The organism is Ferroplasma sp. Type II, from assembly GCF_000496155.1.
On record NZ_KI542686.1, the window covers coordinates 1 to 56,658 of the forward strand.

The 56,658-nt window shown below is 38.6% G+C and carries 65 protein-coding genes, 3 tRNA genes, 1 rRNA gene and 1 pseudogene (1 of these 70 only partly in view); 45 read left to right on the forward strand and 25 right to left on the reverse strand.

Going from position 1 to position 56,658, the window contains the following annotated elements; all coding sequences use genetic code 11:
* Window position 1 precedes the first annotated feature (1 nt).
* From AMDU4_RS01410 to AMDU4_RS01525, 24 genes are read left to right on the forward strand one after another with little or no spacing between them, the layout of a single operon-like run.
* Window positions 2-631, forward strand: coding sequence for a 30S ribosomal protein S3 (locus AMDU4_RS01410; protein ID WP_290703873.1), 630 nt, complete (start codon window positions 2-4; stop codon window positions 629-631).
* Window positions 615-812 (forward strand): 50S ribosomal protein L29, encoded by a 198-nt coding sequence (gene rpmC / locus AMDU4_RS01415; RefSeq protein ID WP_021786215.1) that lies wholly within the window; start codon window positions 615-617, stop codon window positions 810-812. Before AMDU4_RS01410 ends, rpmC begins: the two co-directional genes overlap by 17 nt.
* Entirely contained in the window at window positions 809-1,108 is a 300-nt protein-coding gene (gene yciH / locus AMDU4_RS01420; RefSeq protein ID WP_021786216.1) for a stress response translation initiation inhibitor YciH, read from the forward strand. The genes rpmC and yciH overlap by 4 nt, the downstream gene beginning before the upstream one ends.
* A complete protein-coding gene (locus tag AMDU4_RS01425) occupies window positions 1,105-1,404 on the forward strand; it encodes a ribonuclease P protein subunit (protein WP_021786217.1) in 300 nt (99 codons plus the stop codon). The genes yciH and AMDU4_RS01425 overlap by 4 nt, the downstream gene beginning before the upstream one ends.
* A complete protein-coding gene (locus AMDU4_RS01430; RefSeq protein WP_021786218.1) occupies window positions 1,401-1,721 on the forward strand; it encodes a 30S ribosomal protein S17 in 321 nt (106 codons plus the stop codon). Before AMDU4_RS01425 ends, AMDU4_RS01430 begins: the two co-directional genes overlap by 4 nt.
* Window positions 1,722-2,120, forward strand: a complete 399-nt coding sequence (rpl14p, locus tag AMDU4_RS01435) for a 50S ribosomal protein L14 (protein ID WP_021786219.1) — start codon at window positions 1,722-1,724, stop codon at window positions 2,118-2,120.
* Between the two features lie 12 nt (window positions 2,121-2,132).
* Window positions 2,133-2,627, forward strand: a complete 495-nt coding sequence (gene rplX / locus AMDU4_RS01440) for a 50S ribosomal protein L24 (protein ID WP_021786220.1) — start codon at window positions 2,133-2,135, stop codon at window positions 2,625-2,627.
* A complete protein-coding gene (locus AMDU4_RS01445) occupies window positions 2,617-3,333 on the forward strand; it encodes a 30S ribosomal protein S4e (protein ID WP_290703876.1) in 717 nt (238 codons plus the stop codon). Before rplX ends, AMDU4_RS01445 begins: the two co-directional genes overlap by 11 nt.
* The gene (locus AMDU4_RS01450) at window positions 3,323-3,850 is read left to right on the forward strand and encodes a 50S ribosomal protein L5 (protein WP_021786222.1); all 528 of its coding nucleotides are present in this window, start codon (window positions 3,323-3,325) and stop codon (window positions 3,848-3,850) included. Before AMDU4_RS01445 ends, AMDU4_RS01450 begins: the two co-directional genes overlap by 11 nt.
* A 5-nt stretch (window positions 3,851-3,855) precedes the next feature.
* A complete protein-coding gene (locus AMDU4_RS01455; RefSeq protein ID WP_009887178.1) occupies window positions 3,856-4,014 on the forward strand; it encodes a 30S ribosomal protein S14 in 159 nt (52 codons plus the stop codon).
* 10 nt (window positions 4,015-4,024) lie between these two features.
* Complete coding sequence (locus AMDU4_RS01460) at window positions 4,025-4,414, forward strand: 30S ribosomal protein S8 (protein WP_021786223.1); 390 nt, start codon at window positions 4,025-4,027, stop codon at window positions 4,412-4,414.
* Window positions 4,415-4,426: 12 nt separating this feature from the next.
* Window positions 4,427-4,972: a 50S ribosomal protein L6 gene (locus AMDU4_RS01465; protein WP_021786224.1), complete on the forward strand. Its 546-nt coding sequence runs from the start codon at window positions 4,427-4,429 to the stop codon at window positions 4,970-4,972.
* The gene (locus tag AMDU4_RS01470) at window positions 4,962-5,366 is read left to right on the forward strand and encodes a 50S ribosomal protein L32e (protein WP_021786225.1); all 405 of its coding nucleotides are present in this window, start codon (window positions 4,962-4,964) and stop codon (window positions 5,364-5,366) included. Before AMDU4_RS01465 ends, AMDU4_RS01470 begins: the two co-directional genes overlap by 11 nt.
* Window positions 5,363-5,839, forward strand: a complete 477-nt coding sequence (locus AMDU4_RS01475) for a 50S ribosomal protein L19e (protein ID WP_021786226.1) — start codon at window positions 5,363-5,365, stop codon at window positions 5,837-5,839. The genes AMDU4_RS01470 and AMDU4_RS01475 overlap by 4 nt, the downstream gene beginning before the upstream one ends.
* Window positions 5,817-6,290 carry a 50S ribosomal protein L18 gene (locus AMDU4_RS01480; protein WP_021786227.1) on the forward strand — a complete coding sequence of 158 codons (474 nt, stop codon included), beginning with the start codon at window positions 5,817-5,819 and terminating at the stop codon, window positions 6,288-6,290. Before AMDU4_RS01475 ends, AMDU4_RS01480 begins: the two co-directional genes overlap by 23 nt.
* 2 nt (window positions 6,291-6,292) lie before the next feature.
* Window positions 6,293-6,958: a 30S ribosomal protein S5 gene (locus tag AMDU4_RS01485; protein WP_021786228.1), complete on the forward strand. Its 666-nt coding sequence runs from the start codon at window positions 6,293-6,295 to the stop codon at window positions 6,956-6,958.
* Window positions 6,936-7,430, forward strand: a complete 495-nt coding sequence (locus tag AMDU4_RS01490; RefSeq protein ID WP_021786229.1) for a 50S ribosomal protein L30 — start codon at window positions 6,936-6,938, stop codon at window positions 7,428-7,430. Before AMDU4_RS01485 ends, AMDU4_RS01490 begins: the two co-directional genes overlap by 23 nt.
* A complete protein-coding gene (locus AMDU4_RS01495) occupies window positions 7,411-7,818 on the forward strand; it encodes an uL15m family ribosomal protein (RefSeq protein ID WP_021786230.1) in 408 nt (135 codons plus the stop codon). The genes AMDU4_RS01490 and AMDU4_RS01495 overlap by 20 nt, the downstream gene beginning before the upstream one ends.
* The gene (secY, locus tag AMDU4_RS01500) at window positions 7,811-9,571 is read left to right on the forward strand and encodes a preprotein translocase subunit SecY (protein WP_021786231.1); all 1,761 of its coding nucleotides are present in this window, start codon (window positions 7,811-7,813) and stop codon (window positions 9,569-9,571) included. Before AMDU4_RS01495 ends, secY begins: the two co-directional genes overlap by 8 nt.
* Before the next feature lie 2 nt (window positions 9,572-9,573).
* Window positions 9,574-10,116, forward strand: coding sequence for an adenylate kinase (locus AMDU4_RS01505; protein ID WP_021786232.1), 543 nt, complete (start codon window positions 9,574-9,576; stop codon window positions 10,114-10,116).
* Window position 10,117: 1 nt separating this feature from the next.
* Window positions 10,118-10,807: a DUF106 domain-containing protein gene (locus tag AMDU4_RS01510; RefSeq protein ID WP_021786233.1), complete on the forward strand. Its 690-nt coding sequence runs from the start codon at window positions 10,118-10,120 to the stop codon at window positions 10,805-10,807.
* On the forward strand, window positions 10,804-11,325 hold the full coding sequence (cmk, locus tag AMDU4_RS01515) for a (d)CMP kinase (protein WP_021786234.1): 522 nt from the start codon (window positions 10,804-10,806) through the stop codon (window positions 11,323-11,325). The genes AMDU4_RS01510 and cmk overlap by 4 nt, the downstream gene beginning before the upstream one ends.
* 48 nt (window positions 11,326-11,373) lie before the next feature.
* Entirely contained in the window at window positions 11,374-12,429 is a 1,056-nt protein-coding gene (locus tag AMDU4_RS01520) for an RNA-guided pseudouridylation complex pseudouridine synthase subunit Cbf5 (protein ID WP_021786235.1), read from the forward strand.
* Window positions 12,430-12,457: 28 nt separating this feature from the next.
* Window positions 12,458-13,030 (forward strand): Nop56p-related protein, encoded by a 573-nt coding sequence (locus AMDU4_RS01525; RefSeq protein WP_021786236.1) that lies wholly within the window; start codon window positions 12,458-12,460, stop codon window positions 13,028-13,030.
* Here AMDU4_RS01525 and purF read toward each other — a convergent pair.
* The 5 genes from purF to AMDU4_RS01550 form a co-directional block, all read right to left on the reverse strand.
* On the reverse strand, window positions 13,027-14,424 hold the full coding sequence (gene purF / locus AMDU4_RS01530; protein WP_021786237.1) for an amidophosphoribosyltransferase: 1,398 nt from the start codon (window positions 14,422-14,424) through the stop codon (window positions 13,027-13,029). The two genes, AMDU4_RS01525 and purF, sit on opposite strands and share 4 nt — an antisense overlap.
* A complete protein-coding gene (locus tag AMDU4_RS01535; protein WP_290703879.1) occupies window positions 14,372-14,536 on the reverse strand; it encodes a 50S ribosomal protein L37e in 165 nt (54 codons plus the stop codon). The genes purF and AMDU4_RS01535 overlap by 53 nt, the downstream gene beginning before the upstream one ends.
* Before the next feature lies 1 nt (window position 14,537).
* A complete protein-coding gene (locus AMDU4_RS01540; RefSeq protein ID WP_021786238.1) occupies window positions 14,538-14,792 on the reverse strand; it encodes an LSM domain-containing protein in 255 nt (84 codons plus the stop codon).
* Window positions 14,793-14,887: 95 nt separating this feature from the next.
* Complete coding sequence (locus tag AMDU4_RS01545) at window positions 14,888-15,337, reverse strand: phosphate-starvation-inducible PsiE family protein (protein ID WP_290703882.1); 450 nt, start codon at window positions 15,335-15,337, stop codon at window positions 14,888-14,890.
* Between the two features lie 35 nt (window positions 15,338-15,372).
* Complete coding sequence (locus tag AMDU4_RS01550) at window positions 15,373-16,350, reverse strand: class I SAM-dependent methyltransferase family protein (protein WP_021786240.1); 978 nt, start codon at window positions 16,348-16,350, stop codon at window positions 15,373-15,375.
* A gap of 86 nt (window positions 16,351-16,436) precedes the next feature.
* On the opposite strand from AMDU4_RS01550, the gene AMDU4_RS01555 reads away from it, so the two are divergent.
* Both AMDU4_RS01555 and AMDU4_RS01560 read left to right on the forward strand, forming a co-directional pair.
* On the forward strand, window positions 16,437-17,393 hold the full coding sequence (locus tag AMDU4_RS01555) for an alpha/beta hydrolase-fold protein (RefSeq protein WP_021786241.1): 957 nt from the start codon (window positions 16,437-16,439) through the stop codon (window positions 17,391-17,393).
* Between the two features lie 111 nt (window positions 17,394-17,504).
* The gene (locus AMDU4_RS01560; protein ID WP_290703885.1) at window positions 17,505-18,422 is read left to right on the forward strand and encodes a hypothetical protein; all 918 of its coding nucleotides are present in this window, start codon (window positions 17,505-17,507) and stop codon (window positions 18,420-18,422) included.
* Window positions 18,423-18,785: 363 nt separating this feature from the next.
* On the opposite strand, the gene AMDU4_RS01565 is transcribed toward AMDU4_RS01560, so the two are convergent.
* Window positions 18,786-19,298 (reverse strand): PadR family transcriptional regulator, encoded by a 513-nt coding sequence (locus AMDU4_RS01565; RefSeq protein WP_021786244.1) that lies wholly within the window; start codon window positions 19,296-19,298, stop codon window positions 18,786-18,788.
* A gap of 123 nt (window positions 19,299-19,421) precedes the next feature.
* Here AMDU4_RS01565 and hemL point away from each other — a divergent pair, with 123 nt between their 5' ends.
* The 3 genes from hemL to AMDU4_RS01580 are packed head-to-tail and all read left to right on the forward strand — an operon-like array spanning window position 19,422 to window position 22,223.
* Window positions 19,422-20,684, forward strand: a complete 1,263-nt coding sequence (gene hemL, locus AMDU4_RS01570; protein ID WP_021786245.1) for a glutamate-1-semialdehyde 2,1-aminomutase — start codon at window positions 19,422-19,424, stop codon at window positions 20,682-20,684.
* Window positions 20,675-21,532, forward strand: coding sequence for a hydroxymethylbilane synthase (gene hemC / locus AMDU4_RS01575; RefSeq protein ID WP_021786246.1), 858 nt, complete (start codon window positions 20,675-20,677; stop codon window positions 21,530-21,532). Before hemL ends, hemC begins: the two co-directional genes overlap by 10 nt.
* A complete protein-coding gene (locus tag AMDU4_RS01580) occupies window positions 21,519-22,223 on the forward strand; it encodes a uroporphyrinogen-III synthase (protein ID WP_021786247.1) in 705 nt (234 codons plus the stop codon). The genes hemC and AMDU4_RS01580 overlap by 14 nt, the downstream gene beginning before the upstream one ends.
* Here the strand turns inward: AMDU4_RS01580 and AMDU4_RS01585 are convergent.
* From AMDU4_RS01585 to eif1A, 4 genes are all read right to left on the reverse strand, one after another.
* Window positions 22,221-22,295: transfer RNA gene (locus AMDU4_RS01585), tRNA-Met, on the reverse strand. The genes AMDU4_RS01580 and AMDU4_RS01585 overlap by 3 nt on opposite strands.
* A 42-nt stretch (window positions 22,296-22,337) precedes the next feature.
* Window positions 22,338-22,895 carry a KH domain-containing protein gene (locus AMDU4_RS01590; RefSeq protein WP_021786248.1) on the reverse strand — a complete coding sequence of 186 codons (558 nt, stop codon included), beginning with the start codon at window positions 22,893-22,895 and terminating at the stop codon, window positions 22,338-22,340.
* Window positions 22,888-23,652 carry a serine protein kinase RIO gene (locus tag AMDU4_RS01595; RefSeq protein WP_290703888.1) on the reverse strand — a complete coding sequence of 255 codons (765 nt, stop codon included), beginning with the start codon at window positions 23,650-23,652 and terminating at the stop codon, window positions 22,888-22,890. Before AMDU4_RS01595 ends, AMDU4_RS01590 begins: the two co-directional genes overlap by 8 nt.
* Window positions 23,642-23,974, reverse strand: a complete 333-nt coding sequence (eif1A, locus tag AMDU4_RS01600) for a translation initiation factor eIF-1A (protein WP_021786250.1) — start codon at window positions 23,972-23,974, stop codon at window positions 23,642-23,644. Before eif1A ends, AMDU4_RS01595 begins: the two co-directional genes overlap by 11 nt.
* Before the next feature lie 174 nt (window positions 23,975-24,148).
* On the opposite strand from eif1A, the gene AMDU4_RS01605 reads away from it, so the two are divergent.
* A complete protein-coding gene (locus tag AMDU4_RS01605; protein WP_021786251.1) occupies window positions 24,149-25,894 on the forward strand; it encodes an APC family permease in 1,746 nt (581 codons plus the stop codon).
* 419 nt (window positions 25,895-26,313) lie between these two features.
* On the opposite strand, the gene AMDU4_RS01610 is transcribed toward AMDU4_RS01605, so the two are convergent.
* From AMDU4_RS01610 to AMDU4_RS01635, 6 genes are all read right to left on the reverse strand, one after another.
* The gene (locus AMDU4_RS01610) at window positions 26,314-26,745 is read right to left on the reverse strand and encodes a NusA-like transcription termination signal-binding factor (RefSeq protein ID WP_021786252.1); all 432 of its coding nucleotides are present in this window, start codon (window positions 26,743-26,745) and stop codon (window positions 26,314-26,316) included.
* A gap of 9 nt (window positions 26,746-26,754) precedes the next feature.
* Window positions 26,755-28,272 carry a DNA-directed RNA polymerase subunit A'' gene (rpoA2, locus tag AMDU4_RS01615; protein WP_021786253.1) on the reverse strand — a complete coding sequence of 506 codons (1,518 nt, stop codon included), beginning with the start codon at window positions 28,270-28,272 and terminating at the stop codon, window positions 26,755-26,757.
* Window positions 28,269-30,932 carry a DNA-directed RNA polymerase subunit A' gene (rpoA1, locus tag AMDU4_RS01620; RefSeq protein ID WP_021786254.1) on the reverse strand — a complete coding sequence of 888 codons (2,664 nt, stop codon included), beginning with the start codon at window positions 30,930-30,932 and terminating at the stop codon, window positions 28,269-28,271. Before rpoA1 ends, rpoA2 begins: the two co-directional genes overlap by 4 nt.
* Window positions 30,929-34,516, reverse strand: a complete 3,588-nt coding sequence (locus AMDU4_RS01625) for a DNA-directed RNA polymerase subunit B (protein ID WP_021786255.1) — start codon at window positions 34,514-34,516, stop codon at window positions 30,929-30,931. Before AMDU4_RS01625 ends, rpoA1 begins: the two co-directional genes overlap by 4 nt.
* A gap of 1 nt (window position 34,517) precedes the next feature.
* Window positions 34,518-34,778, reverse strand: a complete 261-nt coding sequence (locus tag AMDU4_RS01630; protein ID WP_021786256.1) for a DNA-directed RNA polymerase subunit H — start codon at window positions 34,776-34,778, stop codon at window positions 34,518-34,520.
* A 13-nt stretch (window positions 34,779-34,791) separates the two neighbouring features.
* Window positions 34,792-34,865 (reverse strand) — tRNA-Lys (locus AMDU4_RS01635).
* Between the two features lie 150 nt (window positions 34,866-35,015).
* Here AMDU4_RS01635 and mtnA point away from each other — a divergent pair.
* Window positions 35,016-36,032, forward strand: coding sequence for an S-methyl-5-thioribose-1-phosphate isomerase (mtnA, locus tag AMDU4_RS01640; protein ID WP_009887212.1), 1,017 nt, complete (start codon window positions 35,016-35,018; stop codon window positions 36,030-36,032).
* Here mtnA and AMDU4_RS01645 read toward each other — a convergent pair.
* Both AMDU4_RS01645 and rrf read right to left on the reverse strand, forming a co-directional pair.
* Entirely contained in the window at window positions 36,008-37,300 is a 1,293-nt protein-coding gene (locus tag AMDU4_RS01645) for a tryptophan--tRNA ligase (protein ID WP_021786257.1), read from the reverse strand. The two genes, mtnA and AMDU4_RS01645, sit on opposite strands and share 25 nt — an antisense overlap.
* A 63-nt stretch (window positions 37,301-37,363) precedes the next feature.
* A 5S ribosomal RNA gene (gene rrf, locus AMDU4_RS01650) occupies window positions 37,364-37,484 on the reverse strand.
* 122 nt (window positions 37,485-37,606) lie between these two features.
* On the opposite strand from rrf, the gene AMDU4_RS01655 reads away from it, so the two are divergent.
* Window positions 37,607-38,935: an MFS transporter gene (locus AMDU4_RS01655; RefSeq protein WP_009887214.1), complete on the forward strand. Its 1,329-nt coding sequence runs from the start codon at window positions 37,607-37,609 to the stop codon at window positions 38,933-38,935.
* Between the two features lie 29 nt (window positions 38,936-38,964).
* On the opposite strand, the gene AMDU4_RS01660 is transcribed toward AMDU4_RS01655, so the two are convergent.
* From AMDU4_RS01660 to AMDU4_RS01675, 4 genes are all read right to left on the reverse strand, one after another.
* Window positions 38,965-39,903 (reverse strand): deoxyhypusine synthase, encoded by a 939-nt coding sequence (locus AMDU4_RS01660; protein ID WP_021786258.1) that lies wholly within the window; start codon window positions 39,901-39,903, stop codon window positions 38,965-38,967.
* 131 nt (window positions 39,904-40,034) lie between these two features.
* Window positions 40,035-40,106 (reverse strand) — tRNA-His (locus tag AMDU4_RS01665).
* 42 nt (window positions 40,107-40,148) lie between these two features.
* On the reverse strand, window positions 40,149-40,763 hold the full coding sequence (locus tag AMDU4_RS01670) for an METTL5 family protein (protein ID WP_009887216.1): 615 nt from the start codon (window positions 40,761-40,763) through the stop codon (window positions 40,149-40,151).
* Window positions 40,744-41,049 (reverse strand): hypothetical protein, encoded by a 306-nt coding sequence (locus AMDU4_RS01675; RefSeq protein ID WP_009887217.1) that lies wholly within the window; start codon window positions 41,047-41,049, stop codon window positions 40,744-40,746. The genes AMDU4_RS01670 and AMDU4_RS01675 overlap by 20 nt, the downstream gene beginning before the upstream one ends.
* A 136-nt stretch (window positions 41,050-41,185) precedes the next feature.
* Here AMDU4_RS01675 and AMDU4_RS01680 point away from each other — a divergent pair, with 136 nt between their 5' ends.
* The 5 genes from AMDU4_RS01680 to AMDU4_RS01700 all read left to right on the forward strand — a co-directional run bounded on the left by AMDU4_RS01680 (window position 41,186) and on the right by AMDU4_RS01700 (window position 44,752).
* Window positions 41,186-42,079, forward strand: coding sequence for a heme o synthase (locus tag AMDU4_RS01680; RefSeq protein ID WP_009887218.1), 894 nt, complete (start codon window positions 41,186-41,188; stop codon window positions 42,077-42,079).
* 114 nt (window positions 42,080-42,193) lie between these two features.
* The gene (locus AMDU4_RS01685) at window positions 42,194-42,769 is read left to right on the forward strand and encodes an exosome complex RNA-binding protein Csl4 (RefSeq protein ID WP_009887219.1); all 576 of its coding nucleotides are present in this window, start codon (window positions 42,194-42,196) and stop codon (window positions 42,767-42,769) included.
* Window positions 42,756-42,914 (forward strand): hypothetical protein, encoded by a 159-nt coding sequence (locus AMDU4_RS01690; protein WP_009887220.1) that lies wholly within the window; start codon window positions 42,756-42,758, stop codon window positions 42,912-42,914. The genes AMDU4_RS01685 and AMDU4_RS01690 overlap by 14 nt, the downstream gene beginning before the upstream one ends.
* A gap of 9 nt (window positions 42,915-42,923) precedes the next feature.
* A complete protein-coding gene (locus AMDU4_RS01695) occupies window positions 42,924-43,139 on the forward strand; it encodes an LSM domain-containing protein (RefSeq protein ID WP_009887221.1) in 216 nt (71 codons plus the stop codon).
* A gap of 38 nt (window positions 43,140-43,177) precedes the next feature.
* Window positions 43,178-44,752 (forward strand): DUF5591 domain-containing protein, encoded by a 1,575-nt coding sequence (locus AMDU4_RS01700; protein ID WP_009887222.1) that lies wholly within the window; start codon window positions 43,178-43,180, stop codon window positions 44,750-44,752.
* Window positions 44,753-44,880: 128 nt separating this feature from the next.
* Here AMDU4_RS01700 and sat read toward each other — a convergent pair whose 3' ends face one another.
* Both sat and AMDU4_RS01710 read right to left on the reverse strand, forming a co-directional pair.
* Window positions 44,881-46,029, reverse strand: a complete 1,149-nt coding sequence (gene sat / locus AMDU4_RS01705; protein WP_009887223.1) for a sulfate adenylyltransferase — start codon at window positions 46,027-46,029, stop codon at window positions 44,881-44,883.
* Window positions 46,022-46,759, reverse strand: a complete 738-nt coding sequence (locus AMDU4_RS01710; protein WP_009887224.1) for a phosphoadenylyl-sulfate reductase — start codon at window positions 46,757-46,759, stop codon at window positions 46,022-46,024. Before AMDU4_RS01710 ends, sat begins: the two co-directional genes overlap by 8 nt.
* A gap of 113 nt (window positions 46,760-46,872) precedes the next feature.
* Between AMDU4_RS01710 and AMDU4_RS01715 the strand changes: the two genes are divergently transcribed.
* Window positions 46,873-47,862 (forward strand): phosphosulfolactate synthase, encoded by a 990-nt coding sequence (locus AMDU4_RS01715; RefSeq protein WP_290703891.1) that lies wholly within the window; start codon window positions 46,873-46,875, stop codon window positions 47,860-47,862.
* A gap of 54 nt (window positions 47,863-47,916) precedes the next feature.
* Here AMDU4_RS01715 and tnpA read toward each other — a convergent pair.
* Window positions 47,917-48,334, reverse strand: a pseudogene (tnpA, locus tag AMDU4_RS14055) (IS200/IS605 family transposase).
* A 612-nt stretch (window positions 48,335-48,946) separates the two neighbouring features.
* On the opposite strand from tnpA, the gene AMDU4_RS01720 reads away from it, so the two are divergent.
* From AMDU4_RS01720 to AMDU4_RS01750, 7 genes are all read left to right on the forward strand, one after another.
* On the forward strand, window positions 48,947-50,530 hold the full coding sequence (locus AMDU4_RS01720; protein ID WP_009887227.1) for a hypothetical protein: 1,584 nt from the start codon (window positions 48,947-48,949) through the stop codon (window positions 50,528-50,530).
* A gap of 4 nt (window positions 50,531-50,534) precedes the next feature.
* Complete coding sequence (locus AMDU4_RS01725) at window positions 50,535-51,398, forward strand: hypothetical protein (protein WP_019841613.1); 864 nt, start codon at window positions 50,535-50,537, stop codon at window positions 51,396-51,398.
* 4 nt (window positions 51,399-51,402) lie between these two features.
* Window positions 51,403-51,570, forward strand: coding sequence for a hypothetical protein (locus AMDU4_RS01730; protein ID WP_290703894.1), 168 nt, complete (start codon window positions 51,403-51,405; stop codon window positions 51,568-51,570).
* Window positions 51,571-52,471: 901 nt separating this feature from the next.
* Window positions 52,472-54,361, forward strand: a complete 1,890-nt coding sequence (iorA, locus tag AMDU4_RS01735) for an indolepyruvate ferredoxin oxidoreductase subunit alpha (protein ID WP_009887229.1) — start codon at window positions 52,472-52,474, stop codon at window positions 54,359-54,361.
* The gene (locus AMDU4_RS01740; RefSeq protein WP_021786260.1) at window positions 54,358-54,990 is read left to right on the forward strand and encodes an indolepyruvate oxidoreductase subunit beta; all 633 of its coding nucleotides are present in this window, start codon (window positions 54,358-54,360) and stop codon (window positions 54,988-54,990) included. The genes iorA and AMDU4_RS01740 overlap by 4 nt, the downstream gene beginning before the upstream one ends.
* Window positions 54,991-55,202: 212 nt before the next feature.
* A complete protein-coding gene (locus AMDU4_RS01745) occupies window positions 55,203-56,453 on the forward strand; it encodes an amidohydrolase family protein (RefSeq protein ID WP_009887231.1) in 1,251 nt (416 codons plus the stop codon).
* Window positions 56,454-56,472: 19 nt separating this feature from the next.
* Window positions 56,473-56,658 carry the start of a DUF6159 family protein gene (locus AMDU4_RS01750; RefSeq protein ID WP_021786261.1) on the forward strand. 681 nt of this gene lie beyond the right edge of the window, so the window shows 186 of its 867 coding nt (coding positions 1-186); it begins with the start codon at window positions 56,473-56,475; its stop codon lies off the right edge, out of view.

The window sequence follows — 56,658 nt, forward strand, 5'->3', positions numbered from 1 at the left end:
ACTGCTGGTTATGGAGTACCTGCAGGCAGAGAATGATAGTGCTGGATTTGGTGGAATGGAAATGAAGAGAACTCCATTTGGAACCAATATAACGCTGTTTGTCAACAGACCCGGTCTTGTTATAGGAAGGCACGGATCCAAGATAAAAGCCATGACATCGACTCTTGAGACCAAATATGGCCTGGAATCACCCCAGATAGAGGTAAAGGAAGTGGATAATCCAGATCTTAACCCTCAGGTCATTTCCAAGAAAATAGCACTGTCACTGGAAAAGGGATGGAATTATAGGAAAGCCGGAAATACTACATTGAGGAGAATAATTGACCAGCATGCAAGGGGAGTATTGATCAGAATAGGAGGAAAAATATCCGGAGAAAGGGCAAGGACCCAGAAATTTATGTTCGGGGAAATTAAATATTCTGGCGAGCCTGCAAGGGCAGGAGTCATAACTGGATATTCAGTTGCAATGCTCAAAACCGGTGCCATAGGAATATACGTAAGGCTGCTAAGGCAGGATTACCGCCTCCCTGATGAAATATCAATTAAAACGGAAGTGAAAATACCTGTCCCTGATAAAAAGCCCGCGAAAGAAGAAAGTAAAGAGGTAGAGGAAAATGGAACTAAAAGCTAAGGAATTGAGGCAGATGTCCGATGAGGAGCTAAATGAGAAACTTAAATCCTTAAAGGAATCGCTGTTAAAAGAGAGATCTGCCATAGCCATGGGTGGTGCTCCGGCAAGCCCTGGTACTATGCACTCGATAAAAAAGCAGATAGCCAGGATACTAACAATTATGGAGGAAAAAATAGAATGAAAGATAAAGATTTCACAGGAATGCCAAAAGAACTTCAACCATGGGAAGGGTTCAACCGTGACAGCGAACTTGTAAAAATCAGTGTAGATAAAAGAAGATATGGAAAATTGGTAACAGTTATAGATGGCATTGATCCCAAAACAGAAAACATAAATGAAATAGCCAAGGCACTAAAGAAGAAAGCTGCTTCAGGTGGAACAGTTAAAGATGGTAAAAGCATAGAATTGCAGGGCGATCATAGAGATGTCATGAAGAAAGAACTGGAAAGCATGGGATTCAAGGTGCAGATGGCATGAATGCAAATGAAATCTATTTAATAGAATTAATTGGTAGAAACGTAATGGTAAAAAATTCACATAACATTAAAAATATTGGTATTAAGGGCAAATTAATAGATGAGACAAGGAATATGATGGTCATAGACACCGGGGTTAAAAGATGTAGCATCCCAAAAGAGGGTACCTTATTTGGAGTAAACTTCGAAGGTATCTATTACAATATCCATGGGGATGCCATATTAACAAAGCCTGAAGATAGAACAAAGGAGAAAAGAAAAATATATAAAAAATTGAGGGGGATTGAATCGAGATGAATAACATAGGAATAGAAGTGAAACCACCTGAAAAAGAATGCAATGACATAAATTGCCCGTTTCATGGTGAACTTCCTGTTCATGGCCAGATACTTACAGGGAAGGTTGTTTCAGTCAAGATGAAACGCAGTGTTGTAATAAGGAGGGAAGCCAAGATATATATTAAAAAATATGAGAGATATATCACCAAATATACAAAATATCATGCTCACCTGCCTGACTGCATAGATGTGAAAGTTGGCGACAGTGTCAGAGCTGCTGAATGCAGAAAACTGGCAAAAACCATCGACTTTGTCGTAATTGAGAAGGTGAACTAAATGAAAGGTATTTCAGGAAACGAATCAAGGGGCTTGCCCCTGGGGGCCGTCATTCCATGCGCGGATAATACTGGAGCAAAAGTAATTAGCCTTATTGGTGTAAAAGATTTGCATACCGTAGCCAGAAGAATACCGGCCGCAGGTGTTGGCGATCTATTTATAGCCAGTGTAAGGAAGGGGACACCGGAGATGCGTGCAAAGGTCGTATATGCTGTTGTTGTCAGGCAGAGAAGGCCATACAGAAGGGCCGATGGCAATATTATAGAGTTTGAAGACAATGCTGCAGTGCTTGTGACACCTGAAGGAGAGGTAAGAGGATCTGAAATTAAGGGTCCCGTTGCCAGGGAAGCCGCAGAAAGATGGCCAAGAATTGCTGCAATAGCATCAACTATTGTGTGAGGTGATAAGATTATGTTAAATACAAAAATAAATGTGTCTCTTAATAGTGAACTGAGAAAAAAATACGGAGCACGCCGCTTTCCTGTAGTGGGAGGAGATATAGTAAAAATCGTATCAGGGTCCAGAAAAGGTGAAGGTGGAAAGGTAATAGGCGTTAGCCATAAGACCAAGAAAATATCTATAGAAGGAATTACAATCGCAAAATCCGATGGAAAACAGGTTGCGTACTATATAGACCATAGCAATCTGGTAATTACAAAACTGGACCTCTCAATAGAGGGAAGGTATAACAAAATTAAAGAAATAACGGCCAGGAAAAATCTTCCCGTACCAGAACCGGAGAAACCGGCGGAGTCGGAAGCAACACCGGTGGAAACAGAGGAGATTGGTGAGGAAGAAAACAGTGGAGAAACCATTGACCTGCCGCAGAACGAAGAAGAATCTGAGGAAGTCGATGCAGACCCTGAAGATATAAATGAAGAAGAGGATGATGATAATGAAAACTAAAATAATGATGGCTTCGAGAAAACTGAAAATTCCCAGAAAGACAAATTTCTGGTCAGTTACTCCGACTCCAGCCACACACAGAAAGCAGGACTCCATCCCTATGCTTATCTTATTGAGAGATTATCTTAAACTGGGAGATAAGGAAAGGGAAATAACCAGGATACTGAACAATAATATGGTGAAGGTGGATGGCAGGATAGTAAAGGACAGAAGATTTCCTGTAGGATTCATGGACGTATTGTCTATTGATACGCTGGAAGATGAATATATTGTTGTCTATGACAGGAAAGGAAAACTTGTTGCCCGTATAAATTCACCGGAAAACAAAGGATTTAAGCTGTTTAAGGTAGTTAAAAAGACCGTTGTGGGAACAGGCAAAATACAGCTAGGTTTTCACGATGGAAAAACTATAGTTACCGATAGAAAAGATGTAAACACGTCGGATGTACTGTTAATGAAAATACCAGATCTTGAAATAGTAAATGTCCTGAAGATAGCTGATGGGGATAAGGTATTAATTACAGGCGGATCCCATGTGGGGGAGCTGGCCACTATAAAATCTATTGAGGTAAAGAAATCTTCAGTAAATAATATGGTTCATCTGAATGAGGGCTTTTCCACAATTAAGGATTACATATTTGTTGTTGGGACACCAAAATATACCTTTAAAACTCCAGAATCAGGGGTGAGTATAAATGATGAGTAAAACCGAGAACCCCATGAGAAAAATTACTATAGACAAGGTAGTAATAAACATTGGTGTTGGGGCTGCTGGTGAAAGACTTACAAAGGCTGCTAAGGTTATAGAGCTTTTAACACACCATAAACCTGTAATAACAAGTGCCAGAAAAACTATCCGTGACTTCAATATAAGGAAAGGCCTAAACATAGGGGTAAAGGTTACGCTCAGAAAGGACGATGCGTATAAATTCCTGAAGGAAGCCTTTTACGCAAAGGATTATAAAATCCCTGTCTATTCATTCGACAAACAGGGCAATGCCTATTTCGGTATAACGGATTATACAGACTTTAAGGGAATGAAATACGATCCGGATATAGGTATATTCGGAATGGATATAGCTATAGTCCTTAAAAGAGCTGGTGGATACAGGCTACCACGCAGAAGGATTAAAAGCAAAGGAATACCTAAAAGCATAGGCATATCGAAGGAGGAAACAATTAATTTCCTTGAAGAGAATTTCAACGCTCAAATTGTGAGGTAATATCAATGCAGGTAAAATTACAACCAAAAAAGAATTTTGGCCATTCTCAGGGATGCGTCAGATGTGGAAGAAAAAGAGGTCTAGTAAGGAGATACGGTATCAGAATGTGCAGGCAATGTTTCAGGGAAACGGCTGAGAAGATCGGTTTCCGCAAGTACAGTTGAGGTGATATTGATGAAAAGTGATCCGTTAAATGATGTTATAAATACCATAAAGATGGCTTCCAGGATTGGAGAAAATGAGATAACTATAAGCCCTGCATCAAGAATCATAGGACGTGTCCTGAAAGTAATGCAGGATTACAACTACATAAAGAGCTTCGAGGTCATAGAGGAAGAAAGGGGTGGCAAGTTCAATGTTGTCCTTAGCGATACAATAAATAACTGTGGTGTAATAAAGCCGAGGCTATCTGTTACCAGGTCCAGCATGGGAAGATATGAATCAAGATACCTGCCCGCGCAGGATTTTGGCATAATAATACTCACCACTACAAAGGGTGTAATGAGCCACCTTGAGGCCAGAAAATTCGGTATAGGTGGTAAATTACTGGCCTATGTTTACTGAGAGGTGGAAAGAATGGTAAATTGGAAAGATAAAATGGAACTAAAAATACCAGAAGGGATAACCGTTGACATTAATGGCACTGTTATTAATGTGAAAGGGAAGCTTGGAGAAACTTCAAGGAACTTCAGGGATAAATACGTAAAGGTATACAAGAAGGAAGATTCTATAGTAATAGCTGTTAGCAAAGAAAATAAATTTACTAACGGAATTATTGGAACATGGTATTCTGAATTAAGCTTAGTTTTCCACGGCGTGACAAATGGGTTTAAGTATGAAATGAAAATTGACTTTACCCATTTCCCCATGAGGGTTTCAGTACGTGGAAATCAATTGTATGTTGAAAATTTCCTCGGCGGCAAAGACCCCAGAATAGCAAAGATAAAGAACTGCAAGGTTTCTGTCAAGGGTGACCGTGTTATAATAGAAGGCATTGACAAGAGAGATATGGGAGATACAGCTGCAAATATAGAACGTGCAACTTATATAAAGCACTTCGATGCCAGAGTTTTCCAGGATGGAATATACCTGTTGAAGGGGGTGAACCCAGATGAGCTATAAACCCCTGTTAACAAAGGAACAGAAAATATTATTAAAAAAGAAAAATGAAATAAACCGGAGGAGAGTAGAATTCCACAGGCAGGAGTGGTTCAGATATAAAAAATTTGATGATTCCTGGAGAAGGCCAAGAGGAAAGCATTCAAAACTGAGAACACATCTGGGCTATAGACCGCCTGTTGTCAGCCCAGGATATAGAACACCACGCGCCGTAAGGGGACTTCATCCATCAGGATTCAGGGAAGTCCTTGTACATAACGTAAAGGAATTAGCAAAAATAAACCCGGATTTTGAAGGTGCAAGAATAGCTTCAACTGTGGGGTATAGGAAGAGAATTGACATAGAAGCTGAAGCCGATAATCTTGGCATACATGTATTTAATAAGGTGGTAAAATGAAAATGTCCAGCGTTAAGGAGATATCAGCGGACGAACTTAAGGTCGGAGTATCCAGAGTCTGGATAGACACAAATAATCTGGACAAGGTTCTAGATGCAACCTCAAGAGAAGATATAAGGAAATTGATAGGCCTTAACATAATACAGAGAAGAGATAAGAAAAACCATTCAAATCAGAGATTAAAGAAGAGGATCAATCAGCTGAGCAAAGGAAGAAGAAGAGGTCCTGGTTCAGTCAGGGGAACAAAATATGCCAGATACCCGAGGAAGAGGAGATGGATAAGCACTATCAGGGCTTTGAGAGATGAACTTAAAACTCTGAAAGAAAAGGAGGCAATAGATAGAGCCACATACCGCAAATATTACAGAACCATTAAAAGCGGATCCTTCTCATCTAGAGCTCAACTGGTATCCCATCTTAAAACAGAATCATTGATAAAGGAGGATAAAAATGAAAACAACACCAGTTCTTAAACGAAGGAGTTTAGGCATAACCGATTACCAAAAAAGATACAGATTACTAAAATCTGATATAACACGTGCAGTTGTCAGGCCCACCAACAAGGGCATGGTCATTGAGTTCGTTGATTATAATCCGTCCGGTGATATTGTAAGAGTCACAGTTACAGATAAGTCTCTGCAAAAAGAATACGGGGTATATGGCAATAATATTCAGTCCATGTACCTGGCCGGATACCTTGCAGGCAAAAAGGCTTCTGAAAAGGGAATAAAATCTGCTATACTTGATACAGGAAGATATAAATTCATCCATGGGGGAAGACTGGCTGCAGCGTTAAAAGGGATAGTGGATTCAGGGATTGAAATACCTGCTGATGAGAGTGTTTTTCCTGACGAATCAAGAATAAATGGAAAACACCTTAAGCACAAGGTAGATATTTCGAAATACGTTAAAAAAGGTGAATAAATATGGATGAAGAATGGATTCCCAAAACAGAATTAGGAAGACTTGTTGCAAACAACGAGATTAACAGTATAGGGGAGGCCCTGCATACAAAACTTCCTCTGCAGGAGTACCAGATAGTTGATTATCTTATTCCTGATTTGCAGGATGAAGTAATAAACATAGAAAGAGCACAGAGAATGACCGATTCCGGAAGGAGAATGAACTATTCCATTACTGCAGTTGTGGGCAACGGAAACGGATACATAGGCATAGGCAGAGGCAAAGCTAAAGAGGCTGCGCCCGCAATAAGGAAGGCCATAAACAACGCTAAAACCAATATTATAGAAATCAAAAGAGGATGCGGTTCATGGGAATGTGGATGTGGAAGGCCACATTCTCTTCCATTTGAGATCATTGGAAAATCTGGTTCAGTTGTAGTTAAATTAAAGCCAGCGCCCCAGGGGGTTGGTCTTGCAGTCGGAGATGTCGTGAAAATCATACTTAAAATGGCTGGAATAGAAGATGCATGGGGATTTGCATCAGGTCATACAAAAACAACCGTAAATTATGCTCTGGCGACATTTGATGCACTTAAGAAAACTATTTCCATGAAGATGAACTCAAAGATCAATCTGACAACACCCATATATGTAGGAGGGATAGAACATGATAGCAATAATAAGGATTAGAGGGAGCACTGGCATAAAACCATTCGCTGAAAAAACAGCTGAATTACTGAATCTTAACAGGATAAACCATATGGTTCTTTTTCCGGAATCCGATAGCATAAACGGTATGCTGAGCAGGGTCAAAGATTATGTGACATGGGGAGAGATTGACACAGAGACCTTAGAGCTCCTACTTAAGGATAGGGTTTTATTGAAGGGGAGAAAGAAACTAACAGAGGATTACATAAAGTCATTAGGTTATTCTTCCATTAGCGAACTTGCAACGGCATTATCCGAAAATAAGATAAAAATTAAGGATTTGGAGGATGTAAAACCGGTAATAAGGCTTAACCCGCCAAAGGGTGGCTATGAGGCGATTCAAAAACCCTTCCACCAGAAGGGATCTGCAGGTTACAGGGGAAGCAAGATTAATAACCTGATAAGGCGTATGATTGTTCCGGGGGTAGATTTAAATGGTAAGGACAAAAACTAAGAAATTGAGGGGAGGCCATTATGGCAGAGGCATGAAATCCGGTAGAGGAAAAGGAAAGAGAGGAGGCAGTGGTATGGCTGGACTCGGTGGCCACAGGAAAATTTGGCTAATCCTTCACGATAAGGAACATTATGGCGTTCATGGATTTACAAGCCATTCAATGACATATGAAAACCCCATAACACTCAATCAACTTAATGACAGGTATGAGGATTTGAAGGCGAATGGATATGTTGAAAAGGGCATAATAGATTTGGAAAGTGCTGGATATACAAAATTACTGGGAAGTGGCAACTTTGAAGTTAAATGTAAAATAAAGATTCCAAAGGCTACCGAAAAAACTATTAAGAAGCTTTCCAATTATGGTATCACGATAGAAAATGACTGAGATTCAAAGAAATAAGGGAGCTGCCATTCCTGTAATATTCATATTCGCGCTTTTTATTACAGTATTTTATTACTTTTCTCACTATACTGGACTAAAATTATTCATACTGGGCCTGTTATCATCCCCGCTTTTTATTATAGCATATTTGTTATTGAGCTACAAAGGTCCGAAGAAGAGCAAGCTATACGGTTTAGAAAATTTTACGGCCAAACTTCCTGCAATTAAGAAGGCAAAGGGCCATGTCCCTTTCAAATACAAATTAATGTGGACTGCCGTGGTTGTATTGATATACTTTGCATTAACAAATATTTACATATATGGACTAAACACATCAAAGACTGTGGATGTTTTTGCCTCATTCAGGGCAATATTCGCAGGTGCATCAGGATCATTGATGGATCTTGGCATAGGCCCAATAGTTACAGCGAGTATAGTAATGCAGCTGTTTGCAGGAGCAAAAATATTCAACCTGGATTTAAGTGACTCAAGTGACAAGGCCATTTACCAGGGTTTCCAGAAACTTCTGGTCATAATAATGATATTTGTTGAGGCCATACCTCAGGCTTTCGGATTCCTTGTTCCGGATTCAACACTTGTATCAAATATAGCACATGTTGTCCCAGGATACGGAGAATTTCTGGCTCAATCAATAATTATACTGCAATTATTCTTCGGTTCATATCTCGTATTCCTCATGGATGAGGTTGTATCAAAGTATGGAATCGGTTCTGGAATTTCACTGTTCATAGCGGCAGGAGTATCGCAGCAATTATTTACAGGAACATTTAACTGGATACCAACCACGATAACATCGCCACTGTCTCTTTCAAATCCTCCTGCAGGAGCAATACCCAAAGCACTGTACCTTTTCATGAATGCACCAGGATCATACCTGACAAATGCTGGAATGGAACAGATACTGTTTGCCCAGCCAAATCCTATGATAGCTCTTATTGGAACATTGCTTATATTCTTTATAGTGGCCTATTTCCAGAGCAGTAAGATAGAGTTGCCCATAGCACATGAACGTGTGAGGGGTGCAAGAGGCAGATATCCCCTGCAGCTATTATACGCATCAAATATACCAGTTATACTGGCAACGGCACTACTTGCAAACATATCCATGTGGACTCTATTATTCTGGCATAGTCCGGTACTGAGTAAGATTCCTATACTGGGTCACAGCCATCTGCTGGGTTCATACCCCAGTGCAGCCCAGATCTCCTCTCTTGGGATATCTTCTACAACTCCCACCGGAGGTCTAGCGTTTTATCTCTATACACCCAATGGGTTATCTGACTGGCTATTCCCCATATTGCAACCATCGGTATCCCAAAGTGTGTTATTGGGCCATACATCTTTAGAGGAATTAATACATATCGTTGTATTTATGGCGTTTATTGTTGGATTCAGTATTTTGTTTGCAAAGTTCTGGATTGAGACAACAAATATGGGTGCCGATGCCGTGGCAAAGCAGATACGTTCAAGCGGCATGCAGATTCCTGGATTCAGAAGAGACCCACGTATAATGGCTAAGGTACTGAGCAAGTACATACCGGCTATAACCATTTTCAGTGGCGCCATAGTAGGAATACTTGCAGGGGGAGCAGATCTTATAGGTACGGTTGGTGATACAAGCGGAACCGGATTGTTACTTGCAGTAGGAATTGTAATCCAATTCTATGAAGCGATGGGGAGAGAGCAGCTAATGGAAATGCATCCCCTGATAAGGCAGTTCTTTAGTGGTGGATAAACATGAGAGCAGTAATTTCAGGAATACCTGGGGTAGGAAAATCTACTATACTGACTATGGTTTCAAAGAAATCCCAATATGAAATAATCAATTTTGGATCACTTATGTTCGATATGGCAAAGGAGCTTGACCTGGTTAAAACCAGAGACGATATCCGGAAGCTCGAAGTGGACACACAGAGAAATCTTCAGAAAGCGACATCGAATAAACTGGGGAAAATGGATAATATAATCATAGATACACATATGTCAATAAAGTCTCCAGCAGGTTATCTCCCCGGGCTTCCTGCATGGGTACTCACTGAACTTATGGTATCTTCCTATTTTCTCATAGAATCAACTCCCGAGGAAATAATGCGCCGTCGTGAGAATGATCCTACTCGAAGCAGGGATGAGGATACACTTAAGGACATAGATGAGCACCAGCAGGTAAACAGGTACTATGCAGTTGCCTACTCTGTATATTCCGGTGCCACAATAAAGTATATATACAATCCTGACAATCATCCAGAGATAGCAGCAGAGAATATATTAATGGGGTTATAAGATGCAGCAGACAAACAATAGACCGGCACAGAATCCACAGATGACCAAATTCATGATGATAGAGTTCATCTTCATGTTTGCAGGTCTCGGATTAATATTCATTATCAGTGATCCCAAGATCAGGAATCCACTGGGGCACTATTTAAACTATGTTTTTATGCCCCTACTGGGCTTTAATTACCAGCTTCCGATTCTCACCCTGATGTTGACCGGGATCATACTTGGCCTTATATCTTCCATACCAAGGTACTTTTTCACCGACTGGCTTAAGATGGGCAAAACACAGCTGATCAGCAAGGCATATTCAAAAGCCATGAGGGAAGCATACAGGTCTGGAGATCGGGCAAGGCAGCAGAAATTACAGAAACTTTCCATGCAGAGGCAGATGGACCAGGCAGCACTTTCAATGAACACCATGAAGCCTCTTATGGTAACCGAGATATTCTTCTTTCTAATATTCATATGGCTATATGTCTTTATGTTGACTATCCATTACCAGTATGTTTCAATGCCATGGGATTTAAATCTTAACATAGTTACTACAAAATTATATATCATGCCATTATGGATGGCTCTGTACACACTTGGCAACCTGGCTGTAGGGTATTTTGTAACCATGATTATGAAGTATGTGGACTTTACATATAAAATACGTAAATTGGATGATGATAATGCAGTGCGTTCCATATGATATTCACAATTAGTGGGGAGTCAGGATCAGGCAAAACGACTGTGGGGAATTTATTAGCCTCTAGGTTGAACTATAAATTTTTTTCCGGAGGATATTTTTTCAGACAAAAGGCAGAAGAATACAATATGGATCTTATTGAATTCAGTGCCTATGCAGAAAAACACCCGGAAATAGATAGACAGGAAGATGACATGATTGTTGATTTTATGAGAAAAAATGACAATATAGTGCTTGAATCACGATTGTCCGGCCTTATGGCATATAAAAATAACATAAATTCCATAAAAATATATCTTAATACAAGTTTAGCCACAAGAATTGACAGATTATCCAGCAGAGATAAAAATACGGAGCCAAAACAGGTTATTTCCCGGGCAAGATCTGAATTCTTGAGGTATATGATGTTCTACGGAATGGATTACAGGGTTTTTACATACTATGACTATATAATCGATACTGATTTTACCTCCCCTGAAAATATTGTTGAAAATATAATAAAGCTTTATCAAAAATTATGACATTGCAAAAACAAAGGTTAAAATCAGATTTATGATAGACCATAAACTATGTATGCTTCAAATTCAGATCAGAAGGAAATAAACGGTTTTATTGTGATAGATAAGCCGAAGGGACCAACAAGCCACCAGATAGATGCATGGGTCCGGGAAATAACAGGAGAAAAAAGGGTGGGCCATATTGGCACTTTAGATCCTAATGTTTCGGGAGTCCTGGTAATGGCCCTGGGAAAGGGAACGAAACTTATAGATATAGTACACGAAAAGCCAAAGGAATATATCTCAGTTATGCGGCTTTATTCTCCTGCAGATTCGGATACAATAATGAATGTATTTAAGGAATTCACCGGAAGGATTTATCAACTTCCACCTGTAAGGTCTGCTGTATCCAGGCAGGTAAGGGAAAGGACAATATATAAGATGGATGTCATGGAAATAAATGACAAACTGATACTCTTTAAGGTTAAGTGTGAGTCAGGTACCTATATAAGGACTCTATGCACGGACATGGGTTATGTAATCGGCACTGGTGCACAGATGGCAGATTTGAGAAGGCTTTCCACAGGAGATTTTAATGAATCACATATACACACATTGCAGGAACTGAGCGATTCCATGATTCTAAAAAAACATGGAGACACATCCAGGTTTGACAGTTTATTGATACCCATGGACTTTGTCTTCGCCAATGAACCAAAGGTTATAGTTAAAAATACCGCAATAAAAAATATAATAAATGGTTCAGATATATATCCTGCCGGGATCAAGGCTCTGGTAGGCAATATACAGAAGGGACGCCGTGTTGCCATATATACAGATAACAACGATCTACTGGCTTACGGCACAATGCTTGTTGATAAATTGAACGATCTCAAGGCAGTGGATCTTGATGGAATATTGAGTGATAAATATGGAGAAAATAACGTGGTACGGAAAAGTAATAAACAGAAAAATATACCTGTACAAAAACCTGGAAAAAAACTACATGAACATATTCGAGAGCCTGCGGGAAGGAATAATACCGGAAACGGAAAACACATGTTCAGAAAAAATCCCGGATTTAAGGGAACTCCTTCTAAAATTCGAAAAGGAAAGAATAAATTCTGAATTTTCCCATGACCAGTATATTATAAAAATGTACTCCGTTAAGAAGGAACTGGAAGAAATTATAAATCTTTATCTGGAAAAACTGGTTTCAATATACACACTCCTGGATATAAAGTACAGCAATGATCCATGCATGTATTTCTTCAAGCTCAAGAATGCGGGTTTGCATGATATTGATAATGCGGCAGCAGAAATGGGAAGCAGAATGTGTAAATTCTGGGAATATCTTAATAGCTATCTAGGGAATGAGATAGGAAAATATATGCCAAATACCGTATCATTAATAGGGAGTACTCTTGCGCTGGACTTTCTGCTTAAGGCGGGAAGCCTTGAAAACCTTGTGAAATATCCTTCCAGCACACTCCAGATACTGGGAGCAGAAAAGGCTTTTTTCAACCATATGAGAAAGGGAACGCCACCACCCAAGCATGGAATTTTATTTAACTATCCGGGGCTTTCAGCACTACCTCCAAAACAGAGGGGAAAAGTGGCGAGAACCATAGCAAATAAAATGGCAATTACACTAAAAATGGATTATTTTAATACCCGTGGGAATTTAGATGGAATGATTGCTGAAATTAAAAAGAGAATGATTGTTTAAGTATAGTTGGGTTTTGCGCCCTCTGGTATATGGTCGGGATATTTGCCTGTAAGGCATCCCAGGCATAATTCATTCATGCCAATGCTTTCCTTTAATCCCTCTATTGACACATATCCCAGGGAATCAGCGCCTATTTCTTCCCTTATTTCCTCTACTGATCTACCATTTGCAATGAAATCATCCTTTGTTTTCATGTCCACGCCAAAATAGCAAGGCGCAACTATTGGTGGAGAACCTACACGGACATGTACCTCTGTGGCTCCGTCCTTTCTCAACATTCCTATGATATACCTCATTGTATTGCCCCTTACTATACTGTCATCAACAAGTACAATCTTCTTTTCATTAATGGCAGATTTAATGGTATTTAATTTGATTTTTATGGCCTCATATCTTGATTTCTGGTCTGGAAGTATAAATGTACGGTCAGAATACCTGTTTTTAATCAATCCCTCACTGTAAAGAATTTTGGAATAAACAGAATAGCCTAGTGCCTGTGATCGCCCTGAATCTGGCACGGGAACAACCACATCTGCATTTACTGGATGTTCCATGGCAAGTTTCACTCCAATGTTATATCTCACATCAAAAACTTCTTTTTTATCAATTATGCTGTCCGGCCTGGCAAAGTACACATATTCAAACATGCAATGAGATTTTTGGTGTTCTATTGTAAAGATGCTTCTGTACCCTGTTTCTTTTATTTCTACCAGTTCTCCCGGCTTTATATCCCTAATTACCTTTCCTGACACTGTATCAATTGCCGCACTCTCTGAGGCTACTATATACCCGTCATTATTCTTTCCCATTATGAGTGGCCTGAAACCGAATGGATCCCTGAGCGCATACAGTGTATCATTTATGAGCAATGCAAGCGCATATGCACCCTTAATTTCCAGCATCGCTTTTTTTATTCCATCTCTGATTCCATATTTATTTATCTCACTTACCATCTCAGTTAGCATTACTTCAGTGTCACTGGAACTGTAAAATATATAACCTTTTTCTTTGAGCCTTTCCCTGAGATCATGGGCGTTGGTGATTTCACCGTTATGTGAAACTCCTATATATCCTATGGAAGATGATATAACAAACGGGCCAGCATTCTCAATACCCTTTGACCCTGCAGTGGAATACCTGTTATGGCCTATTCCAATTCTCCCTTCTAAAAATTCATCCCTGAATACCTCAGATACAAGCCCCATTCCCTTCTTAATATGAATTTTTCCATCGAACGTTGCTATACCTGAACTTTCCTGGCCTCTATGTTGCAGCGCCCTCAGTGAAAAAATTATGTTGGTAAATGCATTGTTGCCTATGTAACCGGCAACAGCGCACTCCTCACTTGGCTTTTGCCCAGTTGTAATGTCTAATTCTGGGTGAGGGGAATCCACAGTAAGAACACCTTTTTTCTCTCAAATTATAGCTGTTATGGCCGCATCTTCTGCATCTTATGTGAACTTTTTTATTATTTGCCTTTCCCATTGATGATGTTCCATTACTCACTTTATTCACCTCCTGACGGCGACACGAATATTATGTTATCCCCGCGCAGCAGCATCATACTGAACGTCCCTCTGCTCTCATTGTTTATTGTTTCAACAGCATTTTTTAGTACAAGATTCATGTATATATCGTAACCTTCCAGCACACCAGAATATGTCCTGTTTCCCTTGACATCAATCATGATGTTTTTCTCAAGTGAATTTTTTAATGTTTCCATGGGTTTTGGAACATAACTTGATCTATTATTATTAACCATTTATTATCACCGTTCTAATGGATGTATCATTATCCTAAATGGTGATTAGAAAATAATATAATAACTTTTATGATTTATACAGAAACAAAAAGATCTTACTGGGATTTTTTGCTTGCACCTGATAGTATCAGTAGATATCTGGAAACAGCCAGTGCAAGTATAAGTATTGAAAAACTGATAACCTCATAGGCATTAACAACATTGAAAATACGGGCAGCAAAAATGGTCAATATGATTTCCCTTGCAGTAAAAGATATGGCTGCATTTATTATATATATAATGGTATCGCCCTCTCCCTGGAAAAAATCCACTATACTTTCATAAATCTCGAATATTACCACAGCCAGAAGAGAATCCTCTACGATTACATCAATAAAAGAATAAATATATGTTTCCAGTGAAGGTGGCGAATTTACAGCCCCCAGAATGGCATAATAAATTCCTATAAACATATGTAGCATAACCGCGGCAAAGGCGGCGAGAAGCAGTATTCGGAGCAAAAGTGAGACGACGTCTATAAATCTTATATCCAGCTGTTTTGCCATTGAATCGTATAATTTCACGCCATATTAATATTTCTTTACAATATACTAATTACAGTGAAAGTTGAATTGATATGCAGATAATTGGGACCAACGGATTTAACTCTTTCACTTCTGGTGCATGTAAGGATATAACCTAATTTTCTTGCCATATCTATTATATTATATACTGCTTTATCCAGGTCCCGGGTTGTTGCAAGATAATGCATAGAAATTCTTGTTCCATTCTGGGATCTTATAAGTGAAGAAACCAGAAAGTGCAAGGAATTAAAGTTGCCCATAATTATGTAGTCAGCACTGACTGAGGGAAGTACGACTCTTGAATCGCCGGTGAATAGAGTAACGGGGGTCTGTATCCTGTTAACAATCAAATTTTTTTTAAGGTAATATATAGAATCCGGATTAATATCACACATTATCATATTCACTGGCCTGCTGTTCTTTAGAACCTGCAGTGAGAAATACCCTATGCCGCTGAACATATCAAGTACTACAAGTCCTGTAAAGTCCATGTATTTCATTTTACTCCTGGTGTTTATGTTTCCAGGAGAAAACATGACTTTTTGTAAATCCAGAATGTAAGTAATTCCAGACTCCCTTATCCTTGTCTCACAACCCTTTCCATATAATAATTTAAGAGTGGGTTTTCTTTTAACGCCCTGGATTTTTCCAGCTTCCACGTATATATTGTCTATCATCATTTCTCCTGCATATTCCCGGGCAATTTTTGTACTGATCTTATCCTTGAATATTAATGAATTTCCCAGCCTGATATATGATAAATTTCTATTTTTAATCCCCATTCTTGCAAGGTTTTTTCTGATTTTTGCAGAAGTATCCATTCTTGGCCTAAAATCATGGGTAACTGATCCGGCTACTGTCCTCACAAGAGGTATATACACATAATTTTCATCCTGTTCAATACAGTAATTCCGGTCAAGCAATCCATTCGCTCTGGTTTGTTTTATGACCGCATCAGCAGATAATTTATCAGATACGATGCAATTTTTTTCCATTGACAGTAAATTAAACCATATAATTTAATGTTTATAAACATTAACCAAATCGATTAAACATAAGTATTTTCCTGCAATAATCCACCATGTCCTTAAAGGCTGAATTGGTAGAAATTAAAAGCAAAGTTTTGAAAAATAATGCACTTGGAGATCCTGAAGAACGTAAAATACTGGTTTTCCATCCAGAGGAACTTGTACCCGGATCGCCTCTTCTGATAGAACTGGCTGGTCTGAATGGAACTCCAAAACTGAATAACAGATTCTCTCAGGTATTGAACAAACTATACAGAAAAAACCTGCTGGGAAGTTCAGTGATTATAAATCCTGATTTTTCTACAAAATTCCATGTGAATCAATACATGAATTCTCCTTCAGTGGGAAACTATGAAGATTTCATAATCAAAGAAATTATACCCTTTATCTCAGAAAAATTCAGGACTGGAAAAACCGCACTTTTCGGAAAATCATCTGGCGGATTTGGATCCTATACACTTGCAGCAAAAAATCCCGGCATCATAAGTGGTTTCGCCAACCATTTTGGCGACAGTGGATTCGAATATGTTTACATTCCCGATATGCCTGTTGCGTACAGGGAACTGCATAATATGGAAATAAAAGATTACATTAGGGAGAAATCCATGAAAGATAATCTTAATGATGCCGAAATAAAGACACTAAACATAATTGGAATGTCAGCTTTCTACTCATATAATGCTTCTATGGAATCAGGAATGGATCTGCCATTTGATAAGGATACCGGCATCTTCCGTGATGATATATGGAACAAATGGTCTATTCATGACCCGATAAACAATATAGAATCATATGCTGACAGCCTGAAAAAACTCGAGGCAATTTATCTTGATGTTGGCCTAAAAGACGAATACAACCTTTATATGGGCATGAGGGGACTGCACAGGAAAATGGAAAATTGCAACATAAATCACACATACAAGGAATTCAACGGAGGCCATTTTTATAATACACCACGTTATGAGGAATCACTTCCTTTCCTTGCAGAAAAATTGAATGAAAATAAATAATATTATTGAAAAATCCGTTTTTTGCAGATTTTAATTTTAGGGCAATTTGTTAATAAACTATTTATTACTATTAGTATCGATATATATATATATTCATACGTTTATATCATTATGAAGAGAAAGAAGGTAATAATAGGTGTGTTAATGGCAGCAATATTTGTAATGATGGCTTTTGTTCCAGTGGTTCACAGTAATTCTTCTCTGAAAAGCAATTCTGATGTTGTTCATTCTTCTCCATATATTAAAGACAATGGAAATAGATCTAGAAACATACTCAAGTTAAAGTCATATAAGATAACAAATAATGTTCCTGGTAATTATATGAAGTATAATTTAACATTTATGGCACCAAATAATATAGCAAAATCAGGTAATATAATAACTATAGAAAACAAATATGGGAAAGTTAATGTTTATTCCAATTTAAATTACGTGAATTTAAGCATAATTCTGTACACTGGTCATAATGATAAAATATCAAAGGTTAATGGAGTTACAAATGTTCCAGATGTAAACAATGGGTATGATTATTGCTCAAATGCATATTATAAATATCCTAACGGGCATACAGCCAGATTAGAGGTAACAAAGATTGAAGTAAGCAGTTTGAGTTTATATACTGTACCAGAAATAATAGCGGTCTTCGGGGAAGTTGTTGTAACAGAAAGTGGAATGTTAATCCGATCTGTTTCATCTCTTGGTGATGTGCTATCCTCACTGTTAGAAGTTTTAATTCCAACACTTGCCGCAGATTATGCATTGTTATATGCTGATGCGGAAGCACAACACGAGCCTACAATATATCTGGATTTAGGGGCTTCTTGGGGAACTAAATGGTATAATTTCTACCAAATAGGTGCCTATGGAGAAGAGGGATTATTCACCGGGCAATTCAATTCCAATAATGGTTACTATATGCCTGTATCTATTGCTGGTGGTCATTGTTACAGCCCCACTTCTGCAAAATTTTATGAAGAATATGGTTCTCATGAAAGTGTATGGAATCCCTATCAGGAACCACCATGGTGATATTACGGATGTTTTAAACTACGCATATAATTATTTTTTAGTTAATTTGCCTCTATTCTGGTTTGCAAGCATATTTGCAACCATATTTGAAATGGTTCTAATTGAGGTAAAAAAAATTGTCAAACCAATTCAATTTATATCCATATTCTTTATATTTTCCATTTTTACATATCTCTATTTTTTCCCATCTTTTCTATTCTTCATTTTTTTTGTGCCTGTAGCTATATATAATGCAGGTATACTCTATCCTATAATTAAAGCCCTCAGAAAGAAAAAAATAAAATTGAAAATATAAGTGTTGTTCTATGACTTTGCCAGCAACATTACATTTCAAATGATATTCTTGGTATTTCAATAACAAAATTATTTAAAAATTTCTAGTTGTTTATAAATGCCCTTAATCCGGTTCAGGTCATTTTCAGTTAATTTACCCGAATTGTCAAGGATATACTGTGTATAATTGTCCATTTTTTCCAGAATGGATTCTATACTGTTTTCGTTCTCCTGGTTATGATTCCAGGGGAAAATAGTTTCTTTCATTATTTCCTTTCCCTTTTCAGTTGCTTTATAGTACTTTTTATTATCCCTTTCGTTCATTTCCAGATAGCCATCTTCATACAACTTTTTCAATGCGGGGTATATAACTCCCGGTGACGGCAACCATCTACCACCTGTTCTCTGATCCACCCTGGCCATTACGTCCGCTCCTGTTACTTCCTCATCGGAGGTCATATTGAGTATCAGATACTTTAATCCGAAACCGCGCATTCCATGTCCATGCATATGTTCTCCAAATCCTCTGCCATGGCAATTATTCCCACTATCCATCCTGTTATGTCTATTTTCTCCCATTTCGTTAAACCTTTTTCCATACATATGTGTATCACCAGATATCTATTATAGATATCTAAATTAGATATCGTTTATCGATATATAAACCTATTCCTTTCCAATTTAATCCGGCATAAAAGAATAAATCCTTAAAAAGAATCTAGAATAATGAGATCAACAAAATTATTTAAAGAGGCACAGGAACTATTCCCCATGGGCGTCAATTCACCAGTTAGGTATTATTCACCAGAACCTGTTATGTTCCAGCAGGCACATGGTTCAAAGGCCATAGACGTTAATGGAAAGGAGTACATAGATTATTCTCTGGGTTTTGGCCCAATGATACTTGGGCATGCTGATCCAGTTGTTTCCAATTATATCAAATCCCAGGTGGATAAGGGCATTTTGTTCGGTTCTATAAGTGAGAACGAAATAAGGCTTGGAACAATTATCAAAAATGCTGTAGGTTCCATAGAAAAACTGAGATTCACAAATTCCGGAACTGAAGCCACAATGCATGCCATCAGGCTGGCAAGAGGTTTCACAGGGAAAAAGTATATTGTTAAAATGGAGGGCGGATACCATGGCGCACATGATTATGCACTGATAAAATCGGGCAGTGGCACAATGACATTTGGAGTTCCATCATCAGCAGGCATCCCTGATGATGTTTCAAAAACCGTACTTGTGGGGCAATACAATAATATTGAAAGCATAGAAAAAATATTTAGTGAACATGGAGACGATATTGCGGCAATTATAACCGAACCTGTACTTGGCAATATGGGTGTTATCAATCCTGAGAAGGATTTTCTTAAGTCACTCAGGGAAATAACGGAAAAATATTCATCTCTGCTCATATTTGATGAAGTGATAACTGGATTTAGATTTGGGTTTAAGGGATACCAGGATATTGTAGGCATAAAGCCGGACCTTACAACAATGGGTAAAATCATAGGAGGTGGGGCTCCTGTCGGCATGTTTGGTGGCAGGGGCGACATAATGGATCATATAGCCCCAATGGGCAATGTATACGAGGCTGGCACATTTTCTGGAAATCCTTTAACAATGGCAGCGGGAATGGCTACCATGGAGCAGTTGAAGGGAAAAGATTACTCACTGGTAGACAACTACGCAGGCAGACTGGAAAAGGAGCTGAACTCACTTATATCCGAATACCATATTGATGCAACTATAAACAGGTGCCATTCCATGTTCCAGCTATTTTTCAATATGGGAAAGGTTACAGATTATAATACAGCTATCGCCTCAGATGCAGGAAAATTCACCAAAATGTTCCATATGCTGCTTGATAAGGGTATTTTTTTCCCTCCAAGCCAGTTTGAAACTGAATTTGTGAGCTTTGCCCATTCCGAAGGGGATTTGGAAAAGACCGTGAATGCATTTTCATCGGTGTTGAAATGCCTGTAACAATTGGAACAAGAAATAGCAAACTTGCACTCATACAGGCAAACAGTGTGAAAGATGCCCTTGAATCCAGAGGTTATGAGGTTCAGATAAAAAGCTTCACTTCTTCTGGAGATTCCAACAGAAATGTCCCACTGTACAGAATGAGTTCTACAGGTGTGTTTGTGGATGAATTAAATGAAATGATACTGAAAGGTGAAATTGACCTTGCAGTCCACAGTGCAAAGGATATTCCAACACGGATCCAGGATGGGCTTGAAATAACATCAGTTATCAAACGGGATGATTACCGGGATGTGCTGATTTCAGAAACATCTCTGGAGGATATGGGAGAAGGATCGGTTATAGGCACCTCAAGCATGCGCAGGATAAGGCAGGTAAAAACGGCCAATCCAAAAATTAATGTTTCCGATATACGGGGAAATATTGATACAAGGATATCAAAATATATGGGGAAAAAATATAATGGCATAATAATTGCAATGGCTGCCTATAATAGGATGTCACTGGATACTGGCCATTTCATCCTGTCCGAGGATCAGTTTCTTCCCGCTCCAAACCAGGGAATAATTGCCATAGTTGGAAAGAAATCTTCTGAGCAGGCTTATGCCTCAAGAGAGATAAATCATAGTGAAACCTTTAGGGATATGCAAAATGAACGTTTCATTGCAGGATCACTTAATCTTGGATGTTCAATGCCCGTCGGAATCCTCTCCAGTAATGGAAAAATAAAAACAAGATTTTATTCACTGAAATCAAATACATATAAGGATATGGAATTCTTCCACGATAATATGGAGTCAGTTATTGATAAAATTAGGCAGGAGATAGGGGACTATGGATACTTCTAAATTTATTATAACTACAAGGCCAGAAATTAAGTTTAAACCGGTAGAGACAGAGTGCATAGATGTGTTGAACATACCATTGACCGAAATCCGGCTAAGCGATTTTGATAAAAAAATTGCAGATGAAATAGCCGGAGAGAGGCCTAATGTGATAGTTTTAACCAGCTCTGTTGGAGCCTCAGAATTCTTTAAACATTACTATAAGTATACAGAAAATCCATATTTCATAGCCATTGGAGAAAAAACGGCTGAGATAATAGGAAAATACACAGGCAACATTGAAGTCCCAACCAGCAAGAATTCATACGGTGTTCTAGAAATTCTGTCAGAACATAGGCATGGAAATATAGCATTGTTCAGAAGCAATGAATCAAATAATATCATCAGGGATTCCTTATCCAGAAGAGGCATAAAATACCATGAGTATTATATATACAATGTAATAAAACTTAAAAATACCGGGTTAAAAACAAACTTCCTTTCTGAAAAGTGTATTGGAATTTTTATAACATCTTCAATGGAGGCAAAGGCATTTAAGGATTATGCTGGTATTTCAAATGATAATAAAAAAATTTATTCCATAGGAAAAACAACAACAGAAACACTGGAATCTATGGGATACAGAGTATGTGCCACTGGAAAATCAGATTTTGAATCCATGATTAAATATATAGATAAAATAAATTGCCAGTAGCGGGGAATGGATTTGAACCATTGGTCTACGGGTTATGAGCCCGTCGGGATCTCCTGACTACCCTACCCCGCTATAAATATGTATTGCAAGAAGGAATATAAACTTTAACGATTTTTAGTTTCCACCAAAGCTTTCTTCCATCTTCCTGAACTTTAATTCTCCAACATTTTTTTCAAGATATGAATAGACAGTTTTATGTTTTCTCCCCTGTAAAATCATGTTTACTGCCTCCCTTGCATACTGAATAGAAATGAAATCCCCGATAATTGAAACTGTATTTCCACTTATAGAAATATATGTCCCGGTCAATTCCTCTATTATTTCCCTTGTGTGTCCTTCCTTTCCTATTAATCTCCCACGTATTTCCTTAATTCTCTTGGCGTCCTTGTTGACAAATTCCTTTATTGATATCACTATTAGCTGTACACTGTCATCAAATAGGAGCATAGCCTTTTCGGGATTAAATCCTCTTGCAATTGCCTGAACGGCATTCATAGCCATCAGAGCCTTTAAAGGATCGTTTTTCTGAAATATGGTAACCGTTGCATTTTCAGAGTCTATATCCAGTCTAACTTTCCCCTCTTCCTCTATTCTTGCCTTTACTGTTCCTTCTTTTCCTATAATTACCCCCATTCTTGCAAAGGGGATTTTGATGTTTCCTATTTCAAGCATCTATACCACCTTTAACATAATTATACAGTTCAGCAGCGTTGCACTCAATGCCCTTTTTAAGGAAAAATGTTGATATATTTTTTATATCTCTTTTCAGGAATTCTTCTGCCATGGGATGTTTTGTTGATACTGACTGTCCAACGTCTATTATGTACGGATCCTTTCTGTAGTATAATATATTGTATTCGCTGAGATCTGCATGCACTATATTGGCTCTATTGTACATAGTCCATATTGCTTTCCTTAACTTAAGATAAATCTCATTGAAGCCTGCCTGCAGGTCTTTTATCTGTGGAGCCGGACCCCTGGAAGTCCCAAGATAGGACATAAGAAGAATGTTTTTGTAGAAACCATAGGGCTTCGGGGCATGAACTCCGGAATTTCTGATACTTTCAAGATTGGTATACTCTTTCTGTGCCCATACATAAACAACATTTGACCTGTTTATCTTTTCTTTGTCAAATCTATAATCTCCCTTGATATATTCCATAGTATTGGAAAATTTTAATGTGGACATTTTATAAATTTTCAGTGCCCTGGTGCTTTTATCTCTCAATTTTACATTGAATATCAAGGATTCTTTCCCACTGGATATGGGGAAATCTATATAATCTATGTCATATTTTTTAATAACTTCATAAATTGCGTTTAATGTCCTTTTGTCAAAAACAAGGCCATAGGTTTTCCTGTCAAGATTAAGCCTGTTTGAAAATTCATCTGATTCAATCAGCTGTTTCAGTGCACTTTTATCGTTCATTGAATACATCTATGATTTCAGGCAACATTCTGTTTCTACTGAGGTATAATGCCTGTGTTCTGGTATATCTGTAAACTATGTCTCCCTTTTCATCCTGGAAATCCCATGGTTTCACTATAACAAGGTCGCCTTCCCTTATCCACATCCTCTTTTTCATTTTGCCTGGTATCCTGCAATTTCTTGTTGACCCGTCTTCACACATAACTGTAAGGCGTGATGCACCGGATAATTTTTCAACTATTCCGTATATTTCTCCCTTTCTTTTATTGGGTGTAATAACCCTCGTAATATTTTCTCCAGTATCTCCTGCTTTATGTTCCATATTTATATTACATAATCATATGCAGGGATATAAATATAATCAATTGCTAAACAAGGATAAAACAATTCCACAGGAACACAATAGCGGAAATATTTCAATAAAATTCATACTCTTCTGTATATATATCGGATATTTATTAGGAAAAATTTAAATACATCTGCTAAATATTCACATATGGCTGATTTTGAATCAACAAAAGATGTTATATCCAATAGTAAAAGCCAGGATAAGAAATTAAAGAAAGCTTTAAATACATGGGATCTTTATTTTCTTAGCCTTGGTGGTATAATCGGATCAGGATGGCTTTTTTCCGCTGCTGCTGCAGCTAGCACCACAGGGCCTGCTTCCATAATCTCATGGATTATTGGTGGAGTACTTGTATTGTTTATAGCTCTTGTGTACGCGGAATTGGGTGGAATGATACCGAGAAGCGGTGCAATTAGTAGATATGGGCATTATTCCCACGGTGGAGTAGCCGGCCTATTCTTTGGATGGACATATTTTCTGTCTGCAGTCTCAGTACCGGCAATAGAAGCTGAAGCAGTTATTACCTATGCAAGTTCATATGTTACGGGTCTTTCATACAGTGCTCCTAACCCCATTAACCCGGCGGCCACTGTTGCTGTTTTGACCGGACTTGGTATAGTTCTTGCAGGAATATTAATAGTAGCTTTCTTTGCATTAAACTATGCTGGAGTCAGAATAATGGGCAAAACCAATACAGGAATGACATGGTGGAAGCTTATAATTCCATCTTTAACAATAGTAATGCTTGCGTTTTTGGTTTTCCACAGTTCGAACTTTACATCCCCCGCATTAGGAGGATTCCTGCCTAGCCACAACTCGGCAACAATATTCGAGGCTGTATCAACAGATGGTATAGTATTCTCGTTCCTTGGATTCAGGCAGGCTCTTGATTATGGTGGTGAGGCCAAAACACCTCAAAGGTCAATACCAAGGGCAACGATTTTCTCAGTTCTGACCGGTATAGTTGTATATATTTTGCTCCAGGTAGTGTTTATTGGAGCAATAAACCCGACTAAACTGGCATCCGCAGGAGGATGGCTTGGGCTTGCATCAAGTTCCTCATCATACGCTTCTGGAGTTATCGCTGCCCCATTTGCATTCCTTGCAAAGACATCTGGAATATTCGCTTTAGTTGTACTTACCTATATATTATATGCAGATGCCTACGTATCGCCAGCCGGTACCCTTAATGTCTATGCGGGAACATCCACAAGAACACTGTTCGGGCTTGCTGAAATAGGATATTTCCCAAAAGCACTCTCCCGTGTCAGTAAAAAAACAAGGGTTCCTGTCCTACCAATCATACTATCAGTTATAATAGGTTTAATATTCCTCGCTCCGTTCCCGAGCTGGTATGCCCTGGTAGGTCTTATAACCGGGGCCACAGCATTTACCTATATTGTTGGCGGATCGGCATTGATGGTATTCAGGAAGGAAGCAGAGTCACTTAAAAGGCCGTTTAAACTTCCATTTGCAACCATACTGGCACCCATAGCCTTTATCGGTGCGACTCTTATAGTATACTGGTCCGGATGGCCTACCATACCATATCTTGCAATAGGGATATTCTTTGGTATCGTCGTCTACCTCGTAATACTGGCATCCCATAAGGTCGAGAACGTATTTACGAAGGATAATATAAAAGCCGGATGGTGGGTGCCTGCATATATACTGGTCTTGACACTGTTATCATACCTTGGCGAGGGAGATTATGGAGGAACAAACACTCTTCCATATCCCTATGATTTCGTAGTTGTAATAATAGTGGCAATAATATTCTATTTAATATCCATAAAATCCGGATACAGAACCGATGAAATAAAGGATATAATAGATTCAGGAACCCAGTATATTGAGGAAGAAGATATCGCTGCAATGGCTGGACAGAAATAAATAATTTTTTTAATTTTATCTATAATTTTATTTTCATTATGTTTAATTTTTGTAAGAACTTACGATCAAGCAGTATTCATCTCCTTTCAACAAAATCCATGTATTTTTTGGTGATATGCCATTCACCGATTTCTCCTGGAATGGAAAGTTCCATTGATAATATATAGTGGAGGATTCATAATAACCCGAAAATACCATCTTTCAATTTATTGACTCTTTATTGAAAAAGGCGCATCCGTCTGTGTTGGTGGAAACGTCCCAAGTTAGAGTTCTCTAATAAACCTAGGTTTTTAGAAATCGCCAGTGATAGTTCTGATATGGGCATAGCCATACATATTCCAGAACGGATAGTTATAATTTTCAGGTGGATATACGATATAACATAAAATTAAAATTTTAAAGAATGAAGAAAAATAAAATTATCTCTGTTTTATTATAACATTTTTTATTTTGAAATATCTGGAAATAGCATCCCTCATCAATTTTATATTTCTACTGTCTTTTCCTATGGCCTTGCCTATGTTTTCTGAGGCTATTCCCACAAATATATTCGTTATATTATCTTTCCATATAAGATTTATTTCATTCACACCATATCTATAAAAAAGGTTCCTGGTAAAGGTAAGAAGATCTGGAGAAAATTCTGCCATTACTATTCTTTTGTTTATCTTTGCCTTCAAATCGGCAATAATATTTTCATGTTTTTTGAAAATCTCTGCCAGCTTGTGTTCACCAACAACGAAGAGAACCATCTCTTCATTTTCAAGGCATTCGTAAACATTAGTTCTTGTATAGCTCTCAAATAATTTAATAAATCCTATTGTCTGGTTATCCAGTGTTATTTCATTCATGGTATCCCTTTATTTTTTATTCCCCTTATAGACAAGGTCTATGGCACCTGTTCCCAATGTTATAGGCTGCCCCACTATAATATTCTCAGCCACTCCCGCTAATGGATCTATTTCCCCGAGCAACCCGGCTTTCAGCAGGTGCTTGGATGTAATTTCGAAAGCTGCCCTTGCCAGAACACTGCTTTTACGTCCCGAAATACCCTGCCTACCCACAGCTCTTACTGTACCTGAGAAGGTCATCATATCGGCAACCAGCATTAAATGCCTTTTATCAACATTTAACCCCTGCTCACTGAGGGTGTTCTCTGCCTCACGGTATATTGCATTTCTGGCTGCCTCTATACCAAAAACATTTTCTATTTCTATTATATCGTTTGTTGTTGTCCTGTTTGAATCAACGCCCTCTATATTCAGGACTTCCCTAAGATTTGACCCCTGGGTATAAATAACCCATGCATCCTCTTTTGCATCTATCCTTGCTATAGCCCTGCTTATCTTGTTTACACCCTTTATAGGTGTTGATTTAAGTTGTTCCTGGACCTGATATAGCATCTTGAATGATTCCTGCTGAAGTTTTATGGAAATACTGTCCTCATCGATCTCATTGTATATTATTCCTTTTCTTTTTTCAAGCGCACTGAGTATATCACCCATTGAAACAAGCCTCTCCCGGCTCTTGTTCCTGTCTATTTTAATGGTTAAGCTCATATCGCCTACATCGGTAATTATATCCGCCACGTCAATAATCGTTGTGTTTTCTAGATTTTTGATCAATTCCCTTACCTTTTCCTCATTTTTCCTGTATTTTTCTGTGAGGTATATGGTCATGGAAGGAGTGCTTGGTATTCTCCGGGCATCAACAATTTCTATAAGCCTCGGAAGTCCCAGCGTAACATTCATCTCCACCACTCCTGCAAAGTGGAAAGTTCTCATTGTCATCTGCGTACCAGGCTCACCTATACTCTGTGCTGCTATTATGCCAACAGCCTCAAATGGATCTATTTCCCTTTTCTTCAGTTCCAGATCAACCCTTTTAAGAAGCTTTTCATATTTGTTGTAAGGTAAGCTTTTCTTGTACTTCACAAGTTTATTAACCAGTGAAACAGGAATGTCATATCCTTTGGATTCTGCGTCCTCCAGGACTTCTTTTGCCTCTGGAGAAAGGGAGAATGCCTCTTTTTCCCTGTAATCAACCTGATATTTCTCTCCCATGGCAAATGACGTTAATTCTTTGAACCCTTCTTCCATGTCAAACTCGCTTATTGGAATCCTGTTAATTTTTCTTATGCTACTGATCTTAAGTATGGCTTTAAGTCCAGTTTTTCTTTTAAAAATAAGGTCATCCATGGGCTCATATTTCAAAATTTCAGATATTTTTACCTCATAATCAACATTCTGCTTATCCGTGGAAATGTACGCAGTATCAATTTTGTCGGCAGGCATGTAGTCTATGGCATAGGCGCATGGAACACTTTTACTTATCAGTTCAACATTTTTCTTTGTATCTCTCCATATCAACGAAATCATTGTTCATCACCAAATTCGTCGTATGCAGCATAATCCACATCCACTGTCTGGCCCTCATCGCTTCTTGTGGGGTCTATTCCATCTTCTCCATATTTAAATTGGACAACGGACCCAATAGTGTCCTCAACTCTTCTCTTATCATCAACCTTAAGGTCTTCAAAGGCGTTTATAAGCCTTCTCTGCATATATCCGCTTCTAGAGGTTCTTACTGCTATATCAACCAGTCCCTCTCTGCCTCCTATACTGTGGAAGAAATATTCTGTGGGGTTTAGCCCTGCTCTGTATGAAGATTTGATAAATCCTCTTGCATATGCTCCAAGGTCATTCTCCTTGAAATGTGAAAGTGTTCTGTTTGCATATCCCCTGTTGAGCCTTCCGCCCCTAACGGACTGCTGACCTACCATTCCAGCGACCTCAGCAATATTAAGCATTTTTGCCCTGGCACCTGACCTTGCCATAATAACGGAAGGATCGTTCAGCCCAAGATACTGGGATGCAATTTTACCTGATTCATCCCTGACACCACCTGTGGCGCTCAATATCTCAACCTCAAGCGTATCTTCAACCGATCTCCCTGGCAATGGCTGTAGTTGGCCTGACCTGAATGCATTTACCAGTTTTTCTATTTTCTCAAGGGTTTCATTTGATATTTCCTGGATTCTCGATATGGCATCCTTGGGTATGTCATAATCTTTGATGCCTGTAGAGAACCCCCTGTGGCTCAAAAATCCTACTGCCAATCTGGTTACGTTGTCTATGAATTTTGCAGCTGCCTGTGGACCTATCTTCCTGAATATCTTGTCAACTATAACTCCGGAGAATGGACCTACTGCCTCATCGTCAATTGTTCCATGGACAAGTTTCCCATTGGTTATTACAACATAAGTATCTGCCGGGTCATTCTCATATTCGCATTTGTCCTTGGCTCCAGCACAGAGATGGCTCTTGAATTTAATATTAAGGCCTTCTGGCAATACAAGGGAAAAAATATCCCTTCCATGGTAATACTTCTTTCCATTCTTTATTACTGGTTCCGGGAGTTTTTCAAATTCTATGTATGATGTTGTATGCAATGTGTCGTCCTCACTGATCAGTGGATTGTTATGTGTTAGCAGGAAAAGTGCAGTAATATGGTCATGAATAGCTCCTATAATGGGCCCACCAAATCTGGGGGACATTATCTGTTCCTGTACCTTCATTATTATCCTGGCCTCGGCCCTGGATTCCTCGCTCTGTATAACATGTAAATTCATTTCATCCCCATCAAAATCAGCATTATAGGGAGTGCAATCAGCCAGATTAAATCTGAACGTCATACCAGGAAGTACCCTGACTGAATGTGCCATCATTGACATTCTATGAAGAGAAGGCTGCCTGTTAAATAGAACAATATCTCCCTCAGTCATCTGGCGCTCTACTGTCCATCCTATATCAACACGTTCGCTGTTTATCTCGGCATTCTGGTCTGTAAGTTTTATCCTCCTTCCGTCTGGTCTTATAAGATAGTTTATGCCAGCCAGATATTTACCGTCAGGTGTCCGGGGCATTGTTCCCCTTTTTATCCACTCCTTCATTTTCTCTATATTAAAGGAATTTATGAGTACCGGTACAGTAAGTTCTCTAGCCGCTATTTCCGGTATGCCAACCTCGTTCATGGAAAGGAACGGTTCTGGGGAAATAACACTCCTGGAGGAGAAATTTACCCTTTTACCGGACAGGTTTGCCCTGAATCTTCCCTCTTTACCCTTAAGCCTCTGAACGAGTGTTTTTAATGCACGGCCGGATCTGTGCCTTGCAGGTGGTATTCCAGCGGTCTGATTATCAAAATACGTTGTTATATGGTACTGAAGAAGATCCCATAAATCCTCTATGATTAACTGGGGTGACCCGTTATCTCTGCTCTCTCTCAGTCTCTGTGAGATCCTTATTATATCTACAAGCTTGTGTGTCAGGTCGTCCTCGCTTCTCTCTCCTGTTTCAAGGGTTATTGAAGGCCTGACATCAATGGGTGGAACAGGAAGTACTGTAAGTATCATCCATTCTGGTCTTGCGGATCCCTTATTTATTCCGAAAAATAGCAGGTCATCATCCTGTATCCTCTCCAGTCTTTCCCTGATTTCCTTTGGAGTTATTTTTATACCTCCTTCACGGAAAGTTGTGGGTTTGTCCAGGATAACCTTTGGGCTTTCTGCACTGCAGTGAGGGCATATGTTTCTCTGAACTGCAATCTCAACGATTTTTTTCAATGTCATATCGATGATTTCCGGATCCATTGTCTCAAAATCTATTGCACTAACCTGTGTACGATAATTGTTAATTTCCTCATCCGTTAATTTTATCCGCCCGCATTCTTTACAGGAAGCGTCCAGCATGCTCTTTATTTCCTTTATGAAACCTATGTGGACGACTGGCATTGCAAGTTCTATATGGCCAAAATGTCCAGGGCATTCATCAACTTTGCCTCCACATGTAGCACATTTAAGTCCCGGTTCAATTACCCCCATATGCAGATCCATCAAGCCTCTTTCTATGGGATAACCATCGTCATCATAGGTATCGGGCGTTATAACCCTGACCTGTGACATTTTCCTGATTTCATCAGGAGATAAAAGGGCAAATTTTATTCTTTCTATTCTTTTTGAAACATTATTAAAATTCATTTCATATCACCCAACTTTAATCTCATTACAATTCCCATAGAACTTAATTCATCTCTCATCAATTTGAATGCATAACTGGTTTCTATAGGGTATATATTTCCAGTATTGCCACAGGCGGGGCACCGCAATGTCCCTTTTCTGAAATCATATATAGCTATATGCCCACATGTTGGATTTCCGCACACATAGAGTATTGTGCCATCGCTCTGATCCAGTAAACGGTCTTTTATAACCATTGATGCACCATGGGCAATAAGGGTATCTCTTTCCATTTCTCCAAATCTGAGGCCTCCCTGCCGGGATCTTCCCTCTGTGGGCTGTCTCGTAAGTATCTGCACTGGCCCTCTGGATCTTGCATGGAACTTGCTGGCAACCATGTGGTGGAGCTTCTGGTAATATATAACACCCATGAATATATCCACTTCGAATTTTTTCCCTGTAATTCCATCATACATGACCTCATTGCCGGATTCACGGAAACCGTATTTCTTCAGCTGCTCTCTCAGGCTTCTCTCAGGTTCACCGTCAAATATTGTGGAATCTATATTCTCTCCCCTCATGGTGGATACCTTTGCCCCCATCATTTCGAGGACGTGTCCCAGTGTCATCCTTGATGGAACTGAATGTGGATTGAAAAGCAGGTCCGGTATAATTCCATCCTCATTAAATGGCATGTCCTCCTGAGGCGCCACATGTCCTATGACTCCCTTCTGCCCGTGCCTTGAGGCAAATTTATCTCCGGGTTGCGGTATCCTGTCGCTTCTTACCTTAACCTTAATTATTCTGCTGTTGCTTTCTGAAACAGTAAGGAAGACATTATCCACATAACCGGATTCTGTAGGCCTTACGGTAACAGAGGACTCTCTCCTTCTAAGAGGACCCAGTTTGTCAGCATTTTCTTCTTCCAGAAATCTCGGTGGTGAGGTTTTACCAACCAGTACATCAGATCCTTCAACCTTTGATTCCGGGAATATTATTCCATTTTCATCAAGGTTTTTATAATACTCTTCAGCTCTGGCACCTAAAACATCGTGGCTAGGGATTTCAAACTTGTCTTCCTGGCCTCCGGGATATCTTCTCTCCTCAGCTGTATAAGTCCTGAAAAATGAACTTCTTCCAAGTCCCCTTTCTACTGATGCCTTATTCATGATAATGGCATCCTGCATGTTGTATCCATGATATGAAACTATAGCAACTACGAAATTCTGTCCCGCCGGTTTCCTTCTGTATTTTATAAAATCCATAACCTTTGTGGTTACAAGAGGTATCTGCGGATAATGCAATAGATGCCCTCTTGTATCTGTCCTTATTCTGAAATTTGCCTGTGGAAGCCCTATGGATTGCTTCACCATTGCAGAAGCTATTGTTATTCTTGGCGATGAATTGTGTTCAGGATATGGAATAAGTGAAGCCACAACACCAAGGATCATGGAAGCATCTATTTCACAGTGTGTGTGGTCTTTTGATAACTGGTTTATACCTTTGAAATGTGAATGGCATTCATCGCATTCCAGGACAATATCATCCGATCCAGGATTTATCCATGTCACATTGTTCCTGTAAAGAACCTTTCCACAATCAGGGCAGGTATCCGGGAATTCAAAAGGGAATACGGAGATATATGTATTTTCTTCTTCCTCAGCATCAAGCCATTCTATGGCACCCTCGGAAATTAGGTCATTGATTGTATATTCACCCATTCTCAATTTTTCAAGCATTTCTTCATTCAAAACTGTTTTTCCATCATAAACAACAAATAAAGGTCTTCTGAGCCTGCCACGGTCACAATTTATTATAACCTCATTTGTATTTGAATCATATTTAACATTAACCTCATTGGAGAGTTTCCCTGATCTTCTCAGGTTTCTTATGGTGTTTGTAAGTATTGCAGGGTCATCATGATATCCGATGAAATCACCATTAAGATAAACACGCCCGGATGCCTCTTCCCTTGTGACATCGTATATGTCCATGCTTTTCAATTCTTCCATGACTATATCTGGATCTATTCCCTGGGTTACATTAATTATAAGTGAAGCATTTTTAACGAGACCGCAGTTCTGTCCTTCAGGTGTTTCATTGGGGCATATCCTCCCCCACTGTGTGGGATGAAGATCCCTTGCCTCAAAATGTGGCTGTGATCTTGTCAGTGGTGAAATAATCCTTCTAAGATGGCTGAGGGTGGACATATTTGATGTTCTATCAAGAAGCTGGGAAACGCCAGTTCTCCCGCCTATCCAGTTGCCTGTTGCCATGGAATGGAGAATTTTCTGCGTAAGCAGATCCTGCCTGACCGCAGGCCTGAGCCGTATCCCTCTTTTTTTGTTGTATGTTTTTTCCAGCTGGTATTTCAGATCCTTCATCACAGACTGGAATGCATTCCTGAAAAGCTCATCCAGAAGGTCTCCTGAAAGTTTTATCCTCTTATTTGCATAATGATCCTTGTCATCTACATGACGCATTCCAAGGTTAAGTTCAAGAAGCGATCTTGCCATCCTGCCAAGGTAAATTGCTTTCTTTAATCTGTCTGAAACCTCGTCACCAAGATGTGGCAGCAATGCTCTGTCCAGCATCTGTGTAATTTTTTTGTCTCTGAATTCCTTTGCCTGCCCTGCCGCAAATCTTTTTTCCAGGTAGGAAAGTGCATCTTCACCGTTATTTATTCCGTTAGGGGGAAATATTTTAAGACTTTTTGAATCTTCTATATTGGCATAAATCAATGGATCCATTCTGGGATCAGAATATATTGCATCGTGGACATCAACATCTTTGTCTATTCCCAGTGCTTTCATCAATATTACAAGTGGAATGGTTCCTGCTACTGTGGGAATAGAAACATTGATTATACCATCATTACCCTTTTCCATGGATATGAGTGCCCTGAATCCACTTTTCTGTGAGAAAATCTTTGCAACTTCAATTTTTGAATCATATTTTTCCTCATATTCCACAAGGATTTTGTTAGGTGCAAGGTCTTCAAGTGATACTATTACCCTTTCTGATCCACCTATAATAAAATATCCTCCCGGATCTGTTGGGTCCTCATCCACATATCTTAACTTATCCTCTCTTGTTTCATCAATTGGCCCATTATTTTTTTCTATGTACATATCAAGGTTCTGATCGGACAATGTGCATATCTTGGACCGCACCATCACAGGTATTTCCCCAATTTTTATTGTATTTGCATCCCTCTCTATTCCATCCTCAACTATACGCAAACGCAACATTATAGGAGCCATGTAGTTCAGATCCCTCAGCCTTGCTTCCTGTGGTGTTATCTGGTTTGCTGCTCCAGAGGCTTCCTTAATTTCTGGTTTATCCACCCATATTGTTGGATCTCCTGTGGCTTTTCCGTTCTGCCTTTCCCGGCCAAAATATATTTTTATTTCCTTGCCCCGGGTTTTGGAGGGATCCAGATCTATAACTCCGGGGGTTGCATCGTCAGATATCTTTGTCTCATCAACTATCTGCTGCATTATATTGTCAGGGTTGTTCTTTGAGGCATAAAAATAATTCATGGAATCAATCTGATAATTAACTACACTTTCTGATTTAAAAAACGCGTCTAAAATAGGATTCATATCACATCACACTCTTTACAATAATTCTATAATATTCATAATAACCTGCTGTGGGACTTTTCCGGATAATTTTAACTATCCTGCCCGGTACAAGTTTTCCGTGAATTTCCTCCAGCGCCTTAATAGTGGGATCATTAATACCAATTTTGGGCAGGTCATCCTTTGTCACATTAAGCTTGGTTAAAACGCTTTCCTCTTCTTCCACAGGAACCAGATGGTGTTCTGGCACTATTTCGTGCTCAAGCACATTGAATTTACTCATATTTTCACCTAAACGGGTCCGAGGGGGTTTGAACCCCTGACCGCCTGGTTAAAAGCCAGACGCTCTACCTAGCTGAGCTACGGACCCACAATATGTAGTCAGCCATATACATTTGAAACATATAACTTTTTTTGTATTATGACATTACTAAATAGTATTTTAACGTTTTACTTTTTCTGGATTTGTGTAGGCTTAATTACATGAAAAATTTAATATCTATTTCTCTCATATTCCATAATGAAAGTTAACATAAACGGCGAATCAAAGGCAATTCTGGCAGTGTGGTTTGAAGAAAACCAGGTTAAGCTTATAGACCAGAGAAAAATTCCTGAAACAATTGAAATATACTCTGCAAAAAACAGTGATGATATTTATTATGCAATTAAGAATATGGTTGTTCGTGGCGCACCGGCAATAGGGGTTACTGCTGCATATGGGCTTGCCATGGCATCAAAAAATATGGAGGACATGGAAAAAGCAGTGAAAACAATATCATCGTCCAGGCCCACTGCATACGATCTTTTCAAAGCCATTGATTTCATGAAAGCAAATAATTTTTCTGAATCTGCAGCGAGGAGGTATGCACTGGAAATTACTGAAAGGTCAAGGAAGATAGGCGAATACGGGAACACGCTTATACAGGCCAATGACCATATTTTGACCCATTGCAATGCAGGTGCCCTTGCAGTTGTCGACTGGGGAACAGCCCTTGCTCCCATGAGAATAGCACATGATTCAGGCAAGAAAATATTTGTATATGTTGACGAGACAAGACCCCGGCTGCAGGGTGCAAAGCTTACTGCCTGGGAACTCCAGCAGGAGGGAATAGATTATTCCATAATAGCAGACAATGCAGCGGGATATTTCATGAAAAACGGGGACATTAACCTTGCAATTGTGGGAGCCGACAGAATAGCTGCTAATGGAGATTTTGCAAACAAGATAGGGACATATGAAAAAGCCGTGCTGGCAAAGGTGAACAATATACCTTTTTATGTTGCGGCTCCGGGAAGCACCTTTGATTTTTCACTTAAAACCGGAGAAGGAATACCAATAGAGGAGAGGGATGAAAATGAGGTACTAATGGTCAACAATTCAAGGCTGGGACCGGCTGAAGGACACGCCAAAAATCCGGCATTTGATGTCACACCCCATGAATATGTAACCGCATTCATAACGGAATATGGCATATTCAGGCCGGAGGAGCTTAGAAAACTGCATAGTTTAATTCATGAAGACCTCTTTATGAGGTAATTATCCAATTTTTTAAGTGATTCATCCTTTTTCTCAGCCAGTATTTTTAACATGCCTGATATATTTTCTGCTGCCTCTGATTTGCATGCTCCGCACATTCTAACACCTCCTTTGCATTCATCATAAACTCTAGTGACATACTTATCATCCGTGCTATGGTATTTATACAGTTCAAAAACAGGGCATATATCCGGGTTGCCACCATATTTTTTCTGTTCTTCTATGGTCTGTTTGCCGCCAGTAACTGCATGTTTTATCTTTCTAGTAGCTTCTTCTCCACTATCATTAAGGCTAATCAGGGAGTCAGGAATCGATGATGACATTTTACCCCCTTTCAATCCCGTTTCCAGTTTCTGGAATGTTGCGGATGGTTCTATGAAGGCGAAATCATTTATGGCACTTTCCTCCAGTACAAGAATCATATCTATTTTTATTCTATCCTCAACCGATGAGTTTTTTATGTATAGGGCACGGTATTCATAATTTGCATTGCTTTCATATCCATTTTCCGCCAGAATTTCCATGGCACGATCTATTTTATCTTTTGGATCCTCATTTCCCTTTATATAAACGGAAATTTTGCTGTTTTCCACTTTCACATTATAAACCCTGAGCCTTTTAGCTATATCGCGCATGAGCCTTATATGCGGGTCCTGGTCAACTCCCACAGGGACAATTGTGGCTCTTGGTCCTCCCAGGTGTTTCAACTGTGTGTGCAACACATCAGCAGCCTGTATGATAGGGGAATTTACATGCAAAATGGAGGATGAATCCGTAAGCCCATATATTGCCTTCAATTCATTCATGTTTGTCTCATTTGAGAGTACAAAAGCTAAACTTTGGGTATCATAATTCTCAGACTGGAAATATATCTTGCATGGTTTCAGTCCCATTGAAATATAATTGGCTATATATTCATTTATAGCGATTTCACGGGCTTTTTTGAACCCTATACCTCTCGTTGCATAGGATTCAAGATCGGCAACAGCAATGTATACGTCCGCCCCCAGTGACTGGAAGTATATTATCTGGTCAATAGAAAGCTTATTTCCAAGATGCATCTGGCCAGAGGGCATTAAACCGGTCATGGCATTGAATTTAATCCTATTCTTAATGGAATATTCAAGATAATCCAATCCTCTCTGGCCGAATATCAGATGTCTTCTGAACATAAAATAGTCAAAGTAGTTGTCCGGCCTTTGAATGCCAAATTCCTTAATCAATTTCTCATAATCGAAATACTGTGAGGAACTCCATGGATTAATCATAATACCCAATGGAAATTATATTAATTAATTTTCCTTAAAAACCAATAAAAAATGGACATTGAAAAACGACAGCGAAACATAGTTCCCGTCCCCTCGCGGAAGATAGTACAGTATGCAACACATCGGACTTAACCGTCGGGTTCGGAATGAGACCTGGTATTTCCCCGATGTTATGACCGTCGTCAACACTTAATCAATAACAGATATATAAATATTTTTTTTAACAGGGGCCATATAATATTACCTATATACTTAATTTTAAGTAAATACTAATTATTTATATATTACATTGCTATAATCCATGGAATGAACAGCTATAAGACAATATCAGATGCACCCTCTTCGCCATTTCTAAGGAAAATTACTGTACTTTCTTCCATGGGGGTTATGATGGATGGTTACACGCTCACAGTTTTTTCCTATGCATTGCTCTATCTGATAAACGTAATGTCACTGAAAAGCTATGAAATCTCAATTATGGGGATATCATCAATAGGTGGAGTTCTTATAGGCAGTTTTATTTCCGGATACATTGCCGACATCTACGGAAGGAGGTTCATATATATTTACGACCTTTTTCTTGTTTCAATATTTATCTTTCTTACAGGCCTTGCAACAAATTATATCAATTTTTCAATTCTTGAGTTGATAGTTGGTATTGGAATAGGTGCAGATTATCCTGTAAGTTCATCAATCCAGGCAGAATTCTCGCCAACAAAGTCCAGGGGAAAGTTTATGTTTTTTAACATATTTTCATTTTCCATTGGTTCTCTTATATTTCTGGGGTTTGCCGTGCCGCTTGTTCTGTTTACAGGAGTCAATGCATGGCGTTATATGTACATGATAGGAGCTGTTTTTCCTATTCTTGTTCTATATTCAAGGAAAAAAATACCAGAAAGCCCATACTGGGTACAGCATAAATATGGTAAAGTGGCCGGTGAAGAGGCAAAGGACAAATTCGAAGCATCAACAGGGTATTCAATCGAAAACCTTCCGGAAATAAGCCCGGGAAAGACAAGGCTGAGGGATGTTTTTAAGGGAAAATATGCAGCATACATCATATTCATTTCCATAGCATGGTTCTCCTATGATATTGTGAGTTATGGCATATGGACATATTCACCACTTATATTCTCTACTGAAATAACATCATATTATGCCGACCTCTATGTGGTCTTTACCGGAATGGCAGAATCAATACCAGTAGTAATAGGATTTCTAATTGCCATATACTATGTTGACCGTATTGGCCGCCGTTTTCTCCTTATTATTGGATTCCTGGGGTCATTTGCCGTACTGATATTATTCTTTTTTGTTAACCAGTACATGGTTGTAGGGCTACTGATGACTTTCAGTGCTTTCGGTTTTGTCCACTTTTTCCATAACGTTGGGCCAAGCCCGATTACATATACATATCCTGTGGAAATATTTCCAACAAGAATACGGGGAACTGCTATGGGCTTCGCTACATCTGTATCCCGTATTGGGTCTATAGTTGCTGTTTTCTCATTTCCAATAATAGATGCATTATACGGATTAAAGGCAATAATTATATTCTTTGCCATATTCGAATTCATTGGACTGGCCCTTACTCTGAAATATGCCCCAGAAACAAAAGGAAAGGCATTAACCTGAATTTATAAAACTAATAAATAGATAAAAGTTCAAAGAAACGGTGCAACCATAATGGGAAGAATGGCCGTTGCATCCCCATAAATATTTACAAATTTTGCATCCTTTCTTACTTTCTTCCACGTGATGGCTTCCTCAAGCTTTGCACCAGACAATGACCCATCGTATTCCTGCGCTGTGGTTATGTAAACTGCCTCGTTAAGGCCATCCCTGAACTGATTCCACCATATTGTATGGTGCTTAGAAATGCCACCGCCTATCATCAGTGCACCTGTTTTCTTTGCATCAAAAACTATGTCCGAAAGCCTGTGTTCATCTTCCAGCAAATTTATCCTGAAATCATGGTGCATCTCATAGAAAGACCATAACTGTGATCCAAAAGAGCCATCGGTTATGCCGGGCACAAATACCGGTATCCCATTCTTTGCGGCATTATATAGAATTGAGTTCTCATTGTTCAGCTTTAACCCAACCTCCCTAATCAGGTCTACAGGTGCCCATTCTTTCTTTTTGCTGTATAGCTCCTCTATCATGGGCATCAGTTTTTCCTCTATTATGACACCATAGCTTTCATCAGGGACAAATACATTCCCCAACCTGTTTATATTCATGTCCTTAAGTTTTTCATCGCCAAAATTGAATGTACCTGCATAATAATCGGTATACACACGTGCAATATCATGGTCCAGTGTTCCGTTGGTGGTGATAATAACATCGACAAGTTTGTTTTTTACAAGCTGGTTTATTATACCTCTTGTGCCAGTGGATATTATATCTGCTGGGAATGAAAGAAATGTGGTTTCATCTGATGTAAATTCCTCCTTTAAAATCTGATAACCCTCAAATATCTTTTTTGATGTGAAACCGCCGCTGGTGCCAAACATTTCCATTAATTGCATTAAAGTAGTGTTTTTATTTATCTTCATGTCCTTTACAGGATTCTTTAACAAATCCTCTCTTTTTATTTCCATGGGACATGATAGTAATTTTATAATTCAATCTATCGGTTTCATTCCCTATGCGGTCTTTAAACATGTTATTTAGTGGCAAAAGGAATAACAATTGATCATAGTATTCCTATAGCTACAGAAAAAGAAACAAGGGCCGGGACCGGGAATCGAACCCGGGTCCGGGGATCCACAGTCCCCAAGGATGTCCATTACCCCACCCCGGCCATTTGAACCAATGGATATTATAACTATGTATAATTATTTTTTTAATTCTTAATGCCATATACAAGCAGTGATTCTATTTCATGGTATGCCTCAGTGTGGTGTGGATATATCCTGGGGACCTTTATAAAAATCCTTTCCTGCCTTATTAACCGCATTCTTTCTGAATAAAATTCTTTTATATATCCATAACTCTTTATATTGTGTATGCTGTATATGTGTGTCCCTATTTCCAGGGCTTTTATTATGAATGGCATGTCGTCATGCTTTATAACAGATCCAAATGGCGGATTCATTATGACCGTATCATAATTGCCATGAACCTCTGAAATACTAGAATTTATGAATTCAGCACATGGAAACGGTTCTGCATTCCTTCTGGATATCTCAATCATAGCAGGGTCTATGTCTATTCCCGTAGCATGGCTCGCCCCAAGGTAGCACGACCCTATGGCGAATATTCCAGTGCCCGTTCCAAGATCTATTACTGTTTTTCCTAAAATATTTCCGTCCATGTATGCTTCAGTCAAAAGGGTTGACGCAGAGTTTGCATCAGTGGGATACTGTTCCAGATCAATATTATAGGAAGCTGGTTTTTCAAGCATGGACAAAAAAATTTCCAGCGATTTCTTATTTATCTTATTCCTGTGCGGTTCCAACTGCCATCTCCAATATGTTTTTTGCGAGTTTTTTGGCTACCGGCATTTCATTGCCTCTCTCTATGAGTATTTTTTCAATTTTTCTTACAGCCCTCTGCTTTTTCCATGTACCATTTTCATGAACCGCAAGAACAATATATTCTGCTATTTCCCTGTCAACATTAATGCCAAATCTTTCACGTATTTTTATTTGCCAAACTGGGACGAGAACTCCAGGGATATCCCTTAAGCTATTATCGTTTCTTGTCCTTTCCATGATTTTGTTGATGTTGTTTCCGTCTGACATTAGTCTTTCATTGATAACAACCTTATAAACATTTCATTTTTATTGTCTTGATCATTAATCCTGTAAGTTTAATAGCTATAAATTTCATGGATTAGCCAATATATTTATTTAAGATTAACATAAAGATTAAGATTTAATGCCAAGTAAAATAGCTATATATATAGAATACTCAAAACCAAAGGTCTGGTGGCTTCTAGTTTTTATTGCTTTTGGTGGGGCTATACTGGCTGTTAATAATTTTTCTTTTAATAACATAATAATGATACTTGTGGCTATTGCAGCTGTTACAATGGGGTCAATGGGCGCTGAGGGTTTGACAAATTACATTGACCTTGAAATGGACTCTACAATGGAAAGAACCAAAAATAGGCCATTGCCAACTGGCGAGATAACCAAAAAACAGGCTCTTATGTTCGGCTACTCCCTTGCAGTACTGTCTGTGATAATACTGCTGGCATTCAGAAGATTCATAGCATCTATATTCATGTCAATCGGGATATTTGACAATGTATTCATCTACAGTTATCTTCTTAAAAAGGTTTCACCCTACAGTATTATTTATGGTGGCTTTTCCGGCGCTTTTCCGGTCCTTATAGGATGGTATACTATAACATCAGACTTTTCATGGCTTCCATGGATATTATTTTTCCTTGTCATGTTCTGGATTCCCGTTCATGTATGGAGCCTTGCATACAGATACAGGGAAGATTATAAAAAGGCAAATGTACCAATGTTTCCAGTCACTCATTCCGACAGGTCTACAGCAATTGCCATATCATTTTCATCAGTATTACTGATAGTATTCTCTTTAATACCCTATTTTATGGGGTTTTACAATCTTGTTTATCTTATACCAGTAGCAATTTTATCAATTCCTGTAATAATATTCTCATACAATTTCATAAAAAATCCAGGGAGAAAAACCTCTTTCCGGCTGTTTGTGTATACTGCGCCGTATCTCACATTTGTATTCACCCTTATTATAATATTGAACGTGTTGCGGCTATTAAATTTACTTCATTCTGCCTGAGGGTACCAATCAAAAAATTAATAATAAATGAATTACTTAATATAAAAGCATGTTATGCACATATGTTGAATCAACCAGTAATTGATAATTGCATAGCGTGATAGAGGTAATTGAATGGAACAAGTTAAAGATATAGTATTCCCAGGTGACATAATAGCCAAGGAGGAAGAATACCTTTCAGGAAAGAATACACAGGACATTGATGGTGATGTCATATCTACTGCTTTCGGAAGAGTCAGCAGGGATGACAAATCTCTTACCATATCGGTTGATACATCCAGGCAGCCAGTAATAGTAAAGAGATATGACATTGTATATGGCAAAATAATAAAAATATTAAACAAGGAGGCAGTAATATTGATTTCAGGGGTTGTAAAAGGAAATGCCCTTGTACCGGCCAACACAGAGGCCAGGCTTAAGTTGCCAATTCCCAACAAAACTATGTATTCTCATATTATTACTCTTGGAGACCTTGTAAGGGCAAAAATTATAAGTACACGACCACTTTATGCCACAATATTTGACCCCAATCTTGGTATACTGAAGAGCAAATGTACAATATGCAGGAGCGACCTAGTTGCAGAGAATGGAAAACTATACTGCAGGAACTGTGGGAGAGTCGAGCAGAGAAAAATTGCCTCAGATTATGGCAATATAAATATATCAGGTGTTAATTATGAAAGAAGCTGATAAAATAAAGGACGTCCAGGAGCTTTCCAGAGAAGTTAGGGATATGAGAAAGGAAATAGATAGTATGAAGGAGCTTTTAGGTGGCCTGATAAAAGTCATGATGGACCATGACAATCAGTTTAACGACGAGGATGAATATAATTAGGTGAATAAAATGGCAACATTACCAATGAAAATGCTTGAGGAAAATTTAAACAAAAAAGTTACGTTATTATTAAAGGACAACAGGTCGCTTGTAGGTACACTGGTTGGGTATGATGAGTATATGAACATGACCCTGGACGATGCAGAGGAGAACGGAGAGGTTCAGAGAAAAATCGGCAAAGTCATCATACGTGGAAGCAATGTGGTAAGGATCACCACAAAATAATTTTTAAAAGTATATATAATCTGTTTTAATAGCATTCTATGCCTGAAAAGATAAAAGACAAACAATACGTGATGGGATTCACATGGGCAGGATACAGAAATGGAAAAAGATTCCCAATTTTATTAAACACATTTTCAGATGACTATAAAAATGAGAAGGATAGTATAGAAATATTGGGAGAAAAATTTCAAAAAAAAATATACTATCCATCCTTCCTTAGCGGCGAAAAAATTATTGAAGGGAATGATATAATCATAATATACAATGGCCTTGAATTAATACAGAGGCCAGTGCACCTCGTTTCGTTTCTTATGGAATTACGGAAAAAATACGGTTTCACAAAAATGTTTTATCTCCAGGGAATTTCAGATCCATATCTTATGCCGGTACTGTCCTATCTTGGGGTCAATATTTTTGACGATCTGTATATAAGAAAGGAAAGCAGGGAACATATAAAATACAACGTTGCCGGGAAATCAAGAGTTGATTATGAACCCTTTGAAGAGAACATACAATTTGCAGAATCTATACTGGAATCAATTTTTGTCTCAACCCGGGATAACACATTGCGGGAAATAGTAGAAAAAATTGCCATATCTGGAAAGGCAATGGAAATATTGAGAATAGCAGACACAAGATATTATGAAGATTTTTCCAGTGTATTTCCATCAAGGACACCCTATATCCAGGCCAACTCCCTGGAGTCACTCAACAGGCCTGATATTGTTGCTTACAGAAATAAAATATCATCCTATGTAAAACCAGACCGCAGGAATATTGCACTTCTGCTTCCATGTTCCGCCAAAAAACCCTATTCTGATTCAAAAACCCATAAGAAAATACTTTCAGGAATATGGCAGTACAGAAGATATCTCCACGAATTGATTGTTACATCCCCCGTTGGGCTAGTTCCCCGGGAGCTGGAAAAGGGATACCCCGCCCGTTTTTATGATATACCTGTCATAGGCACATGGTATGAGGATGAAAAACTCATGATGAAAAATCTCATTTCTGCATATTTTAACAAAAATAGATATGAAGATGTAATAGCATATATACCGGAGGACCTTGATTTTGTTCGTGATGCCATACCAGACAATGCAAAAATAATAGAGGGAAAAGTTACAGATGATAATAATATAGCAAGGCTTGCAACTGTTTTGAAGGACACCGTGACAGCAGAAAGTCAATATGCCAAGAAACTGGATGATTACCGTGCTTTATTGAGGTTTCAATTTGGTGACTGGATAATTCCATACATTTCCAATGTAAAGTTAATAAACAGTTTCCATCAGGACATGATTGTGGAGGGCAGCAGAATACTTTTCGTGTACAATGAATCCATAGGGCGTTTTTCCATTACTCCGGAATCGGGAAAATTTTTCCTTGAAAATGATAAATTCAATGTTTCAATAGATGATTTCAGGCCCACATCTACTGTATATGCCATGGGCATTCAGAATGCCACACCGGATATAAAAGCCTTTGATGAGGTCATAATGACATACAACAATGAATTAAGGGGGACCGGTACAGCATTAATGCCATCAAGGGCCATGGTAGACCTGAATAACGGTGCGGCTGTGAAGGTAAGATCGGGAATTAGGAATTAATATCCACTGCACTCAAACCTTATGTATTGTTATAGTGCCTCCGTTTCATTCGCCTAGTAGTCACATCTTAATATTTTCCACATCCTGTTCTTTACTTATTCACTGCATAATTACATTCGCATTCCTGTCTAAACTCGCTCGACAAATTTATTATCATGCCTGTTTATTGTTTCATATACGTCTTTTCTAAAGAGATAAGTTTCTGGAGATAATCCGTTTTTCAAAGTATCCCTCACCATTGTTCCACTGAAATGAACTCTATCTCCATCCACATGGGAACAATCCCGCGAAGTTGCCAGCTGTTCGCACTTCTTGCAGTAAAAGACCTCATCCATATTCATGATTTCTATGCCAAGTTCAAAGGCCTGGAGATTTTTCTGGGCGTCATATGGTCCATAAAAGTTTCCGATACCAGCGTGATCCCTTCCCACTACAAAGTGGGTGCACCCGAAATTCTTTCTCATGATTGCATGTATCATGGCCTCTCTGGGCCCTCCATATGACATTTCATAGTGAAGGGGTGAAAAGAGGACTCTGTTTGAAGGGTAATAATTATTTATGAGGGTATCGTATGATTTCATAATAATCTCGTCCCTGTAATCACCCGGTTTCTTTTTACCAATTACAGGATTTATGAAAATGCCGTCCGTAACACGCAGTGCAGTTCTCTGCATCTCTTCATGCCCCCTGTGTGGAACATTTCTTGTCTGGAATCCAGTAACGGTTTTCCACCCTCTTTCCAGAAATATCTGCCTTGTGTCCACCGGAAAAAGTGTTTCTTTCAGGAATGGAATTTCTGGAAGGTTAGCTGACTTGATTTCCCCGGCCATACATATACCCGTACTTTCCCTGATGTTTCTGACACCCGGATGGTCGGTTGAGGTGGTTCCAAATACTTTCCGGCAGTATTCAATCCTGTCATATCTGTAAATATCTGTTACATCCATTATGGCAATTACCCCTGAGTTCTGGCTTAACCTGACAGTATCACCTGCTCTTACACATCTGAATTCTTTCTCTCCTATGTCCAGTGTGTATGGAATGCTCCATGGAAGACCATTTTCCAGACGTTGGTTCTCAACCACAGAATGGAAATCACTTTCTCCCATGAATCCCTTTAAAGGACTTAGGATTCCCATCTTCATATTCATTATCCTGATGGCAGTGCCGTAGCTAACTTCAATTGTATGGTGTGCTTCCCTATCACTGACATCAGGGATATTAACAAGTTTTCCACCATGCGCTGAGAGATTCATATTTGCCGGAGAGTTAATCAACAATATCACCAGAATTCTTTCCCAAATTAAGATCTGTATTGACGCCTCCTGTCAAATGAAGGCCGCATTCCTTTACGCCGTTCTCCCACCACCACCTTCCAGATCTTTCGTCATCATCCTTTCCCACTGCCTTTGTACATGGCTGGCAACCTATGCTCTTATAGTTCTGGTCAAACAGAATGTTGTATGGAACTTTGTGAATACTCACATATGACCATATTTCATCCCTGCTCCAGTCCAGAAGTGGATTGACTTTCCAGACATTGTGATCCCTTACATATTCAACTTTTCTGGCATTTTTTCTTGCAACAGTCTGTTCTGCCCTTATTCCTGTGATCCAAACCGACCTTTTGCGAAGTATATTTTTAAGTGGTTTTACCTTTCTCACATTACAGCAAAAATGGCGGTTATCTAACGAATGGTAGAAAAGATTGATTCCTCTGGAATTGATCATGTCCTCAACATCTTCTCTTTCAGGGAAATATATTTTTAAATCAATACCCATCTCCGACCTTACCGTTTCCATAAGCTGGTATGTTTCATCCGGGAGTCTTCCTGTATCTATAGTCGCAATTTCAACATTAATATTATTTCTGGCAATCATATCTGTGATGACCATGTCTTCCAGCCCCAGGCTTGAAGTGAACACAGCACCTTTTCCATAATATTTCCCAATTTTTCCCAGCATTTCAACCGGATTCAGATCCTGTAAATCCAAATATTCTTCCATCTTCTATAATTTTCAATTTATTGAAATAATTATCAGAATGGGAAGTTTTGAACCGTTATGGGCAATATAGGGACAATGCGAAAACCATATACCAAACATCTCCTTTATGTACTGTGAATATTAACAGACTTTCTGAAAATATTATCAATGACAAAACCTGGAACAGTTCAATGGGGAAAAATATGCTTCTGGACAAACTTTCTTCAGTGGATATGGATGTTATTTCCAGCCTTAGGGAAAGAATTTATGTTATGAAGATAGGTTGGACGACTTCAATGTTACTGGATGAAAAAACACTGATCAACAGGATAAAAAGATACAGAGGCCTCGGAATTGATGTAAGCCCAGGAGGTACAACACTTGAGATAGCCTATGCGAAAGGCCATCTGGAACGAACTCTTTCAAGTCTTCTCCAATATGGATTTTCTCACCTGGAAATCAGTGAAGGAGTTATAGACCTCCCAGACTCCCAAAAGAAAAAAATTGTTGATTTTGCAAAATCAAATAACATCCCTTTCACCATGGAAGTTGGAAAAAAGAGTGAAAAAAACCAGCTCAGCCTGGATGAAACCATTGAAGGGGTAAATCGCGATCTGGAATACGAACCTGATGTTGTCATAGTAGAGGGAAGGGAAACTGGAAAAGGTGTGGGAGTATTCGACATTGAAGGATTAATAAAATGGGACTGGGTAACCCGGCTTGCTGAGAACTTCCCGATTGAGAAACTCATGTTTGAAGCGCCTGTAGAAAGACAGCAGGTAGAGCTTGTGATCAGGATGGGTAACACGGTGAATCTTGGAAACATCGCTCCTGCAAGTCTCGCAGCGCTTGAGACCCAGAGACTCGGGCTAAGGGGGGACACCTTCGGGATTCCCTCTTCCTCCACTTCTGTTGAGGGCCCGCCATCAAATAAATTTATATATTATGTTATTTCGGACCATGGCCCACTGGATCAGGCGGGAATAATGGATCTTACAGGCTTGAACAGAAAAACCGTTCAGAACGCTTTGAAGGAACTTGTCTCAAGTGGCATTGTGAGGGAATCATTCTACAGAAATGACTTGAGAAAACGTATTTACAGTGCTTCATCCAATCTCCGGTGACAGATTCCACGTTCACCCCTATCTGGAGGAACTCTGATTTCCATGAGCCTGAATCTATAGATTCTCCTGATTAACCTCCTGTGAATCCACATACCATTTCAGGATATCTAATGTGACCTGATCGGATGTTACAAGAAAGTAGTAAGGAGACCAGAACTTTCCCTTTGACAGTTTTTTCTTTATTTCATGGAATTTGCGCTGTATCTCCCTTGATGTTATTGTTTGACCGCATTGATGAATTGTGGTATGTTAAGGAGGAGTGTAACCTTGAAAGGCATGTGAAAGTGATCCTTACCTCATTCTACATACAGTATATACACATCAAAGGTTTCAGAAATCTCTCTGGTTTTAATCTTAAGGAAATCCACAACGGCATCATTTGTAAATACTTTCTTCCGGTATTTCACCGGCTAGATAAAGTGATATTACAACGAATAACGGAGCGCGAACCTTTATCCAGGTAATATGCCATAGATAACTTTTTTCTGTCGCTTTTATCATATCACTGGTGGGAAGACTTCTCGCTCACTGTGTTAAATGTGGTGTTCGTTTAATGACTTAATGCAAAATTATGGGATTAACAGTCAGCCAGAATAAGAATACCGAAATTTTCTTTATTGTAATTTACACAAAAATCCATTAGAATGAAACCCTCTGAGTTTATTATGTAGATGAATTTCTGGAAAGAACATTTAAACACTATTCTTATGTAATGAATAAGAGGAATAACAGAAGTACCTGAATAAGGCTTCAACTCCTATAGAAAAGTACCAGTGGAGTACAGAGAATTCAAGCCTCATGGGGATAATATAAGTCTATGTTTAAACAAGTTCTGTCAGTTAAACAGGAAACCTCTGTGCTTTAGGAAGAGACACATCACATTGTTATCCTTCGTCAGATCCGTCATATTATCATGGTATATGGATGACTGTGCCAGCATGTGTGTATGCTACACCAAATCTATTTTCCTAAAATATTTTTCACACGAATCTTTTCCTGTTTTTCATACATTATCAATTACATTACCGGATAAAGGTGAAATGGTAAGACAAACATTTATATATAGTCAGACGTTTACATTATTATGCACCGTAGATATATTACATTTATATCCCTGCTGGTTGTAGCAATGTTCTCAATAATGCCCTTATCACAACTATCTTCTCCCTCTATTGCAATTGATTCAAATTCTCCAAATAAAATAAATCCATCTCTATCAAATGGGCTCTTAGGTGAAGTTGTAAATTCATGGCATGTATCAGGCAAAACATGTGCACCATCATCAGCAAGCATAGAGAGTGCAATTACACTTAAGATAGATGTAACATCATTCTCAGAATCAAGTGGTGCAGGTGATACAGCACTGTACTTTATTGTATCAGGAGTAAATGTACATACAGTCTATATTGGCGGTACCGGTGTATATACATATACATGGGATGTAAACTCTATGCCTGGCAATATTAATTTCCATGCAGAATACCTTTCAGGATCAGAATTCTATTCGATGCATTCTATGGCACCAGAACCATCAGTATTCTTCCACAATTCATATTCCACATTCGGCAATTCAAACATACATGTTGAGAAGTACATGAATGAGATGGGCTATGACGGGAATAATACCATATACCTGTCGTCTCCAGACTCAGGAAGCTATTCAGTATACGGATATACAAATTTAGGAATTGCAAAAAACAGCATAAATGATTGTGGCAGCACTTCAAATTACCAGAATGATAGCGTTATCCTAAAATCCATTTATGATATTACTAACAATAGTGGAAATCTTTCCATAACAATACCGTTAATATCAAGCGGAATATCGAATGATATTATTTTTCCAACATCAAATCCTAATAATCCCGATACATTTTATACTGCGTTCTACCAGAGAATAGGGTTGACAATGATAAATGCTCCGCCAGGTGCAAATACTAATATACAAAAATCTTACAATCAAGGATTAAACGTAACTGGTCCAAGCTGTAAGGGAATAACTCCAAAACAGGCCTACAGAAACATAGGCATTCAACTAATTTCCCAGCTGCCATGGGCTGGATATGTTACTGGCCAGTATTCCATATACAAAGATCTCTATGCACTGTCCGGGATTGGGGAACATATCCCTGACGCAATTGGCAGCGGATCAGTATTTGAGGCATATACCATTAATGGTGGCAATCCATGTACTGATGGCCATGGAAAAAATGTATTTGGAGGCATAGAGCTTGTAAAAATAGATATTCCACTTAACGAATTAAAACATTCATTCAGAATAAATATGTTTTCTACAAATTATTATGAGTGCGTTGGTCCTACAGGGATAATCAAGAGCGCAAATGCGTCAGAAACCATAAATGCAGTTACTTCCTCGGCAATATACGGCACAGTGGGATTAAAACCGGGATGTTCAGATGGAAATCATAATTATGACACATCACTTAACTCTAATGTTTATATAAAAAGCGTAAATAGTGGTAATTTTTACAAAGTTCCTATAAAAAATGGAAATTATTTATTCTTCGCTAAACCCAATACTAAATATGAATTATTTTACAGGAGCGGATCTAATTTTGAAAAATTTAAAGATAATTCGAATTCAATTATTTCATATATAGACTCTAAAAATCCTGGACAATCCACTTCAATAAATTTATATGAGTGATACCATGAACCTAAAATCCCATTATAAAATAATAATTTCGATTATAATTGTGATAATACTATTCCTGCCACTGATTATCTACTATTACCCATATAATAATACAGAATACAACAACAATGGTGAAAGTATCAATGTAAAATATTTCCATAATGAATATTCAATATATGCCTGCATGTTTAACTCTAATTATTCTGCAAGCTCCTATTCCCTGGGCAATAGTGAATCATACCTGAATACAACATTAACAAACCCGGCATACTATCAACTTGAAGGATGTTTAATATCCCATATAAATATAAGCATGAAAAACATCGATGCAAGGTATGTCTATATAGCAACTACAGGCGACAATAATAATCAATATGTTCAGATAACAGGCACACATCTCCCAATTAACTGTAAACAAGAAGGGAATAAATGGATTAACAAATATAGTTCATTTGATAATCTCCACAGCATGGGTATAAACTTTGTTATCCCTAATTTCTACCTGCATAATGGTAATTATAATTTTACCCTTACTGTATCAGCTGGCAAACTGCATAACACATTCAATATCCACACTGAGAAGGAGAGTGCAATATACGGCACAGTGGGATTAAAACCGGGATGTTCAGATGGAAATCATAATTATAATGTTTCATACAATTCAACAATGTTTGTTTACAATATTAACACAAGTTCATTCAAAATTGTAAATATACAAAACGGTCAATTTTATTTCTTTACAAATCCAGGGGATTGGTATAAGATATATTATTTAAACGGCGAAAATCTGAGTATGTTCAAGGACAATAGTGCTAATAATATTACTATAATAAAAATGCCATCAAGAATGATTTCTGAGGAATATTATATTTATGAGTGATACCATGACCCTAAAATCCCATTATAAAATAATAATTTCGATTATAATTGTGATAATACTATTCCTGCCACTGATCATCTACTATTACCCATATAATAATACAGAATACAACAACAATGGTGAAAGTATTAATGTAAAATATTTCCATAATGAATATTCAAGTCTCTCTTAAACATTGGATGGGTATATAAGCAATCCAATTTCTTCACTCCCATAGAAATGTTGGTATGGTGAATTCCCAGGCAAGAGAGAATTTCATTGTCTCTTAATTATTCTGGATTCTTGAAATCCTGGGATTACCAGAACACCGCCTTGGGCCGGTTATTTGCCCATTCTGCAAGTGCCTTGTTCAGATCAGGAACTATTGTTGTGTTGATTAAATCGATGAAATGTCTCTTCATTCCAAGATCTTTTCTATATATATACCAACTCTTTCACGTATAGATCAACTTTCACCTCTAGTACATACAATATTTCTCACGAGACGGTGTTTTAGGCAATAATTCACTGCCTAGCATAATAAGTATGAATCACCCATTTATATACCCATTAAGGGTTGATTAGATCCATATTCAATATATGCCTGCATGTTCAACTCTAATTATTCTGCAAGCTCCTATTCCCTAGGCAATAGTGAATTATACCGTTAAAATGTTTTCTGTGGATTAATAGTATGCATGCCCCTGTAACTATTTCGGGCATACTCGGGTATAATGGTTTTAACCATATACAATTGTGGTTACAATACTTAATTTTGACATATAAATTTACATCTAGATTAACAGGATTTTTCAGTTCGGGCAGATTATGCGTCATCAGGTATGAATGCACGAATTCATAAAATAGCTCAATAAAGACCTGGTAAGTCCTTCTTGTATTCAAGCTGGATATCTGAGGCTCGCTTATACATCATCTCGTATAATAATTTTAATCACAACACCATTATGTAAGTTTAAGTTCTATCGGTGAAACAGGATTACTCACTGCTTTAGCATGAGACAGCTCACCGTGGCAAATATTGTCTAACTTTACATATAAGGGTATCTGTTAATTTAGAGATTGATTATAATTATATGATATATATGGCAGACCTTGTCCAGTTCATTGATAGTAAAATTGAAAAGAACCCAGTTTTTCTTCTCGGCAACGAAGCGATTGCACGTGGAGCAGTCGAGGCTGGAATCGAATTTGCATCCAGTTATCCGGGTACCCCTTCAAGTGAAGTAGGAGAGACGCTTTCTCATGTTGCAGACAAACTGGGGATCAAATTTCTCTATTCAGTAAACGAAAAAGTGGCACTTGAAAGTGCCTTTGCCGCCTCCATTTCAGGAATGAGATCACTGGTTTTCATGAAGCATGTGGGTTTGAATGTTGCGTCTGATCCCTTCGTCAGTATTGTCTATACAGGGACAAGGGGTGGGCTGGTAATCATGACAGCCGATGATCCTTCAATGTTCTCTTCACAGAATGAACAGGATAACAGGCATTACGCTGATCTTGCACATATTCCAATGATTGAACCTTCAAATCCCCAGGAGGCCAAAGACTTCGTGAAAGCAGCCTTTGAACTTTCCGAAAAGTACCATATTCCAGTCCTGTTCAGGACAACAACAAGAGTTAGCCATATGAGAGGTCCGGTCAATGTTGGAGAAATACCCAAAATAAAGGGAACCAGAAGAGTTTTTGAAAGAGATCCAGAAAGATTTGTAAGCCTGCCAGTCAACGCAATTGGATTGAAAAAAATGCTCATGGAAAAACTTGGTGAAATTGCAGTGGAATCTGACATGTCATTCATGAATAAGGCGCAATCTAACATGGTCAGTGAAATTGGTGCAATAACATCAGGTTCAGGATACAATTCCCTTATGGATGCAGTAGCTTCTCATTCTATTGAAATAGACGTCCTGAAGATCGGCTTCACCAACCCTTTACCCCGAGGAATGATTGCCGAATTTCTGAGAAAACATGATAAAGTGGTGATAGTTGAAGAACTGGACCCCTACATGGAAGAAAAGATCAGGGCAATTGCGCAGATAAATGGAATCAGAACCAGGATCTATGGAAAACTTGATGGTTATTTTCCCCTAGTTTATGAACTGAATCCGGATGCTGTGCTTCAATCCCTGGCCAGAATTTTAAATATGCCAGGATATATTCAGGGCAAATCACCAAAAACAGGAGTGGATCTCCCACCCAGGCCACCTGTTCTATGCCCAGGATGTCCCCACAGGGGTACTTATTACGTGGTTAAAAGATCAGTCAGAATGTCAAACATCAAAAATCCAATATATGCATCAGATATAGGTTGTTATTCACTTGGTACTTATGACCCATTTGATGAGGCAGACACCTTAATATCCATGGGGTCGTCTATTGGTGTAGCAAATGGTTTTTCCATGGTTACCGATCAGAAGGTCATAGCATTCATAGGAGATTCAACCTTTTACCATTCTGGCATTCCGCCATTAATAAACGCCGTGCACAACAACCTGAACATGCTTGTTATTATAATGGATAATGGCACAACAGCAATGACAGGTCAGCAACCAAATCCAGGGAATGAATTGGATTATAATGGAAAGCCCGTTACTGGAATTCCAATAGAGGATGTTGTGAGGGGAATTGGTGTAAGTAATGTATCTTTGCTGGATCCCTATAATCTCAAGGAGTCTTTTGCAACTATAAACAGGTCGTTGCACCAGACCGGAGTTTCAGTTATCATCTCAAGAAGGGAATGTGCCATAATTCGTGATAGAAAACTCCGTAAGAATGGTGAAATTGAGATTTATACGGTAAACCAGGATAAGTGCGGCAAATGTATGAATTGCGTGGAGAATTTCTCGTGTCCAGCACTGTTTATAGAAAAGGGTGAGATACAGATTAACCCCTCGATTTGCGATGGTTGTGGGGTATGTGCTGAACCACTTGTCTGCCCATTCAATGCAATAGAGGTGAAGAAATGACTTATAATATTAGACTTGCTGGGGTTGGTGGGCAGGGGATAATAACCGCAGGAAATATAATCTCAGAAGCTGCAATGAGGTCAGGGCAAAAAGTTATCATGTCAGAGATTCATGGGCTCTCGCAAAGAGGCGGTTCTGTCACAGTAGACGTGAGGATTGGAGACTGTTATGGGCCCATTATTTCACAGGGTTCCTGTGATCTTGTCATTGGGCTTGAATTAATAGAAACATTTCGTGCGATCGAATCCTTTGAAAACGTTGGAACAGCACTTATGAGCACAGAGAAAATCAATCCAATATCCCTGAGCATGCATAAGAAGGAATATCCATGCTTGGAGGATCTGATGGAAAAATACGGCATGGGAACAAAGATATACCCTGTTGAGGCGGGAGAGATAGCAATGGAAGCAGGATCATCAAAAGCGGTTAACATAGTAATGATCGGTGTAGCACTTGGTTTAAATCTATTTCCCATGACTGCCGATGAAGTTGTTTATGTTTTAAAAGACACATTTCCCGAGAAAAAACTCGGCATTAACATGAAAGCACTTGAACTTGGAATTGCACTGTCTGGGCGTATGAAAACCAATATTCGGGAAAATTCAACAATACAGAACAGAAGTTCTTAACTACAGGAAGCAGAATGCCGTTTCAAATGTGCACGTTTCAAATCCCAGCAGAGTACTGAGATGCCTAAAAGGTGTCCTTAACTCACAGGCATCTCTTAAGGTGTGAAACTTCTCCATAAATCCTATAAAAACATAATATCAGAATATGTAGTATTGTCCATTAACAGTCAGAATCCCATAAAGAATTATTAATAATATTGGGATTACCTCCCATGAGTATTCTGATCAAGGATGGAACAGTAATCACAGAAAATGATACCAGGGATATAATACATGGCAACATTCTGGTAGAGGGAAATAAAATAGCATATGTGGGAAAAGAGAAACCAGACCATGATGAGGAAATAAATGCTAAAAACAGGGTTATCATTCCAGGATTCATTAATACACATACACATGTTGGCATGAGTGGATTCAAGGGGTTACTCGATGACATTGTACTTTCAGAATTTCTGGACAAAACGTCAAAACTTGATTCACAGCGGACAGATGAAGGCATTTATAATTCCAGCCTTCTTGGCATGAACGAGATGATAAACTCAGGAACCACATCCTTTGTTGACCTTTATTATTCAGAAGATATTGTAGAGAAAGCTGTGGAGAAAATCGGCATGAGAGGCTTCCTTGCATGGGCCACCCTTGATCAGGAATTTACTACACAGAGAGGCGACCCTGTAAAAAATGCAGAGGCCTTTATCAGAAAGGAACACCCGGGCACTGTAATTCCTATGGCCGGCATTCAGGGCATATACGTATCATCTGATGAGAACTATTACCGCGTAAAAGAACTGGCTGAAAAATACAACGTTATGGTGCACACACATCTTTCTGAGACCAGAAAAGAGGTATATGATTTTGTAAAAACACATAACGAACGGCCTGTGGAACATCTTGGCGCAATAGGTTTCCTGTCAGATAGAATTATTGCTGCCCACTGCGTCTGGATTACGTTGAATGAAATCAAGATTCTTTCAAAATATAAGACTTCAGTTTCATGGAATGCAATAAGCAATGCCAAGCTTTCATCCGGTGGCATAGCACCTGTACCAGAACTGTTATCCAATAATGTGAACGTCTCTCTAGGAACCGACAGCTCAGGAAGCAACAACTCTCTGAACATGTTTGAGGAGATGAAATATTCCGCAATATCAATAAACAACGACCGCTGGTCAGCCGACACTGTAAAATCACAGCAGATCATGGATATGGCCACCAGAAATGCGGGAATTGCATTAAAATCCCCCATAGGAATAATTCGTGAGGGATACCTTGCCGATCTGGTTATACTTGACATGAACAAATACAATACAATGCCATATAATGATTCTAATATAGTCAATAATATAGTGTTTTCAGCCAACCCTGAGAATGTAGAATCGGTTATGGTAAATGGAAAAATTATCCGCTCAAAGAATTTTAACACCACGGAAGAGTCAAAATTTGCGGAAGTAAATTATTTATAACCCATAATAATACACTTCTATGTTTGAAAGCCTAAAAAGCGGCTGGAAACTCGCGAAACAGGTTAGAAAGAGTATTTCAGGCAATAAAAAATTATATTTATATCCCGTAATAACTGGCCTGATCAGCGGTATCATATTCATTGCCACCTTTGTTCTGCTCATTCTTGAGGTACCTGTTACACCCTATTCTGATTATTATTATATT

What these genes read in the sequence shown, in the direction of transcription:
- rpmC (WP_021786215.1), top strand. Translation starts at nt 615, where the DNA reads ATGGAACTAAAAGCTAAGGAATTGAGGCAGATGTCCGATGAGGAGCTA.
- yciH (WP_021786216.1), top strand. Translation starts at nt 809, where the DNA reads ATGAAAGATAAAGATTTCACAGGAATGCCAAAAGAACTTCAACCATGG.
- AMDU4_RS01425 (WP_021786217.1), top strand. Translation starts at nt 1,105, where the DNA reads ATGAATGCAAATGAAATCTATTTAATAGAATTAATTGGTAGAAACGTA.
- AMDU4_RS01430 (WP_021786218.1), top strand. Translation starts at nt 1,401, where the DNA reads ATGAATAACATAGGAATAGAAGTGAAACCACCTGAAAAAGAATGCAAT.
- rpl14p (WP_021786219.1), top strand. Translation starts at nt 1,722, where the DNA reads ATGAAAGGTATTTCAGGAAACGAATCAAGGGGCTTGCCCCTGGGGGCC.
- rplX (WP_021786220.1), top strand. Translation starts at nt 2,133, where the DNA reads ATGTTAAATACAAAAATAAATGTGTCTCTTAATAGTGAACTGAGAAAA.
- AMDU4_RS01445 (WP_290703876.1), top strand. Translation starts at nt 2,617, where the DNA reads ATGAAAACTAAAATAATGATGGCTTCGAGAAAACTGAAAATTCCCAGA.
- AMDU4_RS01450 (WP_021786222.1), top strand. Translation starts at nt 3,323, where the DNA reads ATGATGAGTAAAACCGAGAACCCCATGAGAAAAATTACTATAGACAAG.
- AMDU4_RS01455 (WP_009887178.1), top strand. Translation starts at nt 3,856, where the DNA reads ATGCAGGTAAAATTACAACCAAAAAAGAATTTTGGCCATTCTCAGGGA.
- AMDU4_RS01460 (WP_021786223.1), top strand. Translation starts at nt 4,025, where the DNA reads ATGAAAAGTGATCCGTTAAATGATGTTATAAATACCATAAAGATGGCT.
- AMDU4_RS01465 (WP_021786224.1), top strand. Translation starts at nt 4,427, where the DNA reads ATGGTAAATTGGAAAGATAAAATGGAACTAAAAATACCAGAAGGGATA.
- AMDU4_RS01470 (WP_021786225.1), top strand. Translation starts at nt 4,962, where the DNA reads ATGAGCTATAAACCCCTGTTAACAAAGGAACAGAAAATATTATTAAAA.
- AMDU4_RS01475 (WP_021786226.1), top strand. Translation starts at nt 5,363, where the DNA reads ATGAAAATGTCCAGCGTTAAGGAGATATCAGCGGACGAACTTAAGGTC.
- AMDU4_RS01480 (WP_021786227.1), top strand. Translation starts at nt 5,817, where the DNA reads ATGAAAACAACACCAGTTCTTAAACGAAGGAGTTTAGGCATAACCGAT.
- AMDU4_RS01485 (WP_021786228.1), top strand. Translation starts at nt 6,293, where the DNA reads ATGGATGAAGAATGGATTCCCAAAACAGAATTAGGAAGACTTGTTGCA.
- AMDU4_RS01490 (WP_021786229.1), top strand. Translation starts at nt 6,936, where the DNA reads ATGATAGCAATAATAAGGATTAGAGGGAGCACTGGCATAAAACCATTC.
- AMDU4_RS01495 (WP_021786230.1), top strand. Translation starts at nt 7,411, where the DNA reads ATGGTAAGGACAAAAACTAAGAAATTGAGGGGAGGCCATTATGGCAGA.
- secY (WP_021786231.1), top strand. Translation starts at nt 7,811, where the DNA reads ATGACTGAGATTCAAAGAAATAAGGGAGCTGCCATTCCTGTAATATTC.
- AMDU4_RS01505 (WP_021786232.1), top strand. Translation starts at nt 9,574, where the DNA reads ATGAGAGCAGTAATTTCAGGAATACCTGGGGTAGGAAAATCTACTATA.
- AMDU4_RS01510 (WP_021786233.1), top strand. Translation starts at nt 10,118, where the DNA reads ATGCAGCAGACAAACAATAGACCGGCACAGAATCCACAGATGACCAAA.
- cmk (WP_021786234.1), top strand. Translation starts at nt 10,804, where the DNA reads ATGATATTCACAATTAGTGGGGAGTCAGGATCAGGCAAAACGACTGTG.
- AMDU4_RS01520 (WP_021786235.1), top strand. Translation starts at nt 11,374, where the DNA reads ATGTATGCTTCAAATTCAGATCAGAAGGAAATAAACGGTTTTATTGTG.
- AMDU4_RS01525 (WP_021786236.1), top strand. Translation starts at nt 12,458, where the DNA reads ATGTACTCCGTTAAGAAGGAACTGGAAGAAATTATAAATCTTTATCTG.
- AMDU4_RS01540 (WP_021786238.1), bottom strand. Translation starts at nt 14,792, where the DNA reads ATGGTTAATAATAATAGATCAAGTTATGTTCCAAAACCCATGGAAACA.
- AMDU4_RS01545 (WP_290703882.1), bottom strand. Translation starts at nt 15,337, where the DNA reads ATGGCAAAACAGCTGGATATAAGATTTATAGACGTCGTCTCACTTTTG.
- AMDU4_RS01550 (WP_021786240.1), bottom strand. Translation starts at nt 16,350, where the DNA reads ATGGAAAAAAATTGCATCGTATCTGATAAATTATCTGCTGATGCGGTC.
- AMDU4_RS01555 (WP_021786241.1), top strand. Translation starts at nt 16,437, where the DNA reads ATGTCCTTAAAGGCTGAATTGGTAGAAATTAAAAGCAAAGTTTTGAAA.
- AMDU4_RS01560 (WP_290703885.1), top strand. Translation starts at nt 17,505, where the DNA reads ATGAAGAGAAAGAAGGTAATAATAGGTGTGTTAATGGCAGCAATATTT.
- AMDU4_RS01565 (WP_021786244.1), bottom strand. Translation starts at nt 19,298, where the DNA reads ATGTATGGAAAAAGGTTTAACGAAATGGGAGAAAATAGACATAACAGG.
- hemL (WP_021786245.1), top strand. Translation starts at nt 19,422, where the DNA reads ATGAGATCAACAAAATTATTTAAAGAGGCACAGGAACTATTCCCCATG.
- hemC (WP_021786246.1), top strand. Translation starts at nt 20,675, where the DNA reads ATGCCTGTAACAATTGGAACAAGAAATAGCAAACTTGCACTCATACAG.
- AMDU4_RS01580 (WP_021786247.1), top strand. Translation starts at nt 21,519, where the DNA reads ATGGATACTTCTAAATTTATTATAACTACAAGGCCAGAAATTAAGTTT.
- AMDU4_RS01590 (WP_021786248.1), bottom strand. Translation starts at nt 22,895, where the DNA reads ATGCTTGAAATAGGAAACATCAAAATCCCCTTTGCAAGAATGGGGGTA.
- AMDU4_RS01595 (WP_290703888.1), bottom strand. Translation starts at nt 23,652, where the DNA reads ATGAACGATAAAAGTGCACTGAAACAGCTGATTGAATCAGATGAATTT.
- eif1A (WP_021786250.1), bottom strand. Translation starts at nt 23,974, where the DNA reads ATGGAACATAAAGCAGGAGATACTGGAGAAAATATTACGAGGGTTATT.
- AMDU4_RS01605 (WP_021786251.1), top strand. Translation starts at nt 24,149, where the DNA reads ATGGCTGATTTTGAATCAACAAAAGATGTTATATCCAATAGTAAAAGC.
- AMDU4_RS01610 (WP_021786252.1), bottom strand. Translation starts at nt 26,745, where the DNA reads ATGAATGAAATAACACTGGATAACCAGACAATAGGATTTATTAAATTA.
- rpoA2 (WP_021786253.1), bottom strand. Translation starts at nt 28,272, where the DNA reads ATGATTTCGTTGATATGGAGAGATACAAAGAAAAATGTTGAACTGATA.
- rpoA1 (WP_021786254.1), bottom strand. Translation starts at nt 30,932, where the DNA reads ATGAATTTTAATAATGTTTCAAAAAGAATAGAAAGAATAAAATTTGCC.
- AMDU4_RS01625 (WP_021786255.1), bottom strand. Translation starts at nt 34,516, where the DNA reads ATGAATCCTATTTTAGACGCGTTTTTTAAATCAGAAAGTGTAGTTAAT.
- AMDU4_RS01630 (WP_021786256.1), bottom strand. Translation starts at nt 34,778, where the DNA reads ATGAGTAAATTCAATGTGCTTGAGCACGAAATAGTGCCAGAACACCAT.
- mtnA (WP_009887212.1), top strand. Translation starts at nt 35,016, where the DNA reads ATGAAAGTTAACATAAACGGCGAATCAAAGGCAATTCTGGCAGTGTGG.
- AMDU4_RS01645 (WP_021786257.1), bottom strand. Translation starts at nt 37,300, where the DNA reads ATGATTAATCCATGGAGTTCCTCACAGTATTTCGATTATGAGAAATTG.
- AMDU4_RS01655 (WP_009887214.1), top strand. Translation starts at nt 37,607, where the DNA reads ATGAACAGCTATAAGACAATATCAGATGCACCCTCTTCGCCATTTCTA.
- AMDU4_RS01660 (WP_021786258.1), bottom strand. Translation starts at nt 39,903, where the DNA reads ATGGAAATAAAAAGAGAGGATTTGTTAAAGAATCCTGTAAAGGACATG.
- AMDU4_RS01675 (WP_009887217.1), bottom strand. Translation starts at nt 41,049, where the DNA reads ATGTCAGACGGAAACAACATCAACAAAATCATGGAAAGGACAAGAAAC.
- AMDU4_RS01680 (WP_009887218.1), top strand. Translation starts at nt 41,186, where the DNA reads ATGCCAAGTAAAATAGCTATATATATAGAATACTCAAAACCAAAGGTC.
- AMDU4_RS01685 (WP_009887219.1), top strand. Translation starts at nt 42,194, where the DNA reads ATGGAACAAGTTAAAGATATAGTATTCCCAGGTGACATAATAGCCAAG.
- AMDU4_RS01690 (WP_009887220.1), top strand. Translation starts at nt 42,756, where the DNA reads ATGAAAGAAGCTGATAAAATAAAGGACGTCCAGGAGCTTTCCAGAGAA.
- AMDU4_RS01695 (WP_009887221.1), top strand. Translation starts at nt 42,924, where the DNA reads ATGGCAACATTACCAATGAAAATGCTTGAGGAAAATTTAAACAAAAAA.
- AMDU4_RS01700 (WP_009887222.1), top strand. Translation starts at nt 43,178, where the DNA reads ATGCCTGAAAAGATAAAAGACAAACAATACGTGATGGGATTCACATGG.
- AMDU4_RS01710 (WP_009887224.1), bottom strand. Translation starts at nt 46,759, where the DNA reads ATGGAAGAATATTTGGATTTACAGGATCTGAATCCGGTTGAAATGCTG.
- AMDU4_RS01720 (WP_009887227.1), top strand. Translation starts at nt 48,947, where the DNA reads ATGCACCGTAGATATATTACATTTATATCCCTGCTGGTTGTAGCAATG.
- AMDU4_RS01725 (WP_019841613.1), top strand. Translation starts at nt 50,535, where the DNA reads ATGAACCTAAAATCCCATTATAAAATAATAATTTCGATTATAATTGTG.
- AMDU4_RS01730 (WP_290703894.1), top strand. Translation starts at nt 51,403, where the DNA reads ATGACCCTAAAATCCCATTATAAAATAATAATTTCGATTATAATTGTG.
- iorA (WP_009887229.1), top strand. Translation starts at nt 52,472, where the DNA reads ATGATATATATGGCAGACCTTGTCCAGTTCATTGATAGTAAAATTGAA.
- AMDU4_RS01740 (WP_021786260.1), top strand. Translation starts at nt 54,358, where the DNA reads ATGACTTATAATATTAGACTTGCTGGGGTTGGTGGGCAGGGGATAATA.
- AMDU4_RS01745 (WP_009887231.1), top strand. Translation starts at nt 55,203, where the DNA reads ATGAGTATTCTGATCAAGGATGGAACAGTAATCACAGAAAATGATACC.